This is a genomic window from Mesorhizobium sp. P160219, assembly GCF_057786095.1.
The window spans coordinates 3,673,363-3,730,352 of sequence record NZ_JBYNWG010000001.1 but is presented as its reverse complement, the minus strand read 5'-3'; the positions used below and the strand labels follow the sequence as shown (position 1 = coordinate 3,730,352).

General features: G+C 61.2%; 54 protein-coding genes (2 of these 54 only partly in view). 21 read left to right on the top strand and 33 right to left on the bottom strand.

The features are described from left to right. The 7 genes from AC3EMP_RS18100 to AC3EMP_RS18070 all read right to left on the bottom strand — a co-directional run. Positions 1-785, bottom strand: partial view of a sugar phosphate isomerase/epimerase family protein gene (locus tag AC3EMP_RS18100; RefSeq protein ID WP_352712437.1) — the 5' portion only. Its footprint begins 130 nt before the window's first position; the window shows 785 of its 915 coding nt (coding positions 1-785); it begins with the start codon at positions 783-785; the stop codon falls past the left edge of the window. Positions 786-811: 26 nt separating this feature from the next. Then, positions 812-1,909, bottom strand: a complete 1,098-nt coding sequence (locus AC3EMP_RS18095) for a Gfo/Idh/MocA family protein (protein ID WP_352712435.1) — start codon at positions 1,907-1,909, stop codon at positions 812-814. Between the two features lie 35 nt (positions 1,910-1,944). Beyond that, entirely contained in the window at positions 1,945-3,006 is a 1,062-nt protein-coding gene (locus AC3EMP_RS18090; RefSeq protein WP_352712433.1) for an ABC transporter ATP-binding protein, read from the bottom strand. 1 nt (position 3,007) lies between these two features. After that, positions 3,008-4,099, bottom strand: a complete 1,092-nt coding sequence (locus AC3EMP_RS18085) for an ABC transporter ATP-binding protein (protein ID WP_352712432.1) — start codon at positions 4,097-4,099, stop codon at positions 3,008-3,010. After that, complete coding sequence (locus tag AC3EMP_RS18080) at positions 4,096-5,052, bottom strand: carbohydrate ABC transporter permease (protein ID WP_023834197.1); 957 nt, start codon at positions 5,050-5,052, stop codon at positions 4,096-4,098. Before AC3EMP_RS18080 ends, AC3EMP_RS18085 begins: the two co-directional genes overlap by 4 nt. Beyond that, positions 5,049-5,909, bottom strand: a complete 861-nt coding sequence (locus AC3EMP_RS18075) for a carbohydrate ABC transporter permease (protein WP_023669474.1) — start codon at positions 5,907-5,909, stop codon at positions 5,049-5,051. The genes AC3EMP_RS18080 and AC3EMP_RS18075 overlap by 4 nt, the downstream gene beginning before the upstream one ends. Positions 5,910-5,990: 81 nt before the next feature. Continuing rightward, positions 5,991-7,604, bottom strand: a complete 1,614-nt coding sequence (locus AC3EMP_RS18070; protein ID WP_352712430.1) for an extracellular solute-binding protein — start codon at positions 7,602-7,604, stop codon at positions 5,991-5,993. 355 nt (positions 7,605-7,959) lie between these two features. On the opposite strand from AC3EMP_RS18070, the gene AC3EMP_RS18065 reads away from it, so the two are divergent. From AC3EMP_RS18065 to AC3EMP_RS18050, 4 genes are all read left to right on the top strand, one after another. Continuing rightward, positions 7,960-8,988 carry a LacI family DNA-binding transcriptional regulator gene (locus tag AC3EMP_RS18065; RefSeq protein ID WP_352712428.1) on the top strand — a complete coding sequence of 343 codons (1,029 nt, stop codon included), beginning with the start codon at positions 7,960-7,962 and terminating at the stop codon, positions 8,986-8,988. A gap of 417 nt (positions 8,989-9,405) precedes the next feature. Then, positions 9,406-10,032: an adenylate/guanylate cyclase domain-containing protein gene (locus AC3EMP_RS18060; protein WP_352712427.1), complete on the top strand. Its 627-nt coding sequence runs from the start codon at positions 9,406-9,408 to the stop codon at positions 10,030-10,032. Further along, a complete protein-coding gene (locus AC3EMP_RS18055) occupies positions 10,029-10,295 on the top strand; it encodes an FHA domain-containing protein (RefSeq protein ID WP_352712426.1) in 267 nt (88 codons plus the stop codon). The genes AC3EMP_RS18060 and AC3EMP_RS18055 overlap by 4 nt, the downstream gene beginning before the upstream one ends. Before the next feature lie 1,032 nt (positions 10,296-11,327). Further along, entirely contained in the window at positions 11,328-11,588 is a 261-nt protein-coding gene (locus AC3EMP_RS18050) for a hypothetical protein (RefSeq protein WP_352712424.1), read from the top strand. Between the two features lie 276 nt (positions 11,589-11,864). On the opposite strand, the gene AC3EMP_RS18045 is transcribed toward AC3EMP_RS18050, so the two are convergent. Next, positions 11,865-12,356 carry a DMT family transporter gene (locus AC3EMP_RS18045; protein WP_352712422.1) on the bottom strand — a complete coding sequence of 164 codons (492 nt, stop codon included), beginning with the start codon at positions 12,354-12,356 and terminating at the stop codon, positions 11,865-11,867. Between the two features lie 121 nt (positions 12,357-12,477). Beyond that, a complete protein-coding gene (locus AC3EMP_RS18040) occupies positions 12,478-12,837 on the bottom strand; it encodes an EamA family transporter (RefSeq protein WP_352712420.1) in 360 nt (119 codons plus the stop codon). Between AC3EMP_RS18040 and AC3EMP_RS18035 the strand changes: the two genes are divergently transcribed. The 5 genes from AC3EMP_RS18035 (at position 12,824) to AC3EMP_RS18015 (ending at position 17,464) form a co-directional block, all read left to right on the top strand. After that, positions 12,824-13,588: a CGNR zinc finger domain-containing protein gene (locus AC3EMP_RS18035; RefSeq protein WP_155929636.1), complete on the top strand. Its 765-nt coding sequence runs from the start codon at positions 12,824-12,826 to the stop codon at positions 13,586-13,588. The two genes, AC3EMP_RS18040 and AC3EMP_RS18035, sit on opposite strands and share 14 nt — an antisense overlap. Positions 13,589-13,861: 273 nt before the next feature. After that, entirely contained in the window at positions 13,862-14,065 is a 204-nt protein-coding gene (locus AC3EMP_RS18030; RefSeq protein WP_023669466.1) for a CsbD family protein, read from the top strand. A gap of 174 nt (positions 14,066-14,239) precedes the next feature. Next, complete coding sequence (locus AC3EMP_RS18025; RefSeq protein ID WP_352671936.1) at positions 14,240-15,727, top strand: ATPase domain-containing protein; 1,488 nt, start codon at positions 14,240-14,242, stop codon at positions 15,725-15,727. Next, a complete protein-coding gene (locus tag AC3EMP_RS18020) occupies positions 15,727-16,764 on the top strand; it encodes a sensor histidine kinase (protein WP_352712418.1) in 1,038 nt (345 codons plus the stop codon). Before AC3EMP_RS18025 ends, AC3EMP_RS18020 begins: the two co-directional genes overlap by 1 nt. A 577-nt stretch (positions 16,765-17,341) precedes the next feature. Continuing rightward, positions 17,342-17,464 (top strand): DUF3606 domain-containing protein, encoded by a 123-nt coding sequence (locus AC3EMP_RS18015; RefSeq protein ID WP_348529184.1) that lies wholly within the window; start codon positions 17,342-17,344, stop codon positions 17,462-17,464. Positions 17,465-17,545: 81 nt separating this feature from the next. Here AC3EMP_RS18015 and ligD read toward each other — a convergent pair whose 3' ends face one another. From ligD to nanR, 12 genes are all read right to left on the bottom strand, one after another. Next, positions 17,546-19,315 carry a DNA ligase D gene (gene ligD, locus AC3EMP_RS18010; RefSeq protein ID WP_023669461.1) on the bottom strand — a complete coding sequence of 590 codons (1,770 nt, stop codon included), beginning with the start codon at positions 19,313-19,315 and terminating at the stop codon, positions 17,546-17,548. A 96-nt stretch (positions 19,316-19,411) separates the two neighbouring features. Then, positions 19,412-19,771, bottom strand: a complete 360-nt coding sequence (locus tag AC3EMP_RS18005) for a DUF4112 domain-containing protein (protein ID WP_023669460.1) — start codon at positions 19,769-19,771, stop codon at positions 19,412-19,414. Between the two features lie 55 nt (positions 19,772-19,826). Beyond that, the gene (locus AC3EMP_RS18000) at positions 19,827-20,321 is read right to left on the bottom strand and encodes a YidB family protein (RefSeq protein WP_023669459.1); all 495 of its coding nucleotides are present in this window, start codon (positions 20,319-20,321) and stop codon (positions 19,827-19,829) included. Positions 20,322-20,744: 423 nt separating this feature from the next. After that, positions 20,745-22,718: a D-apionate lactonase family protein gene (locus tag AC3EMP_RS17995; RefSeq protein ID WP_023669458.1), complete on the bottom strand. Its 1,974-nt coding sequence runs from the start codon at positions 22,716-22,718 to the stop codon at positions 20,745-20,747. Then, entirely contained in the window at positions 22,715-23,809 is a 1,095-nt protein-coding gene (locus tag AC3EMP_RS17990; protein ID WP_352712415.1) for an ABC transporter ATP-binding protein, read from the bottom strand. The genes AC3EMP_RS17995 and AC3EMP_RS17990 overlap by 4 nt, the downstream gene beginning before the upstream one ends. 12 nt (positions 23,810-23,821) lie before the next feature. Next, the gene (locus tag AC3EMP_RS17985; RefSeq protein WP_023827582.1) at positions 23,822-24,670 is read right to left on the bottom strand and encodes a carbohydrate ABC transporter permease; all 849 of its coding nucleotides are present in this window, start codon (positions 24,668-24,670) and stop codon (positions 23,822-23,824) included. Next, positions 24,670-25,611: a carbohydrate ABC transporter permease gene (locus tag AC3EMP_RS17980; RefSeq protein WP_023669455.1), complete on the bottom strand. Its 942-nt coding sequence runs from the start codon at positions 25,609-25,611 to the stop codon at positions 24,670-24,672. The genes AC3EMP_RS17985 and AC3EMP_RS17980 overlap by 1 nt, the downstream gene beginning before the upstream one ends. An 84-nt stretch (positions 25,612-25,695) precedes the next feature. Next, complete coding sequence (locus AC3EMP_RS17975) at positions 25,696-27,351, bottom strand: extracellular solute-binding protein (protein ID WP_023827583.1); 1,656 nt, start codon at positions 27,349-27,351, stop codon at positions 25,696-25,698. Positions 27,352-27,471: 120 nt separating this feature from the next. Further along, positions 27,472-28,524 (bottom strand): NAD(P)-dependent oxidoreductase, encoded by a 1,053-nt coding sequence (locus AC3EMP_RS17970; protein ID WP_023827584.1) that lies wholly within the window; start codon positions 28,522-28,524, stop codon positions 27,472-27,474. A gap of 14 nt (positions 28,525-28,538) precedes the next feature. Then, positions 28,539-29,315, bottom strand: a complete 777-nt coding sequence (locus AC3EMP_RS17965; RefSeq protein ID WP_023705665.1) for an HpcH/HpaI aldolase family protein — start codon at positions 29,313-29,315, stop codon at positions 28,539-28,541. Positions 29,316-29,362: 47 nt separating this feature from the next. Next, the gene (locus AC3EMP_RS17960; RefSeq protein ID WP_023669450.1) at positions 29,363-29,668 is read right to left on the bottom strand and encodes a putative quinol monooxygenase; all 306 of its coding nucleotides are present in this window, start codon (positions 29,666-29,668) and stop codon (positions 29,363-29,365) included. After that, the gene (nanR, locus tag AC3EMP_RS17955) at positions 29,668-30,375 is read right to left on the bottom strand and encodes a transcriptional regulator NanR (RefSeq protein WP_023689446.1); all 708 of its coding nucleotides are present in this window, start codon (positions 30,373-30,375) and stop codon (positions 29,668-29,670) included. The genes AC3EMP_RS17960 and nanR overlap by 1 nt, the downstream gene beginning before the upstream one ends. A 1,084-nt stretch (positions 30,376-31,459) precedes the next feature. On the opposite strand from nanR, the gene AC3EMP_RS17950 reads away from it, so the two are divergent. The 7 genes from AC3EMP_RS17950 to AC3EMP_RS17920 all read left to right on the top strand — a co-directional run bounded on the left by AC3EMP_RS17950 (position 31,460) and on the right by AC3EMP_RS17920 (position 39,860). After that, on the top strand, positions 31,460-33,097 hold the full coding sequence (locus AC3EMP_RS17950; RefSeq protein ID WP_023705668.1) for a methyl-accepting chemotaxis protein: 1,638 nt from the start codon (positions 31,460-31,462) through the stop codon (positions 33,095-33,097). A gap of 23 nt (positions 33,098-33,120) precedes the next feature. Then, the gene (locus tag AC3EMP_RS17945) at positions 33,121-33,588 is read left to right on the top strand and encodes a chemotaxis protein CheW (protein ID WP_031197438.1); all 468 of its coding nucleotides are present in this window, start codon (positions 33,121-33,123) and stop codon (positions 33,586-33,588) included. After that, positions 33,585-34,826, top strand: a complete 1,242-nt coding sequence (locus AC3EMP_RS17940) for a CheR family methyltransferase (protein WP_023734098.1) — start codon at positions 33,585-33,587, stop codon at positions 34,824-34,826. The genes AC3EMP_RS17945 and AC3EMP_RS17940 overlap by 4 nt, the downstream gene beginning before the upstream one ends. Then, positions 34,826-35,530, top strand: a complete 705-nt coding sequence (locus AC3EMP_RS17935; protein WP_081726107.1) for a chemotaxis protein CheW — start codon at positions 34,826-34,828, stop codon at positions 35,528-35,530. Before AC3EMP_RS17940 ends, AC3EMP_RS17935 begins: the two co-directional genes overlap by 1 nt. After that, positions 35,527-37,800 (top strand): hybrid sensor histidine kinase/response regulator, encoded by a 2,274-nt coding sequence (locus tag AC3EMP_RS17930; RefSeq protein WP_488482001.1) that lies wholly within the window; start codon positions 35,527-35,529, stop codon positions 37,798-37,800. Before AC3EMP_RS17935 ends, AC3EMP_RS17930 begins: the two co-directional genes overlap by 4 nt. Positions 37,801-37,822: 22 nt before the next feature. Then, the gene (gene cheB, locus AC3EMP_RS17925) at positions 37,823-38,842 is read left to right on the top strand and encodes a chemotaxis response regulator protein-glutamate methylesterase (RefSeq protein WP_023669441.1); all 1,020 of its coding nucleotides are present in this window, start codon (positions 37,823-37,825) and stop codon (positions 38,840-38,842) included. Positions 38,843-38,906: 64 nt separating this feature from the next. Beyond that, positions 38,907-39,860 carry a response regulator gene (locus AC3EMP_RS17920; RefSeq protein WP_023669440.1) on the top strand — a complete coding sequence of 318 codons (954 nt, stop codon included), beginning with the start codon at positions 38,907-38,909 and terminating at the stop codon, positions 39,858-39,860. Between the two features lie 13 nt (positions 39,861-39,873). Here AC3EMP_RS17920 and AC3EMP_RS17915 read toward each other — a convergent pair whose 3' ends face one another. The 5 genes from AC3EMP_RS17915 to AC3EMP_RS17895 all read right to left on the bottom strand — a co-directional run bounded on the left by AC3EMP_RS17915 (position 39,874) and on the right by AC3EMP_RS17895 (position 44,882). Next, positions 39,874-40,563 carry an RraA family protein gene (locus AC3EMP_RS17915; protein WP_023669439.1) on the bottom strand — a complete coding sequence of 230 codons (690 nt, stop codon included), beginning with the start codon at positions 40,561-40,563 and terminating at the stop codon, positions 39,874-39,876. Further along, positions 40,556-41,728, bottom strand: a complete 1,173-nt coding sequence (locus AC3EMP_RS17910) for an alpha-hydroxy acid oxidase (protein ID WP_050588526.1) — start codon at positions 41,726-41,728, stop codon at positions 40,556-40,558. Before AC3EMP_RS17910 ends, AC3EMP_RS17915 begins: the two co-directional genes overlap by 8 nt. 68 nt (positions 41,729-41,796) lie before the next feature. After that, on the bottom strand, positions 41,797-42,702 hold the full coding sequence (locus AC3EMP_RS17905) for an SMP-30/gluconolactonase/LRE family protein (protein WP_352445079.1): 906 nt from the start codon (positions 42,700-42,702) through the stop codon (positions 41,797-41,799). 647 nt (positions 42,703-43,349) lie between these two features. Continuing rightward, a complete protein-coding gene (locus AC3EMP_RS17900; protein ID WP_352712411.1) occupies positions 43,350-43,667 on the bottom strand; it encodes an MAPEG family protein in 318 nt (105 codons plus the stop codon). 282 nt (positions 43,668-43,949) lie between these two features. Further along, entirely contained in the window at positions 43,950-44,882 is a 933-nt protein-coding gene (locus tag AC3EMP_RS17895; RefSeq protein ID WP_352445081.1) for a LysR family transcriptional regulator, read from the bottom strand. Between the two features lie 92 nt (positions 44,883-44,974). On the opposite strand from AC3EMP_RS17895, the gene AC3EMP_RS17890 reads away from it, so the two are divergent. Next, positions 44,975-45,988 (top strand): NADP-dependent oxidoreductase, encoded by a 1,014-nt coding sequence (locus AC3EMP_RS17890; protein WP_352712409.1) that lies wholly within the window; start codon positions 44,975-44,977, stop codon positions 45,986-45,988. A 61-nt stretch (positions 45,989-46,049) separates the two neighbouring features. Here AC3EMP_RS17890 and AC3EMP_RS17885 read toward each other — a convergent pair whose 3' ends face one another. From AC3EMP_RS17885 to AC3EMP_RS17865, 5 genes are all read right to left on the bottom strand, one after another. Continuing rightward, positions 46,050-46,685: an SGNH/GDSL hydrolase family protein gene (locus AC3EMP_RS17885; RefSeq protein WP_352712407.1), complete on the bottom strand. Its 636-nt coding sequence runs from the start codon at positions 46,683-46,685 to the stop codon at positions 46,050-46,052. A gap of 130 nt (positions 46,686-46,815) precedes the next feature. Continuing rightward, positions 46,816-47,619, bottom strand: a complete 804-nt coding sequence (locus AC3EMP_RS17880; RefSeq protein ID WP_023700516.1) for an alpha/beta fold hydrolase — start codon at positions 47,617-47,619, stop codon at positions 46,816-46,818. Between the two features lie 272 nt (positions 47,620-47,891). Then, positions 47,892-48,821 (bottom strand): ribokinase, encoded by a 930-nt coding sequence (gene rbsK, locus AC3EMP_RS17875; RefSeq protein WP_023700517.1) that lies wholly within the window; start codon positions 48,819-48,821, stop codon positions 47,892-47,894. A gap of 4 nt (positions 48,822-48,825) precedes the next feature. Continuing rightward, a complete protein-coding gene (locus tag AC3EMP_RS17870; RefSeq protein WP_023669431.1) occupies positions 48,826-49,278 on the bottom strand; it encodes an RbsD/FucU family protein in 453 nt (150 codons plus the stop codon). Between the two features lie 42 nt (positions 49,279-49,320). Continuing rightward, positions 49,321-50,376, bottom strand: a complete 1,056-nt coding sequence (locus AC3EMP_RS17865; RefSeq protein WP_023697414.1) for an ABC transporter ATP-binding protein — start codon at positions 50,374-50,376, stop codon at positions 49,321-49,323. A 272-nt stretch (positions 50,377-50,648) separates the two neighbouring features. On the opposite strand from AC3EMP_RS17865, the gene AC3EMP_RS17860 reads away from it, so the two are divergent. From AC3EMP_RS17860 to AC3EMP_RS17850, 3 genes are all read left to right on the top strand, one after another. Further along, complete coding sequence (locus AC3EMP_RS17860; protein ID WP_023669429.1) at positions 50,649-52,313, top strand: ABC transporter substrate-binding protein; 1,665 nt, start codon at positions 50,649-50,651, stop codon at positions 52,311-52,313. Between the two features lie 98 nt (positions 52,314-52,411). Beyond that, positions 52,412-53,527 (top strand): carbohydrate ABC transporter permease, encoded by a 1,116-nt coding sequence (locus AC3EMP_RS17855; RefSeq protein WP_352625287.1) that lies wholly within the window; start codon positions 52,412-52,414, stop codon positions 53,525-53,527. A gap of 9 nt (positions 53,528-53,536) precedes the next feature. Continuing rightward, positions 53,537-54,454 (top strand): carbohydrate ABC transporter permease, encoded by a 918-nt coding sequence (locus tag AC3EMP_RS17850; protein WP_023739336.1) that lies wholly within the window; start codon positions 53,537-53,539, stop codon positions 54,452-54,454. A 233-nt stretch (positions 54,455-54,687) separates the two neighbouring features. On the opposite strand, the gene AC3EMP_RS17845 is transcribed toward AC3EMP_RS17850, so the two are convergent. Both AC3EMP_RS17845 and AC3EMP_RS17840 read right to left on the bottom strand, forming a co-directional pair. Continuing rightward, on the bottom strand, positions 54,688-55,431 hold the full coding sequence (locus tag AC3EMP_RS17845) for a creatininase family protein (RefSeq protein WP_023821098.1): 744 nt from the start codon (positions 55,429-55,431) through the stop codon (positions 54,688-54,690). 3 nt (positions 55,432-55,434) lie between these two features. Then, positions 55,435-56,001 carry an SIS domain-containing protein gene (locus AC3EMP_RS17840; RefSeq protein WP_023821099.1) on the bottom strand — a complete coding sequence of 189 codons (567 nt, stop codon included), beginning with the start codon at positions 55,999-56,001 and terminating at the stop codon, positions 55,435-55,437. 183 nt (positions 56,002-56,184) lie between these two features. Between AC3EMP_RS17840 and AC3EMP_RS17835 the strand changes: the two genes are divergently transcribed. After that, on the top strand, positions 56,185-56,990 hold the 5' portion of the coding sequence (locus tag AC3EMP_RS17835) for an aldo/keto reductase (RefSeq protein WP_352712404.1). Its footprint extends 217 nt past the window's final position; only the first 806 of its 1,023 coding nucleotides appear in the window; the start codon lies at positions 56,185-56,187; the stop codon falls past the right edge of the window.

Sequence of the window (56,990 nt, the reverse complement as noted above, 5' to 3'; positions counted from 1 at the left end):
TAATTCAGCGATCCCAGCCCGGGCGCCGGCAGCTCGATCTCGCCGACGCCGCGGAAGGTGTGGCTCTCCATCGCATCCTCGTCGCCGATGTCGGCATGCTTTTCCGACTTGTCGCTGCCCGAACGCTTGACGTCCTTGGCATGCGCGATCTTGATCTTGTCGGTCAGCGTATCGAACACCTGGTTCAGGATCTGGTCCATCCTGTCGATGTTGTGGGTTTCGAAATAGTTGGTCGGATCCATCAGCAGGCCGAGGCCGGGATGGTCGACGTGGGCGAACATCTTCACCGTCTCCTCGACCGAGCCAACGACGTTGTTGACGTAGGTCTCGAGGAGGAAGACCGCGCCATGGTCATAGGCGGTCTGGGCAAGCTCGGCGATCACCTTGCGGCATTCCTCGAATCCTTCCTCGGTCTTGTTCTTCGGGTGATGCACCCAGTCGGATTCGGTGTTGTAGGTACCGGTCTCGGAGATCACGTAGGGCGAGCCGAAGCTGCGGGCGTTGCGGATGATCTCCTTGAGATAGCCGACGCGCTTGTCGCGCTCGGATTTGTCGGGATGGATGATGTTGGTGTAGCCCGAGATGCAGCAGACCGGCAGGTTGTTGTCGCGGAAGACGTCGCGCACCTGCTTGGCCTTTTCCTCAGTGATCTGCCCGGCCGACAGATCGATATCCCTAAAATGCAGGTCGAGCTGCACTGTGTTGAAGCCGAGTGCACGGATCTTCTTTGCCGTCTCTTCGAGGCCGTACGGGAAATAGCCCGTGAAAATACCTGCCTGCATCATGATGTGAATTCCTCCCTGTAAGCGATTCAGTTGGCTGATTTTATCGAGATTTCGGAAAGCTTGACGGTGCGGCCCTCGTGGATCGAGCGATAGCCGGCCTCGACCAGTGCCATTGTCTTGACGTTGTCGGCGACGGAGAGCGCCGGCGGCGCGCCTGTCTTTACCGCATGCTGCAATTGCTCCATCACGCCGATGAAGGCATGCGGGAACCACATCGTGTCCCAGCTCGGGCTGACCCATTCGCCGCCGGTCGTCTCGGTCGAGGCATAGGTCAGCGTCGAGGCAGCGCCTTTCGGCCAGCCGATCGTGCCTTTGGCGACACCCTTGGTGCCGTCGACGCGCCAGTTGATGTGCTGGTCGTCCAGATAGCCCTCCTGGCGCGGTCCGGACCAGACATCCTCCAGCGACACGGCGAGCACGCCGGAGGGAAAGCGCAGCGTCGAGACGGTGATGCCGTCGCTATGCTCGAATGTCGTGCGCGGGTCCTTGCGTGTCAGCGTGGTGATTTCCGAGGGATCGCCGAACAGGAAGCGCAGCACGTCGAGATGATGCACGCTCATATTGGCGAGCGTCAGCCGGTCGTAGTCCTGAAGGAAAGCCTGCCAGTGCGGGATGGCATGCATGTCGATCTGCGCGAAGACGATGTCCCCGAGTGCGCCGCTGTCGATGATCTGCTTCAAGACGCGCATCGACTGGTCGTAGCGCATGTTCTGGTTGACCGAGAGGATCTTGCCGGACTTTGATGCTTCGTCGCGCAGCTTCACGGCTTCATCGACCGACAGCGCCAGTGGCTTCTGCGCCAGGATCGCCTTGATGTGAGGCTGCTTCAGCGCATGGCGGATCAGCGCCGGCTGCTGGTCGGGCGGAAAGGCAAAGTCGACGATCTCGACCTCAGAATCCTCGATCAGCTGTTCCGGCGTGTCGTGCACGGTCGGGATGTCCCAACGCGTGGCGACCTTCTGCGCATTGGAACGGGTCCGCGAGGCGATCGCCATCACGTTGAACCCCGCTTCGCGATAGGCTGCCAGATGGCACTCGGCCATGATCATGCCGGCGCCGATGCAGCCGATACGGTATTCTTTCGTGCGGACCTTCACGTCCGGCTCGAAGCCTTCGCTCGCCATGTCTTCCTCCCGCAATTCTGTTTTCGCAGCCGCGATCATCTCGCCAACGCGCCTCCGTCCTGCCCGAAATAATGCACCCGGGCCGGCTCGCAGGATATCGCTACCGCCGCATCCGGCCTGATGTCGGGCTGGCCGCGCAGCAGCGCCTTCAGCCGCGCCTCTCCGGCGGCGAGCGTTACCACCGTGTAGCCGCCAAGCGGCTCGACCTCGAATACGCGCGCCGGGCGGCCAACGCCCCCGTCGACCCAGGGCCGGACCTTGATGTCCTCCGGCCTCAGCCCGATTTCGATCGCGTCGGCCGGAGCAGCGCGATCGTCGATGCTGACCGCGCCTTCGGCGGCCTCGATGCCACCGTCGCCGCGCACGGCTTTGAGGATGTTCATGACAGGCGAACCAAGCAGTCGCGCCACATTGGTGTTCGCCGGGCGGTCGTAGATCTCGGACGGGGCGCCGATCTGCCGGATCCTGCCATTCTCCAGAATGGCGATGCGGTCGGCGATCGACATCGCCTCTTCCTGGTCATGGGTGACGTAGATCAGCGTCTTGCCGAGTTCGCGCTGGATGCGCTTGAGCTCGACGCGCGTTTCCTCGCGCAGCCGCGCATCGAGCGCAGAGATCGGGTCGTCCATCAGATAGGCGTTCGGGTCGCGCACCAGGGCGCGGGCTATGGCCACGCGCTGCCGCTCGCCACCGGAAAGCTGCGCCGGCGGCTTGTGCAGGATATGGCCGATGTGGAGCTTGGCGGCGACGTCGGCGACACGCTTCTCGACCTGGGCCTCGGCGACCTTGCGCTCGACCAGCGGGAAACGCACATTGTCGCGCGCGCTCATATGGGGGAACAGCGCCAGGTTCTGGAACACCATGGCGACATTGCGCTCGGCCGGCGAGACGGTGTTGACCGGTTTGCCGCCGATCAGGATCTCTCCGGCATCAGGCGTCTCCAGCCCGAGCACGAGGCGCAGGATTGTCGATTTGCCCGCCAGCGGCGGCCCGAAGAAGCAGAAGAATTCGTTGTCATTGACGGTGAACGAGGCGTCGTCGACGGCGAGCGTCGTGCCGTAGCGCTTGCTGACATTCCGAAAGACGATATCGGCCATGTCAACCTGCCTTCGTCGCAATGCCGCTGCGGGCATCGAAGACACGCACGGACGATGCCACGGGGGCGACGACGGCAAGCTCGCCGATCGACAGTCCGACATTATTGTCGAACACCGCCTTCACGGCGGTCTCGCCATCGCCGAGATGGACGACGGTCCTCGCGCCGATCCGCTCGACGAAGCTCACCGGCATGGCGAGGCCCTGCCCGCTCTGCACCAGCGACACCTGTTCGGGCCGGAAGCCGTAAAGCACCTCGGAGCGCGATCCGCGCAAGGTGGCGGCCAGCTCATCCGGCAGCGTCGGCGTGACCCCCAGCGGCCCGAGATCGACCACCAGGCCCCGATCGCTCTCCGCCGGCCTCCCCCTCAGCAGGTTCATGCCCGGGGCGCCGATGAAGCGTGCGACGAAGACGTTGGCGGGATTGTTGTAGACTTCCAGCGGCGTTCCCACCTGCTGCAGCACGCCGTGATCCATGACGGCAATGCGGTCGGCCATGGTCATGGCCTCGAGCTGGTCATGGGTGACGTAGACCATCGTCTGCCTGAACTGGCGCTGCAGCTGCTTGAGCTCGGTCCGCATCACCGCCCGGAAGGCGGCGTCGACATTGGACAGCGGCTCGTCGAGCAGAAAGATCGCCGGCTCCATGATTGCCGAGCGCCCGATCGCCACCCGCTGCAGGATGTTGACCGAGAGCCGGTCGGCCTTGCGGTCGAGCAGCGGCGTCAACTGCAGCAGCTCGGCGGTGGCGCCGACGCGGCGGTCGATCTCAGCTTTCGCCGCACCGCGCATCCGCGGCCCATAGGCAAGGTTCTGGCGCACCGTCATGTGGGTGAAGATGGCGTAGTTCTGGAAAACGAAGCCGACGCCGCGGCGGCCCATGGGCACGCCGGCCATGTCGCGCTCGCCAAACAGGATCTTGCCGCTGGTCGGCTCTTCCATGCCGGCGATCATGTTCATCGTCGTCGACTTGCCGCAGCCCGAAGGCCCGAGCAGCGCCATGAACTCGCCATCGGCGACGTCGAGATCCATGGTCTTCAGCGCCGTGAACTCGCCAAAGGTCTTGACCAGGTTGCGCAGCTGGATCGCGCTCATGCCGGCACCAGCCTTGCCCGCGCCATGCGCTTCATGGCGAATACGGCAACGATCGAAAGCACGACCAGGATGGCCAGCGCGATCGCCGCCACATAGCCCCAGATCAGGTCCTGCGTCGTGACCTTGTAGATGTAGACGGAGATCGTCTCCGTGGCGACGCCGGGGCCGCCGCCGGTCATGATGTAGAGCGTGTCGAAGATCTTGAAGTTCTCGATGACGCGGATCGCCAGCGCGATGATGATGATCGTCTTCATCTTCGGCAGCACGATGGTGACGAAGCGCTGCCACGGGTTGGCGCCGAGCAGGGTCGCCGCCTTGATCTGGTCCTGCGGCACGCCGACCAGGCCGGCAAGCAGGATCAGGAACATCAGCGGCGTCCACTGCCAGATATCGGCGATGATCACCGCGATCAGCGCCAGTGTGGGGTCAGACAGCCAGGCGATGGTGACGCGGGAACCGCTGAGTGCCGACAGGATGTCGTTCAGCGGCCCGCCCGACTGGAACAGCATGAAGAACATGTAGCCGGCCACCGCCGGAACCACCATCATCGGCATCAGCAGGATCGAATAGAAGATCCGCTTGCCCGGAAAATCGTCCGCGAACAGCGTCGCCAATGCCAGGCCAAGCAGGAATTCGACGGGCACGCACACGACCATGACGATGGCCGTGCGCCTCAGCGCGCTCCAGAAGCGCGCATCGGCGGCAAGGTCGGTGTAGTTGGCGAAGCTGTTCCACATCTCCCATGCGTTCCACCAGCCGAGGCCGGAGAGCGGCGACCAGTCGGTGACGCTGATGTAGAGCTGCATCAGCAGCGGGAAGACGGAGATGAAGAGCACCAAAACCTGCGCCGGCAGCGTCAGCCGGAATCCCAGCCGCGCTCCCTCGTCCCGCAGCGCGGGCTTGCCAAGCGCGGCCTTTGCGTCCTTTGAGACAGTCACGGTCACCGCGCTCATTGCTTGAGCGCGCCGAACGTCAGTCCGCGCACCAGATGGCGCTGGATGGCGATGCCCATGATGACCGGCGGCACCGCGGCGATAAGACCGAGCGCGGCCTTGGCGCCATAGAGCTGCCCGGTCATCGAGGAGGACAGCGAGGCCATGTAGACGGGGATCGTCACCCATTCGCGCGTCGTCAGCAGCAGCGCGATCAGATAGTCCGACCAGTTGAGGATGAAGACGAAGAGGGCGGCGCTGGCCAGCGGTGCGCGCATCATCGGCAGCGTGATGCGCGTGAACACGCGCAGCCGCGAACAACCTTCGACAAGCGCCGCTTCCTCGATCTCGCGCGGCATGTCGTCGAAGAAGGTCTTCATGAGCCAGAAAGCGAACGGCAGGGTGACGATGCCGTAGATCAGGGCCAGGCCAAACCAGCTGTCGGTGAAGTTCAGGAAGGCCCACATGATCATGACCGGGATCATCACCGCCATTGGCGGAAACAGCCTGAGCTGGATCAGCGCCAGCGGCAGGTTCTGGCCGGAGCCGAAACGCGACAGCCCGTAGGCCGCAGCCGTGCCCGCCGACATTGCGATCGCCGTGCCGAACACCGAAGACAGCAGCGACGACAGGATCGGCTTCAGCGCGGTGCGGTCGAGCGCCACGATCAGATTGTTGTTGGACTCGCCGAAGACGAACTGGAAATTGCCGAGCGTCGGGTTCTTCGGCCACCATGTCAGGTCGGCGCCGGTCGCCGACCATTCGGCGATCGGCTTGAAGGCCATCGACACCATCCACAGGATCGGTACCAGCGTCACCGCCATCGCCGCGAAGATCGCGGCGTAGCGGAATATCTCGAAGGGGACGGAACGCTTCATCTGGCTGCTTTGCGGGTGGCGTTGACTGCGGCGGGGAGGAACAGATGCTCCTCCCCTCCAGCGCTGATCCAGGGAGACGGATCAGCTGATCGGGTCGAGAACCGTCGGCCAGGCCTCCTTGTTCGTCCTGATGGCTTCGAGCAATTTGTCCTCGCCGATGCGGCGGGCGATCTTCTTCCACTCCGCTTCCGTGTCGGCCATCGCCTGTTCCGCTGTCTTGGCCTTGGTCAGCGACGCCATCAGATTTTCGTCCAATGCGTTGTGGAAGGCGGTGGCGCCGGGATAGTTGATCGTCGGCACCGTGCGGGCGACGGTCTCGCGCACCACGTCGATGTGGTAGGCGTGGTAGGTCTGGCGCACCAGCGGATCGGAGAAATCCGAGAGCCGGAACGGATCGAGATAGCCGCCCGGATTGGCGCTCATCCAGGCATAGATGCGGGCGGAGCCCAGCCACTGCAGCAAAAGGTAGGCGACCTCCTGGTTTTTCGACTGCGACGAGACCATGCCGGTCAGCGAGAACCACAGCACGGAACGGCTGATCAGCTTGCCGTCGACTTCGCGGCCGGGCGGCAGCATCGAGCCGATCTTGCCGGTGACGGCAGAATCCTTGTTGCCGGCATTGTCGAGGAATTTCGGCAGGTTCGAGAAGGCGCAGGTCATCGCCGCGCCGCCCTTGGCGAAATTTCCATACTGCTCCGGCCAGCCCCAGGAGATCGCGTCCGGCGAGTGATGAACCAGCGAGCCGACATATTCGTTGGTGGCGGCAATGCCGTGCTCGGAATTGATCAGCGGCTTGCCGTCGTCGCCGAACAGGAACTGGTTGGGCGATGCCATCGAGACATAGCGCTGATACCAGTTGGTGTAGCCCCAGCCCTGGTTGCGCAGGTCGGTGGAGCCGAACAGGCCCTTGTCGGGCCGCTGGAAGAAGCCCGCGATGTCACTGTGCTGCTTCCAGGTCTTCGGCGGCGCCAGATCGTAGCCGAATTTGTCCTTGAACGCCTTCTGCTCGGCAGCGTCGCCGAACAGGTCGGTGCGGTAGACCCAGGTCTGGAAGTCGCCGTCCAGCGACACGCCATAGTTGGACCCGCGATATTTGTTGAGCAGCGACACGCCCTTGGCGCCGTCGACATAGCCGGTCTTGGGATCGTCCCATTCGGGCTTGTACTGGGCGACGAAGTCGTCGAGCTTGGCGATGCCGCCGGTCTCGGCAAGGTCGCCGAGGCGGCTCCATTCCGTCGAGTAGATGTCATAGGCCCCACCCTTGGTGGAGATGTCCTGCATCGTCTTGGTGAATTCCTGGCCGTTCGGCAGGCCGACGATCTCGATCTGGATGCCGGTCTCCTTTTCCCACAGCTCCTTGATCGACGGCGCACCCGCAGGGAAAGGCTGTGTGAGTTGGCCAATCGAGCCATCCGACAGGCCAAGCACGATCTTGGCCGGTGCCTTGCCAGCTCCCTTCAAGGCCTTGGCCGCCTCAACGGCACGGCCTTCCGGCGTGTCGGCGCCATATTGATAGCGCTCTGCGCCCTCGAAACCGGTGGGGCCGCCGACCATGCCTGGCGCCAGCGCGTCGGCCGCAACGGCACGGCCGGGACGGATGAATTGCGGTGCGATACCGGCCGCAGCCACGAACGCCGCGGCCTTTCCTCCGGACGCCAACAAGTCGCGTCGCGATATGCGGATCAAATCAGACATTGGAATTCCTCCCTCAGGGCCGATGTTTCCTCCACGAGCCCATTGAGGGATATTGACGGCAGCACCGGAAGGCTGTCAACATCATAAATACTCAAAATACATCGTAACACCGCAACCGCGGAGTAAATACGTCATGCAAAGGTCGACACACGGGCACAATGCCTCGATTTGATGGGAAATCTGCCTTTCTGGCACGCGACTATCACGCCGGGCGACGCGATTTAGCCCAACCTCCTTGCGCATCGGCTAAGGCTCGATACATCATTTCCCATCAGAATCGCTGATGGCTGGCAGCTGTGGCCGTCGGACGGGCTAGCGGCATTGTGCGATCTGATGCATTGAGGAGATGAAGACGGTGCGTTCCACCTTGACTGACATAGCCCGGGAAGCCGGCGTTTCCGCCGCCACCGTCGACCGCGTGCTGAACAACAGGCCCGGTGTGCGGGCGCGCACGCGTGAGATCGTGCTCGAAATGGCGCAGCGCCTCGGCTACATCGCGGAGGGCCCGAACGGAGCGCCGCCCAGGCTCTCACCCGGAGAGGTCATCCGTCTCGACTTCGCTCTGCCGGCCGGCACCAATTCCTTCATCAAGATGCTGCATCGACACATCGAAGCGCAGGCCCTAGCGCGCCCCGATCTCGACGTCCACATCGCCACCATAGAGGGCTTCAACCCCGACCGGCTCGCCCGCCTGCTGCAAGAATTGCGTGGACAGACACAAGGCGTCGGCGTGATCGCGCTGGATCATCCAACGGTGCGCGAGGCGATCCGCTCGCTGTCAGCCAATGACGTCAAGGTGGTGACCATCGCCTCCGACATCCTGCATGTTCCGAGAGTGGCCTATATCGGCATAGACAACCGCGCCGCGGGGCGGCTGGCCGGCTATCTGCTCAACCGCTTCATGGGATCGGAACGCCCAAGCAAGGTGGCGCTGTTCGCCGGCTCGCTGTCCTATCGCGGCCATGAGGAACGCGAGATGGGATTCCGGCACATCTTGACCGAGGAGTCGCCCAATCTCAAGATCGTCGAGATGCGCGAAATGCTGGATGACCGAGAGAAGGCTTATTCGGAAGCATCAGCGCTTCTGGACCGGCACCCCGATCTTGCCGCGATCTACAATGTCGGCGCCGGCAACACCGGCATCGCTCGGGCGCTCAAGGAGCGTGGACGCGCCAAAGACATTCTCTTTCTCGGCCACGAGGTGACAGACGGCACCAAGGAACTTTTGTTGGATGGGACGCTCGATGCGGTCATAGATCAAAATCCGCGCGTCGAGGCGCGGGAAGCGCTCAACATTTTAAGCCACTCTGTCAGGCACCTGAACTATGAACCGCATCAACCACGACTTCAGGTGATCTTCAAAGAGAATATACCTGAGATCTGATCAATGGATCCGTGATCTTATCGCAAAGCACAGCGTTGGCGTCGCCACCGGTCCCAAATACGAACGAGAGCCCGAATGATCTCGTCAAAGCCGCCGATCTGGCACTATTCCGCGCGAAGTCGGAGGGACGAGATCGGGTCGTGGTTGATGGTGCATGAGAAGGCCGTCGCCCGTTGCAACTCGTTCAGCCTTTCCGAACCTAAAAAGACCAAGTCCACTCATAGCACCGAGGTCGCGAACGATTGGGGCGAAGAGGGTTCTGGATGTCGGCACGAAGCCGACGAATGGCATACGCCCGTCCAACCCGCCACGATCACCTGAAGCATCGCACCGATCCAAGGCGCTCGAGCAGATATGTTGCAGGCGACCTCGTGTGTTATACACGCACGCTGAGTTTTCGGGTCGGACACGAGATCGATGGATCAGGAGACGCTTCTTGCCGCAGTCCTCTTAGCTGATGTCGTGGGCAGCACGCCGCTCTATGAGCGGATCGGAGACGATGCCGCTCTACAGCAGGTCTCGGATTGCCTGGACACGATGCGCGAGATTGTCGCCAAGCACCGTGGTGATTTCATTTACTCGAAAGGCGATGACATACTCAGCCTCTTCGAGAGCCCGGAAATGGCGCTGAGGGCCGTCTGCCAAATTACCCATCAACTGACTAAAGGGCCGTTGAGCGCCCGTATCGGATTGCATTTCGGGGCGGTCATTCGCGCGCGGGGCGCGATATTCGGTGACGTTGTCAATGTCACCGCAAGGTTGTCCACCACGGCGAACCCCGGAGAGGTGCTGATCAGCCAGAGCTTCTGCGAAGCCCTTTCCCCGAGAAGCCGCAAGGGCCTGCGGCTCCTCGACAAAATGGCCTTGAAGGGGAAGCAAGAGTTCTTCGATGTCTATACCTGTGGAGCGACGATGGGGGCCCCGGTACGCAGATCACCAGCCATGGCGCCACTACAGATAGACGCTCGGTCCTGCCGCGGCAGATTCATCTGGTCATCCGCTACAGAGATCAGCTGCGATCCTGTCGAAACGGCGAATCCGTGACAGTCGGCAGATCGGCGGAATGCGATAACATCCTCGAGCGGCCCTGGGTATCGAGGCGCCACGCCGCCTTCACCATATTGAATGGCAGAGCTCGGCTTCTCGAACGAAGCTCTTCGGGCACATTTGTGTCCATGGGACTGGGCCATGAAGTATTCGTACGCCGTGAAGATATTATCCTCTTCGGCTGCGGCGTCATCTCGCCTGGAGTGAAGTCGGCACTCGACGAAGCCCAGCTTCTTCACTACGAAATTGTCTCGGATTGACCCGGCCCGGCTACTAGCTCGACCGGTTTCGAGGTGGTTCGCTGCGCCCTCAATGTCGCGCCGTACTCTTTGACAGCCATTGGAATCGACCGTTCACAAATGTGCCAAGGCCAATCCAGGAACGTCTGCTCTCGAAGTTGGACTGCGAAGAGCTGACCTCCGTTTCCCTCGCTGAGTTCGACGGAGCCGCGGGCCGGTGCATCTCCCTCGCAGCATGCGGAGTTCTATCTGCTCCTAAGCCACATTCGGCAGGTGGATGGCTTCGGCAGCAAGCTGGCCCGCTCGATCGATGACGCGCTAGGTCTTGCCGCGAAAAGGCCGGTGCGTGGGAATTGTGCTGGACTGTCGGCCAGACAATGAGCTGGCGACGGGAGCGGCCGGCTGAAGCGGGATGCCCGGACCAATTCCCTGCCCTGTGTCGCCTTGATATCCCCAGGTGCTGAAGGTCAGCACCGGCTGTTGCAGCCCGGGGTCGACGAACGCTTCATCAGACCATTTGCGCCGCAATAGCTCCTCGAACACCTGCGAAGGCTCGCGATTGGGCTACCGTCACGAAAATTGGCCCAGAAGCGCAGACCACTGACATATCGCGGCGTCGAGATGGAGCTCGATACCACCGTCTTTGCAGCACCGGGGAAAATTCCTCTTGGGCCGATCGAGTTCAAGTTGCTGCGCCACATGGCTCGAGAATCCTGAAAGGTGATCAGCCGTGATGAATTCATCGCAGCTGGCTGGTCGCAGAAAGCCAGTGTGAGCGCCCAGGTGGTCGACGTTCACATGAGCCAGTCGCGAAAGTTGTTGAAGCAGTCGTCGCAGAGTTGCCATTCGCACCCTGCGGCTTGCCGGCTATTCTCTCGAAGACACTGCGGGCTGACGATCTCGGCGATTGGGTTCAGAAAGGTCGCTGCGTGAGGCCGCAAGGGGACCGACCCAATGGGAAAGGTCTTGGCAGCTAGGGGACTTAACGCCACCGACATTGCAGCCGGGCGCTGCTCTAATCGAGAGAAAGTCTGGGCGTATAGAACAAGCGACATGAGCGTGTCGGATTGTTTGCATTCAAACGACCCTTGCGACGTTATCCGTGCCTTCGCCTTGCTGGTGCCGGAGGAAATCATGACGTCGCCCGACAATTCGGTCGAACTCGTTCGCGACAAGAAGTGGACGGTCCGCATCACCGCCTACGGCAGCACCCTGACGTTTCCGTTCGAAGCAGAAAGCTATGCACGTTCTTATGCCGATGGTCAGGCATTCCGTCTCGGCGTTCAGGTGGCGGAACTGAAGCGATGCGGCTGACACTTTGTCGACGCGTTGGCGGATAGCCTGCATCGCGATCGGAACGAATAGGTCGCTGATTGCAGCCTCGCGATTTTTCCATCAAATCCCGCCTGCAATCTTGACAGCAACTCGGCAAAATCCCTCGCCGACTAGTGTTGTCATATGAGCTGGAGCTTTCCTCGCCGCCGGTGGTAGGCGGGATACGCTGCCGGGACAGCCCTCTTTTCGCATAGACGCGAACCTTGTGCTTTTCCGTCTCAAGGCTGATTGGCGGCTGGATGCGCGCGCCGTCTTTCATATTCTGCCATCAGCCCGCGCGGAGCGTGGAATCAACGGCGGGGAAGCGGATGATGTTTCCTGTTTGCGCTCGCGTAGCGCAAGAAACGCTGCGAAGAGCATGATAGCCATGCCGATGATGTCGATCAGGCTAACCTCCTCGCCGTAGGTGATGATGCCAAGCACGACGGCAATGACGGGTGAGACGAAGGCAAATGCTCCGGCGCGCGAGGCGCCGATTTCGTGCAGGAGCCGGATAAATAGAGTGTAGCCTATGAACGAACCAAACAGCACGAGGAACAGCCACCCGACCCAGGCCGGCCAGCCCCAATTGCCTTTTAGAGCCGCGGTCGCGCCTGGCTCCACAACGAGTGAGATGAGAATTAGGAATGCGCCCCCGAAAAGGGTGGTGAAGCCGGCGATGAAGTCCGATGAATATACCTCAAGAAGCGGCCGCGCGAGCACCGAACCCCATGCATAGATTAAAGCTGCCGACGCCACCGCTGTCATCGCCAGCAGCCGGAGCCCCCTGCCCTGCTGGTCTGCGTGTGTCCAACTAGCATAGGCTTCGGGCCCGAACAGGACGCACAGACCGGCCGCACCGAGCAAAATCGCAAAGAGCCTGCGGCCGTCATAGCGTTCGTCCCCCCAGAAGCAACGCAAACCCAAGCAGCGTGACGGGGGTCAGCGAAAGCTCAAGAACAGCCGCGGTGCCCGTATCGACGTAGAGCATGCCCCAAAAGAGTGGGCCATAGCAAAGCGGAATCATGAACAACGTAACAACGAAAAGACGCGGCCAACTCCTTTTCGCCACCCGTGGTAGAGCAGCGCCCCTTAGGCGCGTCGCGCTGAGGATCAGCAAGCCGGCTACTGTAAAACGCGTGCCTGCGAACATCAGAGGCGGCACGGTGGCGATCCCTGCCTTGATACCGATCCACGTGGTGCCCCAGATCACACATAAAACCAGAAATGTCGCTGTGTTGCGGTTCATCGGAAGCAGCCTTCGCTGGGCGTTGTTGGTTCGTCGTAACGGCCAAAAGACGTTTATTTCGTTACAACGGCCTCTTGCCAATACGGTTCCGCCAACCGATGTTTCCGGGATGGATGGTGCGAAGACTATCGTCGACATGCGCATGGTTGGCGGTCACCCCTGCTTGGACTTCGTCAACACGGTCGACGCGCGACGCGATGTGTGGGGGCCAGACCTCTTGCAGACCTATGCCGACCTGGTCGTCTGGGCTGGACGTGCCGATTTGATCGACGTCGATGAGGCGCGAGCACTGCTCGCGGAGGCTCCCGCCCGCCCGCTCCTTGCGGAGGCGGCATTGGAAAAGGCCAAGATTTTGCGCGAGGCAGTTTACGCGGCTCTCCAGGCCGAGGCGGCAGGCGCCCGGGTGCCGGACGATGCTTTGCAAATCGTGCGCGATGCAGTCGCCCTAGCCCTACCGAAGCGCTCGCTTTTCCCGTCCGGCGACCGCCTCGCTTGGCAGTGGACCGACGCAGCCAGTCTGAACACGATCGGCCACCGCGTGGCCTTTGAGACAGCCGAGTTTTTGGTGTCCAGGAATGACCGCCGCCGCGTGCGCGAGTGCACCGGGCCGAACTGCGGTTGGCTTTTCATCGACACCTCGCGTGGCGGGCGCAGACGGTGGTGCTCGGATGAGAGCTGCGGCACACGCAGCCGGGTAAGGCGCTTCAGGGCAAAAGCCGCAGGGAACATGGCTCCCGACAGCAAGAATTAGTATCTGACGCCAGGCTTGGATGACCAACGCAGCATAGTTGGCTTCACGCTATCCCTGTCGCTGTTTGTCCAACGAAGCTGGTCTCGCGAGCGACTGTGGCCAAGAGTGTGGAGAACACAGCCGGCGCGGCAAGCCATCATCGCGTTCCAGAGCGGGTTGCTTCGGGGCCGCCTACCTCGCCACGCTTCGATCGGTCGATCTGCTCAAACTTGACGGGAACTCCGGTAGCGTTACGGCGTTTTTCTCAGTCCGAAACAAACAAGGATAGGTGCCATGGACTGGAACCGTGTCGAAGGCAATTGGAAGCAGGTAAAGGGCAAGGTCAAGGAACAGTGGGGCAAACTCACAGACGATGATCTGGACCGTATTGCCGGTAACCGCGATCAGTTGGAAGGCAAGATTCAGGAGCGCTACGGCATTGAGAAGGACCGCGCTCGGCGCGACATCGATGACTGGTATGGCCGGCAAGGCTGGTAGGTCGCCGGTTCCAAACTGAACTTGAAAAAGGGCTCCGAGAGGTACGGCGCCCTTTTTTGCCGCGTCTCTTGTCGCCTTTTCGTGAGTCTCACGACAAGGGCGCTCACCGAGAGACGTGGAACCGCGAAAGGTGCCCGTCGTTATCTGGTTCTCGAAATTACATTGGGGGATTAGTTGGACAGAGACGACGCCTCGGCGATCACAACTGGAGTTAGCGGCCTCGACTACATTCTTCGTGGCGGCTACGCCAGGAACCGCTCCCATCTCATCGAAGGGAAACCAGGTTCTGGAAAAACCACTCTTGGCCTCCAGTTTTTGATCGAGGGCGCCAAGAATGGCGAGACATGCCTTTACATCACTTTGTCAGAAAGCCAGCGCGAACTGCTCTCGGTTGCTGGCCGTCACGGCTGGGATCTGAAGGGGGTGCAAATTCTTGAACTTGTGCCGCCGGAGCTCAGTTTCGATCCTGCGCAGCTACAGACATTGATCCATTCCTCGGAATTGGAACTCGGCGAAACCGTGCAGTCTGCCATGGCCGAGATCGGACGCGTCAGACCCGATCGCGTGGTGTTCGATTCGCTCTCTGAAATTCGACTTTTATCGCAAGGGTCACTGCGGTATCGGCGCCAGGTGTTGGCATTGAAGAGCTTCTTCATGCTCAACAATGTGACGGTGCTTATGCTCGACGACCTGACCGCTGAGCAGGATGACCTCAATTTGCATTCGATCAGTCACGGCGTCATTCGGATGGAGCAGCTGTCGCCCGTCTATGGTGGAGAGCGTCGGCGGCTACGCGTGATCAAAATGCGCGGCGTGCAGATCCGGGGCGGCTTTCACGATTTCGTCATTCGCCCAGGCGGCGTTATCGCCTATCCGCGGCTCGTTGCAGCCGAGCATGAGGTGGCCGAGCATGATACGCCGGCCATGAGCAACAACCGGATCGACACCCTGCTTGGCGGCGGGCTGGCCCGTGGTACCAGCACGATGCTGATGGGGCCGTCTGGCGTTGGCAAGTCTACCATTGCCTGCACCTATTGCTATGCCGCACTCGAGCGTGGCGAGCGTGTGCTGGTGCTGTTGTTTGACGAGACAAAGCGCATCTTCTTGGCGCGCGCCGCCGGGCTCGGCATGGACCTGGAGCCGTTTGCCGAGGACGGCACGCTGATGCTTGAATCTGTCAATCCGGCTGAGCTTTCACCAGGCGAATTGTCTTCGCGCATCCAAGCGGCCGTCGAAGAATCCAATGTGCGGATCGTCGTGATCGACAGCCTAACTGGCTATCTCAATGCCATGTCCGAAGAACAACATCTGGTGCTTCAGATGCACGAGATCCTCACCTATCTCAATCAGAAGGCAGTGGCGACGATCCTGCTGCTGGCCAATCACGGGCTGTTTGGGCAAACGGCAGCGCCGGTCGACATGACCTATCTCTGCGATTCCATCATGCTTCTGCGCTTCTTCGAGAACGCAGGTCAGTTGAGACGCGCGATTTCCGTTGTCAAGAAACGTGTCGGCCCCCACGAAGAGACGATTCGTGAGTTTAAAATCGGCGGTAACGGCGTGGCCGTAGGTGAGCCACTGGAACAATTCCGCGGCATCCTGATGGGATCTCCGGAATTTGAAGGCAAGCCGACAGACCTTCTGAGGGATAAGGCGCTGTGATGTCGTCCAGCCCCGCCGTTCTCGTGCTGGCGCCGCTTGGCCGTGACGCGAGGATCGCGGCCTCCATCCTGGCTACAAACCAGATTGCCTCGCGTGTGTGCGGCAGCTTGGAAGAGGCAGTGCCGCTTCTCGACGAGGCTCAGTGCCTTGTCGTGGCCGAGGAGGCCCTGCTCAGTTCCGATCGAACGCAGTTTGCGGCCTGGCTTGAAGCCCAACCCGCATGGTCGGATTTTCCGATCGTGCTTCTGACGATGCGGGGGAACGAAGTCGACACGCGGATGGCATTTCTGGACCGCTATCTGATCGTGCTTGAACGGCCATTTCTGGCTTCGAGCCTCGCCAACTCGGTGCGCTCCGCCTTGCGTGCCCGCGCCCGCCAGCGTGAGGTCCAGTCCTACATCGAACAGAAGCGGGAGGTCGCCGATCGGCAGAAATTGCTCATCCGCGAGCTGCATCACCGCGTCAAGAACACGCTGGCCAACGTTCGCGCCATGATGGGCGCGACGGCCAAGTCGAGCGGCAACGTCGATGATTTCGTACGCGATTTTTCAGCCAGGCTCGTTTCCCTGGCCCAGACCCATTCGATGCTTACCGACGATTATTGGCAGACTGCCTCCCTGCACAAGCTGCTCGAAAGCGAGCTTGACCACTATGAGACGCGCGACAGGCCGCGTATCGTTCTGAAAGGCCCGAACGTAGCGCTAGTCGCCGACATTGCGGTCCCTGTCGGGATGGCTTTCCACGAACTGGCCTCCAATTCGTCGAAGTTTGGCGCGCTTTCGCAAACGGGAGGCCGCCTTGATGTCCGCTGGTCGTTAGGCGGGTCCGGCGATACACAGATCGTCAATCTTGACTGGCGGGAACGAGATGGGCCGAAAGTCGAGCAGCCCAGTCGCCGGGGGTTTGGCACGACACTTCTGGAAAAAGTCGTGACCGTGCAATGCAACGCCAAGATCGAATTGAACTACCATCGTGACGGCTTGCAGTTCACCATGGCCTTGCCGTTGCGAAACACGCGCCTTGTGCCGGCTTACTGAGCGGCAACGGAAAGGCTGGCTGGGCGCCGCGATAGGGATTAACTGAGCGTCACTCGGCAGGCTGGTCTAGCGCTTTAGCCAAAACATCAGTTCCGAAAAAGACCGCCTCTATATCTCCCATATGCCTCTGCAACATTGCGAGAGCTCCGGCGTGGTCTATGCGGCCGACCTTGGTGATGAAGTCGAACTCGTGCCGCGGCGCTGTGACCCGGGTCATGCGTCCTAGACGAAACCTTGGGCTCCCGGAGCGCAGTTTTGTCGCCTTCGTGGTCACCCCCCGCCATTTTGCTCACGATCCTCGTTGATAGCCCGGATGCGCATCTGAATCATCTGCGACCCGTCTGGGTTCCGACTGGCGTCGTAAAAAACCAAGAGGCCCGCAGACAGGCTCGATCGACGGTCAGCTATCCCGAACAGCAAACGAAATCACCCTTGCCTTTGGCCAACCAACTTTCGCCAGATCACCTTCGCAATGGCTGCGGCCCCAGTACGGTCGGACAGCCCGCGCCTCTGGCGGCCGAAGTGAGGCGCCGGGAACATACAACGTCGGTCGTTGTTTCTCTGATCAGGAGGAAAGATGATGGCAGACGATAAGAGCAAGCGTGATTTTCGAGATCGCAACCGTGTATCAGTCGATGAAGATTATGAGGTTGGCTATTTCGCCAAACAGCATCGTATCACGCCAGAACGCGCGAGCTAATCAGAGAACACGGCAACGACCGGAAGAGGCTCGGACGCGAGGCAAGGAAACTCGCTGATACCGGCTGATGGTCGCGACGCATCACGCGGCTTTTCGACGAGCGGGTCTGAAAGGCTGCGCGAGCGTGAAAACGTCTGGCCGGATGCCCGCCTCGACTTGCTTCCATGTGACCGGGTGGGCAATTGGGAAGCCGGGCCGCGCTCGCGGGGAAAAAGCGCCTATTGCGGTATTGCCCTGTCCGTTGCGGAGATAGTCGAGAAAGATCCGGCCTCCTCGGGCTGCGGGGTCAGCTGACAACAGGTATCGGTCAGGATCGGTATCAACCAGACGGTGGGCGAGCGACTTGGCCAGTTTCCGGGCGCTGTCATGGGTCATCTTCGCAACGAGCGGGGCCATCAAGTGGATGCCTTTGCCGCCAGTGACCTTTGGCCAGCTCTCCAAGCCTGCCGCTTCCAAGATGCCCCGTAGCGCCAGCGTGGCCTCGATCACATCGTCCCATGGAACGCCTTCTCCGGGATCGAGGTCGAGGACGAGCCGGTCCGCATGTTCGATGTCATCAATCGTCGCGTTCCACGGATGAAGCTCAACGGCATCCATCTCGACCAAGCCAAGCAGACCATCCATGTCATCTATCCATACCCGAATGCCTTCGCCGCCTTCGCGCTTTTGAACCCGGAGCTGATGTACGGACGCCGGTATCCGAGGTAGCGGTCCCTTGTGATAGAAGGTTGCGCCGGAGGCGTGGCGGACCAGCTTCAGCGGTCGCCGAACCAGATCAACTAGAGCTTGATCAGCGACCCGCCGCCAATAGTCTGCCAGCTCTTCCTTGGAAGGTGCAACCGCATCGGGTAGCAGCTGGAGAATGTTCTCGCGCGGGACGCCGTGTTGGCCTTCCGACCTCCGCTTGGAGGGCGACGGAGGCTTGGGCGGGATTGCCTGAAGGTCCTCGCGGAGTCCCTTGAAGACCGCCTCACGCAAGATGCCCCGGTCCGACACGCCACTGAATTGCACCTCGGCAAGAACGTCTGGTTCGACCCATGTCGCCTTGGGCTTCTTGATCGGCTCCGACAGCGGTGACTTGGCGGTTACAAGCGGATCAAGCCGCTCCCTAACGCGCCGGGCTGCGTCCAGCGTATAGCCGGTCTGGGCCTTCCCGGCATAAAGCAGCCGGTCGCCCTCTCGCCTGCCGATGTACAACGATGCGATGCGGCGCGGCTGCGCGCCAAGTTTCTCGACGAAAGCCACGATTGGAAAAGTGTCGCTCTTGACACATTTGACCTTGACCCAACTGGTCTGGACGCCCGAGCGGTAGTGAGCATCCGCTCGCTTGGATACGATTCCCTCTATGCCCATCCGGCAGGCATGGTCGAACATATCATTGCCGTTCACCTCCAGATGCTCGGCATAAGTCAGGGTTGGCTCGGTTTCGGTCAGCAGCTTCTTCAGCGCAGCCTTGCGCTTCACTAACGGTTGTTCCCGTAGATCACGGCCATCGAGGTACAGGAGGTCGAAAGCGTAGAGAGTCATCCGCAGCGAACTTGGGTTGCCCAGCTCACGTTCCAGGGCTTGATAGTCCGGCAGGCCGGTGTCGCCCAGGACGACAGCTTCACTATCGATGATAGCGGATTTGACCGGCAGGCTTGCCGCGGCCTGAACAATCCTCTTGTAACGGTGGGACCAATCGTGGCCGCGACGTGTGAATGCTCGCGCCTTTCCGCCTTCAACGACCAGCTGCGTCCTGTAGCCGTCATATTTGATCTCGTGAAGCCAATCTCCGCCTTCGGGAGCTTTCTCGACCAGTGTGGGCGATTGGAACTCGATGAACGAAAGCCGGTCAATGGCACTGGTCATATGCTCGCGACTCCAGGAATCGCGACTCAAGCCCCAGCGCCCCTGTCGGTTCCGAGCCTTTTAGAAGAATTGCATCGCGACGATTGCTTATCCGCCTCACTTGTTGATGTGACGGCGCAGCAGTCTGATGTTGCGATTGTTCGCCTTAAAATAGACGTCGAAGATCGAGCCGAGAATTGGGACACTTCCTACGAGCGTATCCAGCAGCACGTTGCCTAGCATGCGGGCGACCAACCCATTTCCGGCACCGACGTTTCGAGCTCGCAAGACGATGTAGGCCGAGATAATGCCCGTCGCCGCATCTCCGAGTACGGGAACCAGACCTACGAGCGCATCCAGTCCAAAACGAATTGATGTGCCTGGAATGCGCCAGCGGGAATCGAGTAGCGCGGCCAATAGATCCAACTCGGCAAGTACGTTTGCTGTATGACCACCGTGACCGCCCTGCCCGATCATGCCAACTCGCGCGCCAGTACGCTTTAGTATCTCTCCCTGATGGATAGCCGTCACCTTAGATATCGCTTTGACCGCCTGAATTCGCTTGCGTCCTGTGCGATGGCACGTCGTCGAGCAAGGTCGTCTCACCGGAGCTTTTCGGCGCCTCAACGGGCAATTCACCAGTAGGCGTCATCTTGCTGACGGCCTCAGGCAAATCTCGCGTGATCCGGCTTATGAGTTCCTCGCGCGAAAGGCCGGTCTGCATCGAGAGGGAAGTCAGGGTTTCTTCGTCTATGGCTGCTTCCACCTCGCTTGGCTGGATCGGCTCGTTCGGCCCGGTGCCTACCCACGAATCGACCTTCGATCCGGCGCCTGCCCCTCTGAACCGGTCGAGAATATCGCCAAGCGCGGTCCCCGAAACGCCTTTTGAAAGCTGATCCAGAATCCCGCCTTGCGGATCATTTGGGTTGCGATCACCCGCTCCACGGATCATGTCGCCGATCTTGTCGCGATTTTGGTATGCCAAGACGCCGAGCATCGCGATCGCCAATTTTCCCAGGTTAGCCATTGGTACCTCCACTGTTCAATGGACAAGGGCTCAACATCACAAAAGTTCCGACCGGCGACGATCTAATTGAATAAGGGCTGGCGTATCGACACAGACGTGAGCGGTGCTGCCTAACCGGCTTGTTTCCGTTTGCGGTGCGGCTTCGGCCTCGCAGACGCTGATCGTGCAAAGCTCGTTGCCTGCCTGATCGCGCATGCACACTAACCATCCGGTCATATCGTCATCGCCCGATTACGCAACGGATCGCTTCGGCGCGAGCGGCCTCAAAACTTGGCGTCTCGGCAGGCGGAACCTGGCGAGCCTGGTCGGCGTCGCGATAGTAGAACGTATAAGCGAGATGGATCCCGCGCGCTGCCTTAGAGTATGGAACTACCACCCTCATCTTTGACGGGGGTTTGGCCAAACAGCGAACATCGGCTAGGCCTAAGACGATCGATCGAGGTCGACTCGCGCGACGGCGTAGGCGCCAAGCGAGATGCTTTGATCATCCAGCGGTCTTGCGGAACTTTCCATGAAGTCGGGATCGGTTGCCGCCCGCTCGAACTGCTCGGCGCCGAGAAGAGCAATGCGGGCGCTGCTCGGCGAATCCGAAAGCCTCACAGATTGCGTCTTGGCGGTAAGGTTAGCGACCCACAGGGTCACGCGGCGATCTTTTTCAGCCGCGATCGTCACGACGCCGTCACAGCCGGAAGTTCCTACGGACAGCAAGGTGGCTCCGCCGAGCTTTGAGAGACCAGCCAAGACATGGAAAGCGGGATAGACCGTTGGGCCATCCTGCTGGTCATACCATGGCTGCACGAAATCAGCCTTCCTATGGATTTGGCCAAAGGGGCCGGCGAAGTCACCGAACGCGACGGCATCGATTCCTTCGCGAGCGCAGGCCGCGAAATATCCGACAGTCCAAGCCGCATTGAACAGCCCGCGCTGACGAGGATCAATGCGCGATAGACAGACGCGAGCGTTCGCTTCATTCGGCGTAGTGGATTTTCCGTATGGGTTCTCACGGCAGCCGAGCTGGATGGGACCGATACGCAGTGGCAAGCGTTCCCCCATGAAAGCATGCGCGGAGCGGATTAGATGGGGGATTGCCTGAAGTGTCTCCATCACCGAGACATCATCTGCGGCGTGCACGCTGGGACAGGTGGTGAAGGTCACGTAGTCGAGCGCTTCGGCTGGCGGACGCTTGCGGTTGAGTTCGGTGAAGTAAGCGGCCATGCCGCCGCCCAGCGCGATGCCCGGGAAAGCCCGGCGAGCGGCGGAGTAGCTTTCGTGGAAGCTGGGCATAGTCGGCCACGGTGCTCCCGGCTGTACGGATGTCATGTCCTGCGCCGGAAAGACGGAGACAGCTTCTAGTTTGAGGCCGAGTGAGTGGACAGCATCCGCGACCGGCGCCAATTCGCCGAATGGATCGCGCGTGCCCTTGGTGATAATCTCGAGGACCACTCCAGCGCCGGTCAGCCGTGCGAGCGCGGCGTAGCTTTCTAGTTCGTCCTGGCCGTGTGCGATCCGGAGATCGACCTGGCAGACCATCCACTGGGGAGCCATTCGTCGTAGGAGCTCGGGGGTTTCGAGCGCGTGCTTTGCCTCGTCGGCGGCGACGCCGACGCCAGTGCGGGGCACTCGGCCGACCGGTCCGCCGATCGTCAGGTTGATGAGTGGATTGCGATTTTCAGACGTCCCGGCAGGGAGCGTTCCTGACACGTGAAGCCGGACGGCCTGCGTGAATTTCTGGCCCCTGGGCAGTCTGTAAGGCCACGGGCGACGCAGAGGGCGGACATATGTTTTATACGAGGCGTCAGACCAATTGCGTTGGTCCTCCATCTCAAAGGCATCACCCTCCATGGTGCATGTCGCCCAGATCCCAGGCGCGATCTCGTGCGACAACGCCCGGATGTCGGTGAACGGACATTTTGGATCGATGTGGTCCGGCAAGAACGATAGCTCGTCGTGACCATCCTCATGCAGCACCTTTATCGGCTTGCCGGCTAAGCCCTCGATCGGATGAAGGACGACGAAGCCGGTCCGATTCGTCAAAAGGTCGGTCTCGGGCTCTGCCTCCGCCACAAACGACAGCGCACCATCGCCACGGCCTGAGACGCGCGCCCGGTAAATCAGGCGGCCGGATGTTGCAGCACATGTTGCACGGTATTCAATGGCGAACGCATCCGGCCTCTCGTCGATCCGCAGATCATCGAGAACGGTGGTACATGTTCCCCAGTTTTCGTCCCGTACAAGAAACGAGATTCCGCGCAAGACCTCGATCGTCCCAACGTGGATGTAACGCAACGCCCCATTGTCGAACGCGACCGACAAGGATCCGGCGCGCAGCGTGCGCAGCGGTGCCTCGAGCTCTTCGGTGCCACACAAGCGGACTGCCAGGGAAGCTGCCGAGGTCAAATTGCGCGCTCCGTCGTGGCGTCGAAGATCGAGGCCCGGTTCATGTTGATGTCGATCGCAAGCTTCTCGCCCGGACGGCTGACATCGTGCGCCTGCAGCTCAGCCATCACCGGCGCGCCGGCCAGTCGGAATGTCGCGTAACTGCGCGAGCCGGTCGGCTGCAGCAGGTCGATCGTTGCCTCATAGCGAAACGTGCCCTGCTCCGGCGTTGCAGTGTGCGCACGAGTGAGGTGTTCTGGCCTCAACCCGAGCAGCACCTGCTGTCCGTCCGCGACGCCCTTCAGCCCCCTGCCGCGCGCTAAAGGCAGCAGTGCATCCGCGAGCCGGATGGCAGCGGCGCCTGCGTCCAAGGCAAGGGTACCTGGCAGGAAGCTCATCCGCGGCGAACCCAGGAACCCAGCGACGAACGTTGAGGCCGGGTGCTCGAACAACTCGAGTGGCGCGCCCTGCTGCTCTATCAACCCGTCGCGCATCAGCACGATGCGGTCAGCCAACGTCATCGCTTCGATCTGGTCATGGGTGACGTAGATCATCGTTGTCGCAATGTCCTGGTGAAGGCGTTTGATTTCGCCGCGCATTTCGTCGCGAAGCTGTGCGTCGAGGTTGGACAGCGGCTCGTCGAACAAAAAGATGCGCGGGTTGCGGACTATGGCGCGGCCGATGGCGACGCGCTGGCGCTGGCCGCCGGATAATTGGCGCGGAAAACGCCCCAGCAAGGGAGTGATGCCAAGCATGCGTGCCGCCTCGGCCACGCGCACCTCGACCTCTGGCTTCGGCATCTTGCGAGCCTTGAGGCCGAAGCCAATGTTCTTGGCCACGCTCATATGCGGATAGAGCGCATAATCTTGAAACACCATTGCCACGTCGCGATCGCGCGGCCGGAAATCATTGACCACCTCGCCGCCGATCTCGATCGTGCCTTCCGATATCTCGTCCAGGCCGGCGATGGTCCGGAGCAGCGTGGACTTGCCGCAGCCGGACGGTCCAACCAGAACGGTGAACTGGCCGTCGCGAATGTCCAGGTCAATGCCGCGCACGGCATGGAACGCGCCGTAGCGCTTGTGCAAGCCGGTAATTTTGACTTCGGCCATGCGGGAGCTTTCCTAACCGCGAACGGCGCCGAGCGTCAGCCCGCGCACCAGATGACGTTGAGCAAGGACCCCAAGGGCGATCGATGGCACAAGGGAGACGATGGCAAGGGCCGCGGCTTCGCCATATTGCGCGCCCTGGAAGCCGATGAAGGCGCGGAAGACCGTTGGCAGTGTAAAGGCAGTTCGGCTGGTCAAGATCAGAGCGAAGAAGAACTCCGTCCAGCATGCAATGAAGGCGAAGACAGCCGCCGCGACGATGCCCGGTGCTGCGAGCGGCACGGCAACGCGCCAGAACGCCTCCCATCTCGTGCAGCCATCGACGAGGGCCGCCTCCTCCATTGACTTGGGCATGCCGCGGAAATAAGCAAACATCATCCAAACGGACACCGGCAGCGTGAAGACCGTATAGGCGATGATCAGGCCGACATGAGTGTCGTAGAGCCCGACCTGGCGATAGATCAGGAACACCGGCAGCACGATCCCGATCGGCGGCAAAAAGCGCTGCGACAGCACCCAGAAAGACAGATGCTTGCCGCCGGTGTCGTAGCGCGCCAGGCTATAGGCCATCAGCGTGCCGAGCAGCGCCGAAAGCACCGTGGCCGAAAGCGAAATAATCAGGCTGTTGATGAGCCCGTCGAGACCACGATAGGCGAACAGCGCAGCTTTGTAGTGGACAAGCGTCGGAGCGGCGGGGAACCAGACAGGCGGTACGGTGAGGTAGTCGTCGCTGGGCTTGATGGAGGTGTTGAACATCCAGTAGAGCGGCCACAGCACGAACACCAGGAAGAACCCCAGCAGCAGAATTCGGCCGATCGGCAACGACCGGCGTTTCCTGCGGCGGGCGGGCGCGACGGCGGCCATCAGACCGGTTCCACCTTCAAGAGCCGACGCACCAGCAACGTCACGATGAGCGCCGTAAAGATCAGGAACAGCCAACTTCCTGCTGTTGCCTGCGACAGATGAAACTGCGTGAAGCCTATGGTATAAAGATAATAGGAGGCCGTGTAGGTTTGTGTTCCTGGGCCACCCCCTGTCATGATGAAAATGGTATCGAACATACGGATTGCGTCGAGCAGACGGAAGGTCAGCGCCAGCAGCATCATCGACCCGAGATGCGGGAGCGTGATCGCCCAAAAAACCTGCCAGGCGTTGACGCCGTCGAGTTCTGCCGCCTCATAGAGATTGGGTGGGATTGCGGTCAGCCCGGCGAGCAGGATGACGAACATGAACGGCGTCCACTGCCAGACATCGGCGATGATCAGCGAGACGTAGAGCCACGGGCGCTCCGTCATCCAGCCGATCGTAACCTCCTGCCCCAATAGTTGCGTCAGGACATAGTTGGTCGGTCCAAAAGGCCGCTGTAAGAGCAGCGTCCAGGCTTGGCCAACGATGACCGGGCTGATGAACAGCGGCACGATCAGGATCGACATGATCACACCGCGGCCCGGAAAGCTGCGCACCATTGTCAGCGCCACCAGGAGGCCGAGAACGAACTCTATAGCGACGCTGATGCCCGACAGCGATGCTGTCAGCAACAGCGACCAACGTGCTACGGGATCGAACACGACCCGCTCGAAGTTCTTCAATCCGACAAAGGCGTGGCCCGGCACCTGGAAGTCGTAGTTGATGAAGGATACCACCAGCGAGAACAGAAGCGGATAGATCGACAGTGCCAATATCAGCAGCACAGCGGGGGCGACCAGCAGCCACTTGAAATGACGGTCAGCCCATTGGGCAAAGGCAGACAGCCGGGGCGGTGCGCCGGCGGCCTTCAAATGGCGGATCGTGGCTGTGGGCTGCATAGGCGTATCCAATCGCCGCTTAGCGGGGAGGTGTTGCGAGCCAAGCGCCCGCAACACCAATTGCTCCAGAGAGTCCGCCTCCCTTCAGAGGGTGACCGCCATGCCAAGTTTTTCCACCGTGTTGTCGGCGGTGGCGCCAGGCAGTTTCAAGAACTCGGTGTAGAAGCCCTTCTGCGAATCCACACCCAGTCGGTCGGTCGTCTCGTTCCACTCGGCGGCCGCCGTTTCAAGCGACGCCTTCGGATCCGCACCAGCCCACACCGCCGTGCACATGCGATCGATGCTCAAGAAGTAGTCCTGCGCGCCTGGCATGATCGGGTCGAGCAGACCGACGTTTGCCGAGTTGTTGAGGTTGGCAAGGTACTCCTTGGCACTCGGGAAGAGCGCTCCGTAGAGCTCGGACTTGAAGTGCGAGATGCGGTACGGGTCGCGTAGCGCGTAGGGCAGCATGCAACGTGCCAGCGAGACGGGTGGCGAGCATACCCACTGCATGAACAGATACGCCGCCTCAGGGTTGGGCGAGTCGGCCGACAGTGCCTTGTTGTAGCCGGTGGCATGTTCCGGATTTCCCGGAACCACGGCATAGCCGACCTTGCCGGCGATTTGGGACTGCGGAATGAAGTTGATTGCCGTGGCCGACTGCGAATAGTTCGCCGCCATACGGCCGCTAGGAGGCCAGGAATAGATCATCGCGACTTTGCCGGTCAGGAAAGCCGCCCACAAGGAGACGGCGTCGAGCTCGTTGTTGCCGGGGATCGAGGCCTTGTTTGCGGCGAGCATGTTTGTCAGCGTCTTGACGCCGGCATCCGAAACCAAACCTGCCTTCATGTCGTCGCCGAAGAGTTTTCCGCCGTTGGCCCGGTACTGCTGCAGAAAGTCGAACTGATTGCCGGGGCTGCCCGCCTTGCGGAAATGTCCCGCGCCATAGACCTTTGGCGCCATCTGGTCGGTGATGAACTGGGCGATCTGGGCATATTCTTCCCATGTCTTGGGCGGCCCAAGCTTGGCGTTGAACTTCGCCTGGTAAGCCTCCATCATTTTCGGATCCTCGAAAATGTCCTTGCGGTAGTAGAGAGCGAACATGTCGCCGTCGTCGAAGAACCCCCAGATCTTGCCCTTGTAGGTCGGCAGCGCCTTGTACAGGGGATGATAGTCCTCGAGGTCCGCCGGGTTCATGTATTTGGCGATGTAGTCGTCTAGAGGGGCGATGACGCCGCCATCGGCTAGCGACGGCGTCCAGGCCGGCGAGATGTCGAGGACGTCATAGGCACCCGAGCCGGCGATGTGCTCGGCGACCGCCTTGGAGTACTGGTCCGGGTTCGACAGCTCGACGACATTCGACTTCATCCCGGTAAGCTGCTCCCACATCGGCCCACTGAAATTGCGCGGGTCGAGTGCCTGCAGGCCAGCCTCGTAGGTCATGTTGAGGGTGACGCCCGAATGCGCCTTGGCCGCCTCCGCCGCGCGAAAGGCGGAACCGTCCGCAGGCCCTTCCTTCGATGCTTTCAGGGCTGCGGCCTGCGCCTGGCCGAGCGGCGACGTGGCGTCCGCCAATTCCAATGTTTGCTGCGCCAGCGCCCAATCGGTCATCATCCCCAGCAGCGGGCCGGACACGGCCAACATGCCGGTCATCTGACCGAAGCGGGTGATGAAAGTTCGGCGGGTGGTTTCGCCGCGCATGAAGGCGTCGACCTCTGCTTCGAGGCCTGCCTGAAAGTCATGTTTTTCACGATCGTTCATAGTGCTTGGTCCTCCCATTTTCCTTTTGCTTCACTCGTCCGCCGGCGCAGCGGTCAAGCATTTCCTCCCGTAAGGTCGCCGCAAACAGGCCGCGGCGGCGCGCCGAAAATCAGTGTCCTCCTAGGTTCCAAAGCGGGCGGCGAGCCCAGACAGCCTGGTCTTCCACAGCTCGCTCGAAAGCACCTCGCGATTGACCACGCCGCGCGGCTCGCGACCGCGCTGCACCTCCATTACCGCTTTGACGTCCGCGGCACCGTTGCCGGCAAAGCACTGGTCGGTCCAGCAAAGCGCGTGCGGCGCCAGGATGACATTGTCGAGTTTGAGGATCGCATCGTCTGCGGCGGGAGGCTCTTGTTCCAGCACGTCGAGACCGGCGCCGGCGATGCGGCGCTCCTGCAGTGCTTGCGTCAGCGCTTTCTGGTCGACGATCAGGCCGCGCGCGGTGTTGATCAGGTAAGCTGTCGGCTTCATCAGGGCGATCCGCTCGGCATTGACGATGTGGTGGGTCTGGGGCGACAGGGGGCAACTCACCGACAGCACGTCGGCGCGGCGAAACAGATCCTCCAGCCCTACCAGCTCGACGCCCAGGTCGGCAGCGACCCCCTTGTCGGCAAACGGGTCATGGGCGATGAATTGCATGTCAAAGGGCTTCGCCAAGCGGAAGACCTCGGCACCGATGTTGCCGATGCCCAGCGACCCAAGCGTACGCCCGACGAGGCCGACCCCCATATGTTCGGAGCGCTTCTCAAAACCAACAGACCCTTTGCGGGTGAGCGCGTCCTTTGTCAGCAGCTTGCCGGTCAGCGCCAGCATGAAGGTGACGACGGATACGGCGACGGGCCGTCGCACGCCATCGGGCGTGATGACCAAGGCAATACCGGCTGCGGTGCATGCCTCAACGTCGACAGTGTCGTAGCCGACCCCGAAGCGGGCAACGACGGCCAGGCGGCCGCTCCTGGGGACACTCGTGGCATCGAAACGATGGGCGAGGAGGATCAGCGCATCGAAATCCTCAAGTTGGTCGGCGCGAAGCGGACTGTTTGACTCCAGGAACACCATCTCGACACCTGTCGCATTGCGCAGCGGCTCCAGATCGAAATCTGGGTAGGTCGGCGAGCCGTCCGGCCTGCGGAAATCACCGGAAAGCGCCACCCTGAATTTCACGCTGTCCATCGTCTCCTCCGCTCCTATTGGCACCCGGCCCGGATCTTGGAAACCGCGTCGGCGATCGCGTCGTGCAGGACCCAAACGTCGCCTGAATAACAAATGAAATCGAAGCCCTGTGCGTAGAACTCGTGTCCCTGGGCGACGTTGGGCACCAAGCGTCCAAGCGATTTGTTGTGCTTCTTGGCGGCGGCAACGATTTTGGCCATTGCAGCAGTGAAAGTGGGGTGGGCGAAGTCGCCAGGAATGCCGAGCGAGACGGACAGATCGAAATGTCCGACCCACAGACAATCGACCCCGTCCAGTCCCGCGATGCCGTCAATGTTCTTGACGCCGTCGGCGGTCTCGATCAGGCAGATGAACGTCGAGCGCTTGTTGGCGGCCTCGAATTTGTCAGCGACCGAGCCCGGACGGTAACGGTCATGAGCGATCTGCAGCGCCACGCCGCGGGCGCCGGCAGGGTGGTATTTCATGGAGTTGATGATGTGCTGCGCCTGTTCGACGCTGCTCACCATCGGCGCGATCAGGCCTTCGGCGCCCATGTCCATGGCGCGGGCGAGGAAATGGTAGTCCTGCGATGGCACACGAACCATCACCGGCAGATCGGCCGCCTCGAAATAACGGATCGCACTCTTCAGCGTTTCCAAGTTAAATCCCGAATGCTCCATGTCGAAAAAGACGAAATCGCAGCCAGCGGACTTCAGGATGTGACCGATTCCCGGCGTGGCGAACTCGGCGACGAGCGTACCGAGCTTGACCCGCCTGTGAGAAGCTAACGCCCTGAGACTTGGCTCCGACATGCACTTCCTCCCGTTCGCCCCAATGGGCCAATCCGCCTATGTTCGCTTCAATGCGTGGCTTCAAGAACGAGGTCGCAGGTCGTCACCAACTTGGTCACGACGAGCGGCGCGCTCTGCGTATTGAATTCGTCGAAATGAGCGGTGCGGCAGTGGTCCTCGAATGCGGCCTCGCTATCGTAAATCTCATAGAGCAGGACCCGATCCAGTTCGCCGCGCGCCTCCGTCACGTCAAAGCGGCGACAGCCGGCCTCGGTGCGCATCGAGGCGGTCGCATTGGCGTCGACAAGTTCTCGGAATCTGTCCCGGGCACCAGGCCTCAGGCGGAAATCGACCCAGACGACAAATCCGGTCATCACTTGGGCCTCGCAAGTTGCAGATACCGCTTGGCCACATATTCGAGATGGCTGCGCATGGCCGTCTCTGACGCGTCTGGATCGCGCGCGGCGACGGCCTCGAAGATTTCGCGATGAGCCTGGTAAGCCTTGCGGTCTTCACCCTTGGCCAATGTGGTGCGACGCTGTTCGAGCAACCATTCAGCCAAGGCCGCGTGAATAGCTGTAAAGATCCGATTGCGGGTGATTACCGCCAGCACGTAATGGAAGTCTACGTCCGTGCGCTCGAAGCGCGCCAGATCGCCGATCGACTGCCGGTTGAGTTCGAGCGCCTCCTTGAGGCTCTCAATGTCTTCCGGGGTAGCATGCACAGCGGCGTTGCGGGCAAGACCGACCTCGAAAAACAAGCGCGCGCTCTGGAAGTCGTGAACCCCTCCCGGCGCCGAAATCATGTGCCGAGCCGGCCCTGAAAGGGCGTCAATCACGAATTGAGGAGTGGGTCGAGTGACGCGGGCACGCTCCCCCGATTTTACCTCGACAAGGCCCATTTTGCTCAGATGCAGCAGCGCCTCACGGATGGAAGGCCGCCCTACCCCGAACTGCCGCATGAGTTCCCGTTCAGATGGGAGACGGTCGGCTTCGGCCAACTCTCCCTCTCGGATCATCCGTTCGAGGTGCGCTGCCACCTCGTCCGAAAGCTTCCGCTGCTTGATCAGAACTCCGATCATGTGGCATACCTGTTATACCAATCAGGTACGTTATGATCCCATAGCACCCCTTGTCAACGAGATCTAAGCATCCGGTGGCAGCCCTTAAAGCGACTCCGTCGTTGTCCAGGCGTCCTTTGCGACGCCTTCAATGTCTTCACGAAGATTTCAGTAACTTGAGGGAGAGCGAGCACAATCTGCTCGGTGTTCCGATCGGGAACGGTCTTCGAACCCTGGGTCGGTGGTCAGTTTGAACCTGCGGTGTGGACCCCAGAGTGCCACCGGGCCGTGTGCTGGCCGAGACCTACCCAACCGCCTGCTTATGAGCTGGGACATGAGCCCTCGATGGCAAGTAGACCTCGACCTGAGCAAGATCAGCGAATGGAAGCGGGTTCACAGCCGAGGCGGAAAACGCGAACTCTCGCTGCTGGACCCCTTTGGCAATACGCCTGCTCCATCTCGTAATCTTTTTCCCCGCCGCAATGTCGCAAAGGAAGGGATTGTCGGGTTAGTCCCCTCTACGCTCCAGAGCGCTCGTCACGTTGTGCTCATCCTTGTGCGGTTGGCGGCCGCCGCTTGAGGATGCGCATTTGAAACTGTCTCAAGATCATTTTAGTCCTGAGGGGCCTCAGGCGGGGGCGCTTGCCATTTAGTTATCGTCACCTGCGCATGTCGAACCCGTACTCGGCGCCAATCTACGCGCTGGCCAGTTTGCGACATGTGGTTTCGGCGATCCGCTTTCAGTGCGACGATCATGCTGGACGGCTGATATGAGGCGCGTTCCCGCCTGGCAGCTTAGGGGCAGCAAGCAGGACGTCGGCTTTCTTGCCGTCATTCAATTCGTGGCCTCAAGCAGCTCGTCCACGCTCCTCCTGACGCGGCGTGCCATCCAGCCGATCTCGGGCTGATGTGCGTGGACGGCAGTCGTCCTTTGACCACCGCTTCTGGCGGCGCCGATTGGCGAGCCGCCTCGCCATCATTAGCTATGGAACGGAAAAGAAACCATTCAGCATCAGACTACCGCTTTTCGACGCACCTTTTCGAATATGTCGGAACGAGCGCTTGTCGCGCAGCCCACGATGCCCCCCATTGGTGAACCGGTTCCATGAAGAGTCTGACAATACGCCACCGCATCCTCGTCAGTTTCGCAGCCGTTCTGGTGGTCATGTCCGTGATAGCCCTCATCGCGTACGCCTGGTTTCTTCAGGCGGGGGAGGAGGCGACTGAGGTCGAGAAGGGCATCCTTCCGGACCTTTATCACAGTACCGAGATCATGACGGGCCAGATGGCGGCCCATAGTCTGCTTCAGGAATATGCCCTTCAGGACAACCCGTCAGACAGAAGCACGGTTGCAAACGCGATCACGACCAATCGCAACCAGGTGCAGCGGTCGATGGACGACTATGAGGCAACGATCGTCTCCGATATCGACAAGCAGAATTATGCAGCCGTCAAACAACTCGCCAACCAATTCCGTCTGGCTGAAACTGCTGTGCTGGAAACAAGCCGGGCTGCCTTGTCGAAAGGTGAAACTCCCAATGAAAGCCCAGCTATCAAGAACGAAGTAGAGCCGATCTTTGTAAAATTGCAGTCCGCTCTGCAGGCCATGGTTGAGGATCACAGAGGCGAGGCAAACAGCGCGACGCAGCGGATCAGCTCGATCGTCAGAACGGCCGAAGTCGGTTTGAGCGTTGGCTTGTTGATAGCCCTCGGGCTAGCCCTTCTTTTGGGTTACCAGCTGTTTCGCGCCATTACAGGTCCGCTCACCCGTTTGGTCGACGCGGTTCAATTGATGCGGCAAGGCGACTTCAGCGAACGGCTCGATCTGAGGCGCCGAGACGAATTCAGCGTGCTTGCCGACGGCTTCAACGCAATGGCGGACGATCTCACAACCCTCATTGGTCAGGTTCAAAGGTCCAGCATACAGGTCGGCACGTCGATAACTGAGATCGCCGCCACCTCCAAGCAACAGCAGGCAACTGCGACTGAAATCGCAGCGACCACAACAGAAATCCGAGCGACAGCCAAGGAAATCTCCGCCACATCAAACGAACTGGTCCGCACGATGAACGAGGTCTCCACAGTTGCCGAACAAACCGCTGCCGTGGCTGGCGGGGGGCAAGCGGGGCTGACCCGTATGGAAGAAACCATGCAGCAGGTCATGGAAGCGGCTGGCGCGATCAATTCCAAACTGGCGATCCTGAGCGAGAAAGCCGGCAGCATCAATCAGGTGGTGACGACCATCACCAAAGTGGCCGATCAGACGAACCTGTTGTCGCTCAACGCTTCCATTGAGGCGGAGAAGGCAGGCCAATATGGCCGGGGTTTTGCAGTGGTGGCGACGGAAATCCGAAGGCTCGCGGACCAGACAGCTGTCTCCACCTACGATATCGAGCAAATGGTCAAGGACATCCAGTCGGCAGTCGCGGCCGGGGTGATGGGCATGGACAAGTTTTCCGAGCAGGTCCGTCGGGGTATGCAGGACATCCAGCAGGTCGGCGGGCAACTCTTCGAGATCATTCAGCAGGTTCAGGGGCTGGTGCCACGTTTCGAAGTCGCCAATGAAGGCATGCAAGCACAGGCGACCGGCGCGGGGCAGATCAGCGACACGCTAACCCAGCTAAGCGAGGCAGCTCAGCAAACAGTCGAGTCCCTTCAGCAATCGACGCTCGCGATCGACGAGCTCAATCAAGTCTCAGGCGGCATGCGAAGTAGCATATCGAGGTTCAAGCTACGAGCATAGCGAGCCGGCAGTAGGAGGTGACAATGCTATTCCTCGCCTTCAACATGGGTCCGGATCGCTACTTGATCGATGTCCACAAAATTGAAGAGGTGCTGCCCTATATCGACGTGAAAGTTCTTCCGGGTGCGCCAAATGGTGTGGTGGGTTTGGTCAGCTATAACGGAATACCCATCCCCCTGATCGATGTCACCCTTCTTGCGCTTGGCCGACCATCGGAGCGCCTGTTGAGCACCCGGATCGTTGTGACGCGCTATCCGGCGGATGATGGCGAGCGACGCCTGCTGGGGCTGATCGCGGAACGGGTGACGGATACGATCGAGCGAGACCCGAGCGATTTCGCGCCGTTCGGACTGGAACCAGGAACCCCGCCCTATCTTGGGCCGGTGGCTTCCGATGGTTTGGAGATCATTCAGTGGGTCAAAGTGGAAGCGCTGCTTTCGGAAGAGATTCGTACCGCTTTGCTCCGCCAGGCGGCAATAGGTGATCAATGACCGGAGCAATAGAAAAGCTCCTGACGGAAACCATTGGACTGGACAGTGCCAGCGTTGGTCCGACAGTGGTTCGTCAGGCGGTCAGAGAACGGATGGAAGCATGCCGGATAACCAACCCTCAGGCCTATAGGCAACACTTGGCCGGTTCCTCGCAGGAGCTGCAGGAGCTGATCAATGCGGTGGTGATCCCAGAGACCTGGTTCTTTCGCGACCGAGAAGCGTTCACGATGCTGGCGCGGCATGCGCGCGCGCACAAGCCTGCTCAGCCGATAAGAATCCTGAGCCTGCCATGTTCAACCGGCGAAGAGGCTTACTCGGTCGCCATGGCCATGTTCGATGCCGGCTTTGAGGCACATGAGTTCAAGATCGATGGCGTGGACGTCAGCAGCCGCAATATCGCGACGGCTGAACACGCCATCTATGGCCGCAATTCGTTTCGCGGCAGCCATTTAGAATTCAAGGATCGCTATTTCGAAGCGGCCGAGGGCGGGTTGCGGCCTGTTGCTGGGGTGCTGAAACAGGTTCGGTTCATGGTAGGAAACTTGTTCGGTTCTCACGCGCCTTTCGGGCAAGAGGTCTATGACATCCTGCTTTGCCGCAATTTGCTGATCTATTTCAATCGAGAGCTGCAGGATCGCGCATTGATCTGCCTGAAGGACCTGCTGGCCAAAGACGGACTTCTTCTGGTCGGTCCGGCGGAAGCAGCTCTTCCAAGGGTGCATGGCTTTCTTTCCGCTGAATGGCCATTGGCCTTCGCCTTTCTGAAATCGGAGCCCGTCAAGACCACGGCGCCGAAGGTTTCGGCCGCCGTCCCGGTGCGGACGCCAAGCCCTAAGGTCAACAAGAGCGAGCCTCTTCGTCCGTTCCGACCGACAATTGGCAATGAAGGCCGCGGGCAGGCTCCGGCCAAGCCGCTTGCACGCGCCTCGGAAAGCCTCATCGCGGTTGAACGGATCGCCAATGCAGGACGCGTAAAGGAGGCACAGGAGGTCGCCCTGGCGCATCTCAGGGAGTTCGGTCCTTCCGCAGAAATCTTCTACCTGCTGGGCCTCGTCCAGGATGCGGATGGTTCTGCACCCGAAGCCGCGCAAAGTTATCGCAAGGCGCTCTATCTCGCGCCAAATCATCGAGAAGCTCTTGTCCATCTGGCCTTGCTGCTTAGCAAGCAAGGCGACCATAACGGCGCCGAGGCGCTGGCCGGCCGGCTGGGTCGGGTCCAGAAAAGGAGCGGCAGTTGATGGCGGCTTCGACAAGGATCGCTCAGCCGGTGGAGCAGATCGAAATCAACGACTGCTGGCGGCAAATAGGCGTACGGGGTGACAAGTCATGTCCGCTACTAGAGCAGCATCTCCACTGCCGCAATTGCCCGACCTACAAGAAGATCGCACGACGCCTCCTCGACCGTGCAGCTCCCTCGGCATCTCGCGACGAATGGCCTGACAACGCTGGTCGTGCAGCGATCGATTCGGCAGACAACGACGCGCTGCAGACGGCCGTTCTCTTCCGTTTGGGGGAGGAATGGCTGGCACTTCCAGTCGGTATTTTTCATGAAGTGGCTGAATCTCGTCGCGTTCATTCACTTCCACATCGCAGGAACAGTGCACTGCTCGGCATTGCGAATGTCCGTGGTGAATTGCTCATTTGCCTTTCCCTGGCCGAATTGCTCGGGATAGACGAGCGCAAGGAAGGGGAACAAGGCACACGAACCAAGGTATTTCGCCGCCTTGTCGTGGTAGGCGAGCGCGACAAGCGGGTTGCTTTTATGGTTGATGAGATCCACGGCTTACATCGGTACCAGGAACGCGACACTCTCGCTGTTCCGGCCATGATTGGCAAGGCACTGTCGGCCGCTACGGTTGCCGTGCTGCCATGGCAAGGACGAGCCGTTGGCTGTCTCGATCCACGACAACTGCTCACGATGCTGGATCGGAGCATCGCATGACAGATGAAGACTTCAGCCAGGTTTCGATGCTCAGCCTCTTCCAGGCCGAACTGGAGACGCAGTCACGGGCTCTGACCTCTGGACTTCTGGCACTCGAACGCGATCCTATCGCCGCCGACGCCCTGGAAGCATGCATGCGTGCCGCGCATTCCCTGAAAGGAGCTGCCCGCATCATCGACCTGATGCCCGCAGTCAAAGTTGCAAATGCGATGGAAGACTGCCTGGTCGCAGCGCAACGCGGGCATCTGAGGGTGCGACGGGAGCATATAGACGCGCTTCTGCAAGGTTCTGACCTTTTGAAATTGATCGCATCGGGATCATCGAGCGAGAGCGCCAACTCAGAAGTCGAAACCTTTCTCGCGAAGTTCGAGGGGTTGTCCCTCCCCCAGGCAAAGCCCGGTCCCCAAGATTTTGCAGCTGATTTCGCAACTCCAGATCATGCCCAGGAGCAACTGGCGACGACCTCTTCAGCGAACCTCCTCGTTGGGGCGGTACCGCAAGCCCACGGCAGCATCGGCTCTGATAGAATGGTTCGGGTGACGGCAGACAGCCTGAACCGATTGCTCGGGCTGGCTGGCGAGTCGCTGATGGAAGCTCGGCGGCTCAGGCCATTCGCTGACGGGCTGCTACGGCTGAAGCGACTTCAATCGGATCTCGCAAGTGCGTTCGACAATCTTCATGCAGTGCTGCCGCCGGTTTCAAACGATGCGGCGGTGGTGGAGGCGCTGGCTGAAGCGCAGCGAAAGCTTCGGTTGAGCCAAGCGTTCCTGGCGGAGCGTTTCGATGAGTTGGATTCAGTGGATCGGAAAGCGACCGATCTTGCCAACAGATTGTACGACGAAACGTTGGCGAGCCGGATGCGGCCTTTTGAGGACGGCGTGCGACACTATGCGAGAATGATCCGCGACCTCGGTCGTACCCTTGGCAAGCGGGTGCGACTGGAGATCGTAGGCGGCTCGACCGGCATCGACCGCGATATCCTCGAGCAGCTCGATGCCCCTTTGGGGCACCTTCTGCGCAACGCTGTAGACCATGGGCTTGAACCGCCTGAGGAGCGCCTCGCGATGGGCAAACCTGAAGAGGGGCTCATCAGGCTCGAAGCGAGGCACAATGCCGGGCTGCTGCAGATAGCCGTGGTGGACGACGGCAGGGGGATAGAGCTCTCGAAGCTGCGCGAGACCGTCGTCGCCCGGCAACTTGCAACCAGGGAAAGTGCTGAAACACTCAGCGAAAGCGAATTGCTCGCATTTCTGTTTCTGCCAGGCTTTTCCATGAAAGCGGGCCTTACCGACGTCTCAGGTCGCGGTGTGGGGCTCGATGCAGTGCAAGCCATGACGAAGGAAGTCCGGGGAGTCGCAAGCGTCTCCTCAGAATTTGGCCACGGAACCCGATTTCAACTGCAATTGCCGCTGACACTGTCGGTCCTCCGCACGCTGCTCGTCGATGTCGATGGAGAGCCCTATGCTTTTCCACTCGCTGCCATTTCCAAGACTTTGAAACTGCAGCGGACGGAGATCAACGTCCTGCAGGGCCGGCCGCATTTTCGATTGAACGATCGACAGATCGGGCTGGTCACCGCTCGCGAGGTGCTCGATCGAGGTGAGCCCGGATCGGAACCGAACGAACTATCCGTCGTCGTCGTGGATGCGGGTCGGGGCGATGCGTACGGCCTGATCGTTGACCGTTTTCTCGGGGAACGCGAGTTAGTGATCAGACCTCTCGATCCACGGTTTGCCAAGATCAAGGACATCAGCGCAGCGGCCCTGATGGAAGACGGTTCGCCTGTTCTGATCTTCGACGTCGACGATCTGATCCGATCGGTGGAAAAGCTTGCATCGTCCAGCGGATTTCGAGCTCTTCGGCGCGCCGCGGGCGGTCCCGAAGCGAGCAGGCGCAAGCGCGTGCTCGTGATTGACGATTCACTGACGGTTCGCGAACTCCAGCGCAAGATGCTCGGCAATTACGGTTATGAGGTCGAAGTGGCGGTAGACGGCATGGACGGGTGGAATGCCGTCCGGTCTGGTCCTTTCGATCTCGTCGTCACCGACATCGACATGCCTCGCATGGATGGCATCGAGCTGGTGAGTTTGATCAGAAAGGACGCTGATCTCAAGAACACACCCATTATGATCGTTTCATACAAGGATCGGGAAGAAGATCGCGCGCGCGGGCTCGACGCAGGTGCGGACTATTATCTGACCAAGAGTAGTTTTCAGGACGAGGCGCTGATCCATGCCGTCGTGGACATGATTGGCGAGGCGGCTGAATGAGATCGAGATTGGAAGCCAGCGAATGAGAATCGGCGTAGTCAACGACATGCCGATGGCGGTTGAACTTCTGCGTCGACTGGTCCTGTCGACCGGCGAACATCAGGTCGCGTGGATCGCGACCAATGGGCGTGAGGCGGTCGAGGTCTGCAGACGTGATCTGCCGGATCTGATACTCATGGATCTAGCGATGCCAGAGATGGACGGCGTGGAAGCGACGCGCAGAATCATGGCGGAAACCCCGTGCTCAATCTTGCTGGTGACCGCCAGTATCGAAGCCAACCTCGCCGGCGTCTACGAAGCAATGGGTCATGGCGCGCTTGACGCAGTCGATATTCCGTCGGTGGGCATCGAAGGCAACGCGTCCTCGCAATCCGCCCGGCTTTTGACGAACAAGATACGAACGATAGGCAAGTTGATCGGTGATGCGCCTACCCAGGCAAAAAGGCGGATGTCACGTGCGGCTGAGCCGTCAACTCGACACGTGATAGCAATCGGCGCCTCTGCGGGCGGGCCGGCTGCCGTTGCCGCAGTCCTGAGCGCGTTTCCCGTTGATTTTCGCGGCGCGATTGTGCTCGTCCAGCATCTCGATGCTCAGTTCGTTCCAGGCCTTGTTGATTGGCTAGGGCAGCATACGCGTCTCCCGATCCGTCCGGCGGGGGAAAGGGACAGTCCTCAAGCGGGCACCGTTCTCGTTGCCAGTTCTGCGGATCATCTGGTTTTCAAGTCAGCTCAGCAACTTGGCTATACGCCCAGCCCCAAGGACAATGTCTATCGGCCGTCGGTAGATGTGTTCTTCGAAAGTGCGGCGCAATGGTGGCCTGGCTCGGTGATTGGTGTTCTGCTCACAGGCATGGGCAGGGATGGTGCGCGCGGGCTGAGACAGCTCCGTGACAAGGGACATCTCACAATCGCGCAGGATAGAGCAACCAGTGCCGTCTATGGCATGCCGAAGGCCGCCGCCGACATCGGCGCGGCTGTTGATATTCTTCCTTTGGGTGCGATCGGCTCACGTATAATCGAAGCCTGCGAGCGCTCCACGTGAAAGGCCCCTTCCGATGACGCAAGAACCAGAGTTGGTCCCGCCACTCGCAGATAACTATTCATCCATGGTTCTGCTCATCGATGATCAGATCATGGTTTGCGAGGCGGTCAGGCGCGCCCTAGCCAACGAGCCCGATATTTCCTTACACTTCTGCACCGACCCGTTGAGAGCGATGACGGTCGCGGATGAGGTAAAGCCAACCGTCATCCTGCAGGATCTCGTCATGCCCGGGGTGGATGGGCTACATCTGGTGCGAGAATACAGGAAGCATGCGTCGACACGCGCGGTTCCAGTCATTGTGCTGTCGAGCAAGGAAGATCCAGCCACCAAGGGCGAAGCCTTCGCTGCGGGCGCGAACGACTATCTCGTCAAACTGCCGGATCGTATCGAGTTGATTGCACGCATTCGATATCACACGCGGGCCTATCTGGATCACGTCCAGCGAGACTCGGCACACCGAGCGCTGAGGGAAAGCCAGCGACAGCTGATCAGTGCAAATCTAGAGCTTGAACGTCTGACGCGGATCGATGGCCTGACGGGTCTCGGTAACAGGCGCTATTTTGACGAATATCTGGCGGCTGAATGGAAACGCGCTTTTCGCGCACAGTCCCCACTGTCGCTGTTGATGATCGATGCCGACAACTTCAAACGATACAACGATACCTATGGCCATATGGCCGGCGACGATGTGCTCAAGCAAATCGCCCGCGTAATCCAGAGCGGTTCCGGCCGTTCCACGGATCTCGCTGCGCGGTACGGAGGCGAAGAGTTCGTCATCGTGCTGGTCGACACTATACTGGAACAATCCAGTGCGATCGCCGAGCGGCTCGTCCAGAGCGTGCGAGAGTTGAACATACCCCACGGCCCGGATCGCGTGACCATCAGCGTCGGCGTCGCAACAGCGGTGCCCACCGAGAACGAGACGCCAAACGATTTCGTCAATGCCGCCGATTTGGCTCTGTTTCGTGCCAAATCGGAAGGACGAAATCGTGTTGCGCTTCATATGTCCCGCAGCTAGAGAAGCTCACATCTCAGTCAACGAAGCGCGCCCTGTTCGATTTGAGGACGACCTCGGCGAAGTCGGGCATCTCGAGACCTTGCCGCACCAGGCCATCAAGAGTTTTCTCAGCCGCCCTGATGGCGGAGAGCCGGGCCAGCACCGTCTCAGCCTCCAGGCGAGGCACCACGGCGAGACCGTCGCGGTCGCCGACCAGTATGTCTCCCGGCGAGATAGTCACTCCTCCCACCACCACCGGGAATCCGACCGTGCCTGGACCATTGCGCGCAGGCGAGTTCGCAATGATCCCGGCACAGTAAACCGGCAACCCGACCGCCTCGATCCCGACAACGTCGCGCACGAGGCCGTCAGTGATGAAGCCGGCGACCCCCTTGTTGCGCGCCATGCCGAGCACGAGATCGCCAGTTACCGCCGTACCGGCAAAGCTGTCGGTGGCCGCGACGATGACATCGCCACTTGCTGCGGCATCCAGTGCTCCAAAAAGGGCGAGGTTGTCGGCGGGACCGCAGTGACAGGTCACGGCGACGCCGACCATCGTCGCAGTAGCTGGCGACAGTGGCTTGATCGCATAATGTAAGGCGCCGCGTCCCCCCATCGCGTCTACGACCTGGCTAACCGGCACGCCCGCAAAAGCACTGATGATTTCTGCTGCGGGCCGTTCGAAACGGCGCTTGATGGTGAGCAGTGGTGGGTCTTCAATCATGTAGCGGCCCCATTCCCTGAACGAACGAAATACAGTCCGGCCCGAGGTCGCGCAGGCTCCGCGCGCCCATCAGTCCCATGACGCGGTCGATTTCCTTGCGGTAGAGTTCGAGCACGTGGCGTACCCCCTCCTCGCCGGCGACCGCGAGCCCCCACAACTGCGGCCGCCCGATCAGACAGCACGAGGCACCGAGCGCCAGGGCCTTGACGACGTCAGAGCCTCGCCTGATGCCGCCGTCGATAAGCACTGGTACGCGGCCGGCGACAGCCGCGACAACTGCCGTCAACGCGTCCAGGGATGCGGCGGCGCCGTCAAGCTGACGTCCCCCATGATTGGATACGATGATGCCGTCGATTCCTCGGGCTACAGCCTCGGCGGCTTCGCTGGGATGCAGGACGCCTTTCAGCAACAACGGTCCGGACCAGACAGTGCGCAGCCAGTCGACATCGGCCCAGGAGAGTCCGGGATCGAGCATTGCGGCCATCCGGCCCGCCAATGCACCGACCGTCGCCGTATCCCCGGGGCGCGCGTAGTTGCCGAAGGTCAGTTTCGGGAGTCGGGTGCGCATACGAAGAAGCCACGCCGCCTTGGTGGCGGTCGCGAGGGTTCCGGCCACACCGAAGCGCGGCGGGATGGCAAAACCGTTGCGGATGTCGCGTTCACGGTTGCCAAGCATCTGGTTGTCGATGGTGAGCACCAGCGCGTCGTAGCTTGAGGCACGCGCCCGATGCACCATTTCTCGGGTGAAGCCACGATCGGTGTAGACGAACACCTGCATCCACCGTGGGCTACTTCCGGTGGCTGCTATGTCCTCCAGCGTGCAGACGGATCCGTGGCTGGCGCAGTAGAATGTCCCTGCGGCCGCTGCGGCTCGGGCGGCTGCGCGCTCGCCGTCGGGCCAGAACAGCCCAGCCAGGCCGGTTGGCGCGATGCCCAGCGGGATGGCAAGTTTCGCGCCGAAGAGGTCAAGGGAAAGGTCTCGCGTCGTTGCACCGTTGAGTGGTCGCGGCAGAATGGCAACCTCGTTAAAAGCTTGCTCGTTCCGGCGCAGCGTTCGCTCATCCTCGGCACCGCCATCGGCGAAGTCGAACACCGGGCGTGGCAAAGTCCGCCGCGCGGCGGCGCGGACCGTGGCCACGCTGTACAGGCACTTCAACGCCGCCATCGAAGCAGACGATGCCGCACCGCCGGCACCGCGGTCATCGCCTGTGTTTGAGGCGGACGAGGAGCTACTCACGGTTGCTTTCCGCCGATGCGACCATGATGCGTCGGTCCACCACCTCCCGGAACACGCACGCAGGAGAGTGTTCCCTCAAAGGAGGGATCGCTGCCGGTCGCCAGCACGCCGGCATTTGTCACCCAAAGCATCTCGCCCGAGAAGACGCAGTTGGTCGTTGCCTTGCCGCAGACGAAGAAACCTTCCTCTGTGCCGTTGGGCTTCAGAACGTGAATGCCGTTGGCGGCAATATCCGTGACATAAAGGCGGCCATCGGCTCCGACCTTCAGCCCGTCCGGGATCGGATTGGGCCCAGGCAAGCGGCCCAGGTCTTCGACGGAACCATCCGGACGCTGCCGCTTGACGCGCCCCGTATAGGACTCCCCCCAAATGATCGAGCCGTCGGCTTCGATCGCCACACCATTGGGGAAGGTCGGCTTGTCGAAGCCGAGAGCAAGGTACGCACTGCCGTCGGGGTTGACGGCAAAGATGTAGCTTGGGTCCGGATTCCCCGGGTTGTATGTGCCGGGATCGCTGAAGATGAGCCGGCCGTCAGCAGCAAATACAAGATCGTTTGGCCCATTGAGCCGAATGCCCGCGACTTCGCTCAGCAGGATTTCCGGCTTTCCGCCTTCGGCAACCCGCTGGATCGATGGCGTCGTCATGTCCGCGGCCCGCCAAGGTCCGGTCGTGCCGCCGTTCTGGCAGACATAGAGCAGGTCATCCGATCCGAGAACGCAGGCGTTGGGCGCTCCGGCAACATACGCGAACTGGCGAGCACTTCCGTCGCGATCTATGGCCGTCAGCTGGCTGCGATAGCTTTCGACGATGACAATTCGGCCATCGGGCAGCACCGTCGGGCCCTCGGGCCAGCCAAGGCCGGTCGCGACAACCTCGACGGCCAGCTTTTCAACCTCGTTCATCGTGCGACCCCCAGAACGGCAGCCTATCAAGATTTGTCGGGTATAATCCAGCCTGGCGGTCTCCGGACCCGGCGACTCGAAAGATAGCTAGGCTGACGTGCGCGTTGCTGGGCCCCCCCTAGGCCGGCCCCCCACCCCGACGCCGGTGAACCCCGACGGGCGGAGGCCTATGGCTACAGCGCGAGCCGATCGGTGTCTACATAGCTCGGTAGCACTGGCTTGCTCCTCCAGGTTGCGTGGCAGGATTAGGTGCTGCTGAGGCCAGCGTGCAAGGACCAAGTGCAGGTGGAGAAGGTTGAATCTCAGTTCCTCTCCCTCTAACACTCACAAAGTCCAACAGTTCTCTGCTCCGCTGCCAGGCGCTCTTGAGCCGAGCGTTTGCAGGGCGTGCGTGTGGCCAAAAGCTGGGGAGCGCCGCAGCGCCCAGGCGTGCAAATTGCTCTCTGAACGCCGATCCTTCTCCGAAGCTGGGGAGTAGCCCCAAAATCCAACAGCAATATCATGCCTCAACGGCGGTTTTGCCACTACCAGTTTGCGGTTCGCTCGCCTGTCAAAAGGGACAGTCTTTCGGGTCACGATCCGGAGTGGGTTTGCCAAGGCTCCCGGAATCGAGGTGGCCCACTTTTGCGTCGGGGCTCCGCCACTCTTCAGATCAACAGCAACCAGCACCAATACGCACCAATCACCATTTGCACAACGAACGCGGTGAACCTGAGACTGACCGCGAGTTGGCTGGTTGAGACGAGGTGGATCACCGACTGCACTATACGTGCGCCTAACATCGTGGAGGCCAAGGGATCCGTGACATCTGTCTTTGAAATGATGATCGCGACTCCGAGCAGACCTCCGAAGATTGGAAGCCCTTCAATGCAGTTGGCGTGGGCACGGGCTAACCTCCGCATAAACGGGGAGAGGACTCCGTTATCTGGCGTAAAGCCGTTTGCCGGGACTTGCCCAGAGATCACCAGGTAGCTCCGGATAACTTACATCACGATCAGCAGGGCCAGCGCCCACGAGATGAAGCCAGTCAATGCGTAAGCACTCGCCGACATGTGCCCTCCCCGTTGCTAGCACTCTAGGTCGTTGTAGCCGATCAACTAGTCTAATGCTATTCGACGAGGAGGGGCGGCCTGTAGTGGGGCCGAAACGGAATAGCAGCTTTTGGACGTTGTGCCCGGAATAGCTGCCGTTCAGCCAATCAGCAGTGATTGACCGCTTTCGCCCTTTAGCGACCCTTCCGCGCCAGATCAGTCGATGCTTGAAGCTGCCATTCGCAGAGTGAAAGCGGCGTCGAGCATGGTCAGAAAGGCGCGCACGGCGGGGTTGGCGCGTCGGCTTGCCGGCCAGAGCACGGTGACATTGTTTCGCTCGACCGCGAACGTGGACAGCACTGGGACCAGTTCGCCGCACTTCACATAGGGAGCCGCCATGAAGGAGGCGCCTATGCCTATCCCACCGCCGGCTGCCAGCATGATGAGCACGGCATCGCTGGCATCGGCGACCACACCGGAATTGGGCACGATCTCGATTTCACGGTCGCCAATCCGGAAGGGCCAGCGAAAGGCCTGGCCTGTGCTCTGATATCGAAGGTTGACGGTGTCGTGCCCTTCCAGGTGATCGGGATGGGTCGGTGTGCCGCGTTCCTCGAGATAGGCTGGCGAGGCGAAGCAGCAAAGCCGATGGGGTGCGAGCTTGCGTGATAGTAGCCGGGTGTCAGCCAGATCACCGATGCGTATGGCGACATCGATCCCTTCCTCGATCATGTCCACCAACTGGTCACCCAGCCTGAGATCGACGATCAGGTTCGGATGGAGCCGACGGAAAGCCGGTAAAGCCGGAGCAATCAGGTGGAGTCCGATCGGCAGCGACGCGGCCACGCGCAACGTGCCCGATGGTTCGGAGCGCGCGGTCATTGCCGCCTGCTCGATTTCCTCCGCCTCGCGTAGCAGACGCAGCGCGCGCTCATGCAGGTCGCGCCCTTCGGGCGTGAAGGTGAGCGAGCGCGTTGTACGGGTAAACAGCGACACTCCTAAATGCCGCTCGAGCCGCTGGACGCTCTTGCTGACCGCCGACGGGGAAATCGACAGCGCGCGCGCCGCTGCCGTGTAGCTGCCGAGCGATCCCGCACGCGCGAAGGCGATGATGCCAGTGAGCCGATCCAAAGTGATATGTTCCGCCATGGCATTACTTAACCGCCATCGGCACCGATTATCAACCGGCGGTCATGCCGCTAGATTCGCTCCAATGACATGGATGAGCGGAGATTTCACCAATGAGCGATAAGATGAAGGCAGTCCGTCTGCACGCATTCGGTGGTCCCGAGATGCTGGTGTACGAAGACGCGCCTAGGCCGGGTGTGAAGCCCGGCGAGGTGCTTGTCCGAGTCCAGGCGGCCGGGCTTAATCCGCCCGACTGGTATCTGCGGGATGGCTATCGCGCATTGCCGCCAGAATGGCGACCCAACGCGTCCTTCCCACTGATTCTCGGCACGGACGTGTCGGGCGTCATTGAAGCGGTTGGCGCTGACGTCGCTGAGTTCAGCATCGGGGACGAGGTCTACGCAATGGTTCGCTTCCCCGATAACTTGATGACGGGTAGCAATGCCTACGCGCATTATGTCAGTGTGCCGGCATCGCATGTTGCGTTGAAACCAGCCGGCATCGACTATATTCATGCGGCTGGTGCGCCGATGTCGCTTCTGACGGCATGGCAGTTCTTGATCGAACTCGGCCACGACGAGCCGAATCCGTTCCAGCCCTTACCGCATGAGCCGGTGCCCCTCGACGGCAAGACGGTGCTCATCAATGGTGCCGGAGGCGGTGTCGGGCATCTGGCCGTCCAGTTGGCGAAATGGCGGGGCGCGCGCGTCATCGCGGTGACATCGGCCAAGAACGAGGCGCTGATGCGCGATCTCGGCGTGGATCAATTCATCGACTACAAGACAACCGCGGCGGAAGATGTCGTCCGAGACGTCGACCTTGTCCTCGACGCGGTGGGCGGCGCGGACATGGAGCGCTTCTTCCATGTTCTGAAGCCGGGCGGCGCGCTGTTCCTGGTCAACCCACTGGGCTTCGCTGGTCACGAAGAGACAGAGAGGCTGGGGATCACGGTCTCATCCACACAGGTTCGATCCAATGGCGCGCAGTTGGCAAAAGCCGCCCGCCTGCTCGACGACGGCCTTGTGCGTGTCGTCATCGACAGCACATTCCCGCTGGCCGAGGCATCGCGCGCACATGAGCGCGCCGCCGACGGCAGTATTCAAGGCAAGATCGTGCTGGCCGTCTGAATTGTTGCTTTCAGTCCGACCGACCATCGGGAGTGCAGACGATCGGGCGGGATTACGCCGTTTAGCCGACGAAGACCACCGACCGACGTCCGGCTGAATCGTGCTCGACTACAAGTGCCGCGATGGCTGCCGCGATCTTCGCGCCGCCTTGCACTGACGGTTCGATAGGATTGGCGAAGTCCGCGTCCTCATTCGATACCAAGCGCAGGTCGACGAGCGGCAAACCGCGCGAGAACGCCGCCCGGGTGATGACGTCGTTGAGGACCGTCAGGGCAGTTGCGGCAAGTCTACGACGCTGTTGGTCGGGAAAGCGCGCCTCGTAGATCGTGCAGACAGCGGTGGGTAGGTTTTGGCCCAGCGCCCCCTTGAGCATCGTACAGTAGTCGTGCTCGAATTCCTCCCGGATATCGCTGATCCTGTCCAGAACCTCGGCCACCGAACAGGCCCCCTGCTCCAGAATCCCTGCATGACGAAGAGCATCATTGCCACCGACGCTGACGACAAGATGGCTAGCATCCTGGGGGAGCCGTTCAAGCTGCCGCTCGACGCCGCTTGTGACGGCGCCGTCGACGGCGTTTAGCGTTGCACGCCACCCCTCCGGCAACCGCTCCCGCAGCTGCCGCACTACGTCGGGCCCGTGCGCGACATAGGCAGCGTTGTCAAAGATCGAATCCCCGAGAAGGACGACGTGTGGCATCGGATGCTCCGTTGAGGCCTCTGCCAATGCTGCATCAGCAGAGGAGGTAAGGTGGTGGGTTGTGACCGCGGCAGCGAGCACGGTCAGGAGATCACGGCGAATCAGGCCACCTACAGAACGGAACGGCATCTCAGCCGTCCAGGAACGCCAGAAGCGCGGCATTCACCGCGCTGGCCTCTTCGCGCTGTACCCAATGCGTCGCCTTCTCGAACGTCTGCAGGCCCCGATCGTTGCAAAGGGCCAGACTGCGCTCGGCCAGGCCATATTCCAGAGCTTGGTCCTGCATCCCCCACAGCACAAGGGTCGGCGTCGTGATCCGCTCCTTCAGGCTTGGGCGGAAGCGCAGCGCCCGATACCAGTTGAGCATGCCGGTCAGCGCCCCCGGCCGTTCCCAGGCCTGCCGATACTCTGCGATTTCCTCCGCCGTGAAGGCATCTGTTCGGCTGGATTTGATGAGCGCCCGTGCCAGCAGAGCCGAGCGCCCCGCCCCCAGAAAAGCCTCCGGCAGCAAGGGGAACTGGAAGAAGGCCGCATAGCTGCTCCGCAGGAACTGGGTCGGAGATCGCAAGGAATGGGCAAGCAGCACCTCGGGATGGGGCGCGTTCAGGATGACGAGCCTTTCCAGGCGGTGCGGCAGCTTTGCGCCTGCGGCCCAGGCGACGATACCGCCCCAGTCATGACCGACGAGGTGAAACCTTCCGATGCCGAGCGCGTCGGCGATGGCAACGACATCGCCGACGAGCTTGGGGAGCGTGTATTCACGGATGGCTTTCGGCTTGTCACTGGTGTTGTAGCCCCTCTGGTCGGGAACGATGACCCGGAATCCGGCGGAAGCGAGCGCATCGATCTGCCGTCTCCAGCCGATCCAGAAGTCGCCGGGAGCAGTCTGTCCCGGTCCAACCGCTAGGCTGGCAGCAGCGGAGGCGTCGATCAAAGTGAATACCTCGCGGAGTTGACGAGGAGTTCTGATAGGCAAGTTTCAATTTCGCGCTTTTTCCCGCAAATTCGAGAGCGTAAGGAATTGAATCAGTCGTTGATTAATCAGGCGTTTTCGCCGGCCTGTCACGCCGGAGGTCGCGGGTTCGAGCCCCGTCACTCGCGCCATTTCTCCTCAGGAGAAATGTGACATAATCGTCTAAAATCATGGTCTTGCATGTGGGAATTCAGATCCGGTCGGATCTGAATTCGATCTCTCCCGCAACGACGTCACCCCTTGGCCAGCAGCGCCTCGACCTCATGCAGCGTCGGCATGGATGGCGCCGTACCCGGCCGCGTCACCGAAATGCCGGCGACGGCGCAGGCGAAGCGGACGGCTTGCAGCGGCTCCACGCCTTTGGCGAGTGCGGCGGCCAGGCCGCCATTGAAGGCATCGCCCGCACCGGTGGTTTCGACCACCGGGCCGGCATTGACCACCGGGACATGGTCGGACCGAGCGGCCGTGTGCAGCAGCGCGCCTTTTTCGCCGAGCGTGATGATGACCGAGCCGACGCCTTTTTTGAGCAGGCTGTCGGCGGCGCGGCGAGCGTCGTCGATCGAAGAAACCTTGATGCCGGTCAGTTCCTCGGCCTCGGTTTCGTTGGGGGTCACATAGTCGCACAGCGTGTAGATGCGGTCCGGCAGCTTGGCCGCGGGCGCCGGATTGAGAATGGTGGTCACCCCTGCCCCGCGCGCGATCTCGAGTGCGCGCAGTGCCGCGTCGATCGGCTGTTCGAGCTGGGTGACGAAGACGCCGGCTCCACGGATCAGGCCGGCATTGGCCTCGATGTCTTCAGACGAGATCAGCATCGCCGCACCCGGGCTGACGATGATGGCGTTGTTGCCGGTCGTCTCCTCGATGAAGATATAGGCCGCGCCGGTATAGCTTTGCGGCGTGTCGATGACGGCGGATTTCACGCCCGCCTCTGCCCAGGTCGCCTTGGCCATGTCGGCGAAAGCATCGACGCCAAGCCGGGTCAGGAAAGTGATGTCGGCGCCGAGCTTGCCTGCCGCCACCGCCTGGTTCGAGCCCTTGCCGCCAGGTCCCAGCTTGAAGGAATTACCAAGAATGGTTTCACCCATGCGCGGCTGTCGATTGGCCCGGTAAGCGGTGTCGGCGACGAAAACGCCCAGAATGACGACAGGTTTGCCCGACGCCATGGCCCTACTCGGCGTCCGGCGGCACGACGCCCTTGCGAAAGGCGAAGCAGCCATAGAAGCGGCGCTCGCCGGTCTGGATGACGCAATAGGCTTTCTTGGCGCGCTCGTAGAAGGCGTAGCGCTCGACCGAGATCATCGGCCAGGCCTTGCCCTCGGCCTTGTCGATCTCCTTTTGCACCTCTTTTTGCACCGGCGGGATCTCGTCCGGCTTGCCGACGATCTCCATGCGCGCGGCCGCATCGTCGACGAAAGTGTCCAGCGGATAGAGCGACAGCACCGCCTTGACCACATCGGCCGCCGAGGCGTCGATGTGCAGCAGCTTGCCGAGCACGGTCTGCTTTGCCACCGAATCGGCGGGGAAATTGGTGTCGGCGATGATCAGATCGTCGCCGTGTCCCATTGCCCTGAGCGCCTGGAGCACATCGGCATTGAGCAATGGGTTGATCCCTTTGAGCATGGCAGTCCTCGTCAAACAGGTTTGGTCAAAGTCGATTGGAAATCAGAGCCGGTTGCCGGTCTCGGCGTCGAAGAGATGGACCTGGTCGAGGCGCGGCTTGAGATTGAGCGTGTCGCCGGGCTTGAAGTCGTGGCGCTCGCGAAACAGCGCCACCATCTCGCCGCTGTCGCCGAAGCGCACGAAGACCAGCGTTTCGGAACCCGTGGGTTCGACCACCGAGATCTTTGCCGGCACGCCGTCGGGATGGATTTCGAGATGCTCGGGCCGCACGCCATAGACCACGGCCTGGCCCTCCTTGGCGGCGCTGCCGGCAGCAATCGGGAACAGCGTGCCTGCTATCTCGACCTTGTCGCCCTTGCGCACCACGCCTTTGAGCAGGTTCATCGACGGCGAGCCGATGAAGCCGGCGACAAACAGATTGGCCGGCCGGTCGAACAATTCCAATGGCGCGCCGACCTGCTCGATACGGCCATCGCGCATGACGACGATCTTGTCGGCCATGGTCATGGCCTCGATCTGGTCGTGGGTGACGTAGATGGTGGTGGTCTTCAGCCGCTGGTGCAGTTCCTTGATCTCGGTGCGCATCTGCACGCGCAGCTTGGCGTCGAGATTGGAGAGCGGCTCGTCGAACAGGAAGACCTGCGGATTGCGCACGATGGCGCGGCCCATGGCGACGCGCTGGCGCTGGCCACCGGAGAGCTGGCGCGGATAACGTTTCAGGTACGGATTGAGGTCGAGAATGTCGGCGGCGCGCTTGACCCGCTCGGCGACCACGGCCGGATCGGTCTTGCGCAGCTTCAGCGCAAACGCCATGTTCTGCTCCACCGTCTTGTGCGGATAGAGCGCGTAGTTCTGGAACACCATGGCGATGTCGCGCTTGGCCGGCGGCAGATTGTTGACGATGCGCTCGCCAATGGCGATCGTGCCGCCGGAGACGGTCTCCAGCCCGGCCACCATCCTGAGCAGCGTGGACTTGCCGCAGCCCGACGGGCCTACCAACACCACGAACTGGCCATCGGCGATATCGACGCTGACCTCGTGCAGGACCTTGACGGTTCCGAACGCCTTGGCCACATTGCTGATCGCGACTTGAGCCATCGTCCCCCCTTTTCTCGCGGTGAAGCTAGCCATTGCCACCGGCAAGGGCAAGTCGGTATGTTATCGATAAAAAGCCATTCGTGTTGACAAGGTAATCGATTACGCAAATATTAGCTGTTGCCAATCCGGCAGTCGGATTTTTATCCGAAAATCGGAGCTCCAGGCGACGCAGGGTGGGGTCCCACGTCCCCGTATGATAAAGGAGAACCGCCGACGTTTCGGCGTCGGAGGGATTGGCATTTAATTCACGACTGTTGTTCTGGGAGGAATAGATGAGAGTCGGTCTGTACGAAAAACTCGTCCGCGCGGGTGCCACCCGGCGTGACATACTCAAAGGCGCGGCCTCGATGGCCGCGATCGCCGCCGCATCGGGCGCTGGGCTCGGCGCTTTCACCCGCCCGGCTGAAGCCGCCAGCGAGCTACGCTCCAAAATTCTGCAGATCCCCGGCGTCGGCAAGGGTCAGCCGACGGATGCCGATTTCCAGAAGGTCGGCGAACTCTGCCTGGAAGCCACCAAGGCCAACGTCAAGGAAGGCGAATTCGCCGGCGTCGAGCTCACCTTCATGGGCCTCAACAACCAGAACCTGCACAATGTGCTGTTCCGCGGCTTCCTGAAGCCGTGGGAGGCCTATACCGGCGCCAAGATCAGCTGGATCGACCTGGCGCAGGCCGACTACAATGCCCGCCTGCAGCAGTCGATCGCCACCGGCACCGTCGACTTCGACATCATCGAGATGGGCGCGCCCTTCGAAGGCGATGTCTGCGGCAAGGGCCTGACGTCCGAGATGCCCGACTGGGTCAAAGAGCAGATCGACATGAAGGATGTCGTGGCCTATCTGCAGCCGCCGGTCGGCACCTGGGACGGCAAGCAGTACCGGATCACCGTCGATGGCGATGCGCACAACTTCAATTACCGCACCGACGTTTTTGCCGATGCCGACCTCGCCAAGGCGTGGAAGGACGGCGGCGCGGCCACCGAATGGGGTGTGCCGAAGACCTGGCAGGAAGTCCAGGCCGTCACAAAATTCCTCAAGGGCAAGAAGTTCAAGGATCAGGACGTCTTCGGCTATCTCGATGCGCCCAAGGCCTGGGGCGGTTTCGGCTTCTACTTCCTCGGCAGCCGCGCCACCGCCTATGCCAAGCATCCCGACGACAAGGCCTGGCTGTTCGATGCCGACACGATGAAGCCGCGCATCAACAATCCGGCCTGGGTGCGCGCCATCCAGGACGTCATCGACGCGCTGCCGTCGGAGCCCGCCGACCAGATCAACGCCGACCCGAACACGACAGCCTTCCAGCAGTTCCTGGCCGGCACCGGTTCGATGGTCACCTGGTGGGGCGACGTCGGCTCCAACGTCAAGACCAATGATAGCTCGGTCATCGGCGACGTCACCGGCTTCTCGATCCTGCCGGGGTCCGACGACGTCTACAATGCCAAGACCGGCGCTTGGGACAAACTCGCCAGCGGCCCGAACTATGCGCCGAACTGCGCCTATCTCGGCTGGGGCGTCTACGTCATGGCCCGCGTCGATACTGACGAAAAGAAGAAAAAAGCGGCATGGTCGGCCGCCGCTCATCTCGGCGGCAAGGACCTGTCAATCTGGACGGCGATGTATCCGTCCGGCTTCCAGCCCTACCGCAACTCGCATTTCGACATTCCCGAATGGGTGGCGGCAGGCTACGACGAGGCGTTCATCACCTCGTATCTGAAGTCGGAAGCCGACAGCTACAACCATCCGAACGCGGCGATCGAGCCGCGCATCCCCGGCATCTTCCAGTATTATTCGGCTGCCGAGGACATTCTGGCCAACACATTCGCCGGCAAGATGAAGGCGCAGGAAGGCGCCGACGCCATTGCCGCGGCCTGGGAGAAGCTGACCGACCAGATCGGCCGCGAAAACCAGATCAAGCTCTACAAGGCCTCGCTCGGCGTGTAGGCTGATCCTATCGTGACAACAGGTCCGGCGGTGCAAGCCGCCGGACCTGACCGGCTCGGGCCGGTCGCAGGCTTGATTTTTTAAACGGACGGGGACGCGTGGCAGACCAGACCACCAATGCATGGCCGGCCAACGCCGGCCCAGCCGATCTGATCTCGCCGGCCCGCAAGCGGGCGGGTTTTGCCCTGATGGCGGCCGCCACGCTTGGCCTGCTGGCGGTGATCGCGTTTGAGATCCTCTACAAGAACGAGATCACCACGCTCGGCTTCGAGACCTGGCGTCCGATCGTCTACGCCTATGTTCTGTGGGGCGTGGCGCTCGGCATCGGCCAGGTGCTGACGCGCGGCGAGGACGGCCAGCGCGCGCTGTTCCTGCTGCCGGCGCTGCTGTTCACCATCGCCATGGTGATCTTCCCGACGCTGTTCGGCTTCTATATCGCGCTGACCGACTGGAACCTGTCGTCCTTTTCCGGCCGCAAGTTCAACGGGCTCGACAATTTCTGGCAGATGCTGGCCGATCCCTACTACCGCAACGCGCTGTTCAACATGGTGCTTTATGTGCTCGCCGTGCTGGTCGAATATGTCATCGCCTTCGGCCTGGCGCTGCTGCTCAACGCGCAGATCCGGGCGCGCAAATTCTTCCGAGTCGTCTTCCTGATGCCGCTGATGCTGTCGCCGGTCGCGGTATCCTGGATGATCGGCAAATCGCTGATGGAATACCGTTTCGGGCCGGCGGCGACGCTGGCGCGCCATCTCGGCTGGGAGAACCCCGCCTTCTTCTCCAACCCGATCACCGCCCGCATCTCGATCATGGTGCTCGACGCCTGGACCTTCATCCCGTTCATGATGATCATGCTGCTTGCCGGCCTGCAGGCGATGTCGCGCGACGTGCTGGAGGCAGCGCGCGTCGACGGCGCCACGCCATGGCAGACTTTTTGGCAGGTCACCTTCCCGCTGATGCTGCCGGTGTCGGTGACGGCGGTGATCCTGCGCATCATCTTCAAGCTGAAGCTTGCCGACATCATCATCACCGTGACCTCCGGCGGGCCTGGCGGCGCCACGGATTCGGTGTCGAGCTTCATCTACCGCGAATACCGCGACCGCTCGAATGTCGGCTACGGCACCATGCTGGCGATGGCCTATCTCGTCATCATCGTCGTGTTCGTGACCTGGCTGTTGAAATTGGCCAATCGCTTCGTGCGCAACGTGAACTGACGAGGCACAATGAGCGTCCAGACCACCGACTATACTGCCTCGGAAATCCGCTCACCGCTAGGTTTTCTGGCCAATCGCATCTTCATCTATGGCGCGCTGGCGTTCTGGGCCTTCATCTGCCTGTTCCCGATCTACTGGACGATCACCACCTCGTTCAAGACTGCGGTCGACGTCACGCAAGGACACCTCATCCCGTTCGTCGACTTCCAACCGGACTGGAAGGGCTGGCGCTCGCTCGGCCTGTCGCCGGATTCGATCTTCCAGACCTCGACGGTGCGGGAGGAGTTTTTCAAGCGCTTCATGAATTCGGTCATCACCTCGGTCGGCGCATCGAGCCTCGCCATCGTCATCGGCAGCCTCGCCGCCTATGGGCTGACCCGGTACCGCTATCAGTTCGCCTGGTTCAAGAACGAGGACATCTCCTTCTTCTTCCTGTCGCAGCTGATCCTGCCGCCGGTGGTGCTCGCCCTGCCCTTCCTGGTGCTCTACCGCGAGGTCGGCCTGCTCGACACACGCATCGGCCTGATCCTGCTCTACACGCTCATGGTGCTGCCGATCGTCATCTGGATCATGCGCGACCAGTTCAATTCGATCCCTGTCGAACTGGAGGAGGCAGCGCTGGTCGACGGCCTGTCGATCTGGGGCGCCTTTTTCCGCATCGTCATGCCGATTGCGCTGCCGGGCATGGTCGCCGCCTTCATCCTGGCGATGGTGCTGTGCTGGAACGAGTACTTTTTTGCGGCACTCCTGACGTCGACCGACGCCAAGACCATTCCGGTGATGGTGGCGAGCCAGACCGGCTCGCAAGGCATCAACTGGTGGTCGATGGCGGCGCTTGCCACCGCCGCGATCGCACCGCTGGCGGTCATCGGGATTGCGCTTGAACGCTATCTGATCATGGGCATGACGGCGGGGGCGGTGAAGTAGGCGAGAGGCGGCGTGCCCCTCTACTGTTGACCTCGGCGGGACAGCACCCCCCTCTGGCCTGCCGGCCATCTCCCCCCGCAAGGAGGGAGATCGGCAGCTTTGGCTGCATCGCTTTTCTTGCGACGTAGGTGATTGGCGAAAGCGGAAATGACATCTGATCTCCCCCCTTGCGGGGGAGATGTCCGGCAGGACAGAGGGGGGGGTGAAGGATCGCTACAGAGCGACTTTGTCTGCTAGCGCCCCAATATCGCCCTCAGGTGATCCATGATCATCGCCACACCCTTTCGCCCCAGCTCCGCCGAGGCCTCCGGCGCACTGGCCGTATACCACGCGGTATTCTCGCCAAAACGCCCGGCATCGACCGCTTCCGGACACAGTGCCAGCATCAATGATGTCTCGCCAACACCGGCGTGATCGAACGGATACTTCCCGTTCATGGCAGCCGACATTAGCGGGTGCACCTGCACCCAGTTGAAGAAATTCTCGCCGGCGGCGTGCCCGGAATAATAATCGGCCATCTCGTCTGAGCCCCACCAGCCCTCGCCGCGCTGCTTCTCGAGGAAGCGGAAGATCGCCTGGCGGCCGGCGGCCTTGAAGGCGAGATCGGTCGGCATGCCGGCGGCAAAGTTCTCGGTCTGGTGGTGGATGATGGCGTTGATGTTACGAAAGCCGATGCGCAGCAGGCTGTAGAACAATTCTTCGGCGAACGGCGCCAGCTGGTTGCCGCCGACCTGCACCGAGCCGTTGCCTTCGGGTGCTGCCACCACATAGCTCGCCGCACCGTAGTAGAAAGCCGGCAGGATGACGACGTCGGCCTCCTTCTCGTAGAGCTCCAGCGTCTTGACGACGGCCAGCGTGTCCATGCCGACGGCCATGTGCTCGCCGTGATATTCGAGCACGCCGAGCGGGAGAGCGACCGGCCAGTTCTCGGCGATCGCCTTGCGGATCTGGTGCGGCAGCATCAGTTCGTAGCGCATGATCTATTCCATGTTGGTGTGGCGGGCGCGCATGGCCTCGGACGACTGGCCGGTCAGCGCCTTGAGCTTCAGCACCATGACCTCGAACAGCAGGAACAGCGCCCCTTCGAAGACCGAGCCCATCGGCAGCAGCGATGTCTTTTGCGGCCCTTGGTCACGCGCCATGGTCTGCGCCGGGATCAGCAAGGTGAAGTCGGCAAGCGCGACCGCACTGCTGCCTGCCTCGGCGGTGAGCAAAAGCACGGTGGCGCCGGCCTGGCGGGCGACTTGCATCAAGGTGAGCACCGTCGTCGTCTCGCCCGGGCCGGAACTGACCAGGAAGACATCGGCTGCGCCAAGCGGTGGCGTGTTCATGTCGCCGACCACCGACACCTCAAGCCCAAGGTGATAGAGGCGCATGGCGAAACCCTTGAGCTGCAACGCTTCGCGGCCGCAGCCATAGACGCCGATCTTTTGCGCGCGGGCCAGGGTTTCGCAGGCGATGTCGATGCCGGCTTCGTCGACGCGCGCCAGTACGGCGCCCAGCTCTTGCAGGGCGGTCGAAAACATATCCGAGCCGGCATTCGCCATGAGAGTCCCATCTGTCGGGCCGGGTTTGTGGCCGGTGATTTCCGGTTGCGCGCTTTCGGAAAAGGCTTGTTTTTGTTCATGCTATCATCGGGAAAATGCCTGTCCAACGGCCATGGCGGCTTTTGCTGAGCCAGCGGCGTGATAGTGTCATGTCAGACAATCAATCCAGGAAATCAGCACGACATGAAGACACGGCATTTCGACCGCATCGGCAATGGCGGCCTCGACTTCACCGAGCTTGGCTTCGGCAGCGCGCCGCTCGGCAACCTTTACCGCGCCGTCCCCGACGCGGATGCCAACGCGACGCTGGAGGCGGCGTGGGCGACCGGCTGCCGTTACTACGACACCGCGCCGCTCTATGGCCTGGGCCTTGCCGAAACACGGCTCAATGCCTTCCTGCGCGGCAGGAAGCGCGACGATTATGTGCTGTCGAGCAAGGTCGGTCGCCTGTTGCGCGCCTGCCCGCCGGAGCAACGAACCGGCATCGGCAAGTTCTTCGACACACCGACGCGCAAGGAGGTCTACGACTACAGCTATGACGGCGTCATGCGCTCGTTCGAGGCGTCGCTGGAACGGCTTGGCGTCGACCGCATCGACATCCTTTTCGTCCATGACCTCGACATCTTCACCCATGGCAGCAAGGAGGCGTCAGACCAGCGCATCGAGGAATTCATGGCCTCGGGCTACAACGGACTGGTTGCGCTGCGCGACCAGGGCGTGATCAAGGCCTTCGGCGGCGGCATCAACGAATGGGAGGTTTGCCAGACGCTGGCGGAGCGTGGCGACTTCGACCTGTTCCTGCTGGCCGGGCGCTACACGCTGCTGGAACAGGAAGCGCTTGCCACCTTCCTGCCGCTCTGCGAGCAACGCGGCATCGGCATCGTTCTCGGCGGTCCTTACAATTCCGGCATCCTGGCGACCGGGCCGAAGCCAGGCGCCTATTACAATTACTCCGAGGCGCCAAGGGACATCATGGATCGCGTCGGGCG

Coding starts and splice junctions, on each gene's coding strand:
- AC3EMP_RS17940 (WP_023734098.1), top strand. CDS start 33,585: ATGACCGGAGCAATAGAAAAGCTCCTGACGGAAACCATTGGACTGGAC.
- ligD (WP_023669461.1), bottom strand. CDS start 19,315: ATGACCAGTGCCATTGACCGGCTTTCGTTCATCGAGTTCCAATCGCCC.
- AC3EMP_RS18070 (WP_352712430.1), bottom strand. CDS start 7,604: ATGTCTGATTTGATCCGCATATCGCGACGCGACTTGTTGGCGTCCGGA.
- AC3EMP_RS18045 (WP_352712422.1), bottom strand. CDS start 12,356: ATGACAGCGGTGGCGTCGGCAGCTTTAATCTATGCATGGGGTTCGGTG.
- AC3EMP_RS17865 (WP_023697414.1), bottom strand. CDS start 50,376: ATGGCTCAAGTCGCGATCAGCAATGTGGCCAAGGCGTTCGGAACCGTC.
- AC3EMP_RS17920 (WP_023669440.1), top strand. CDS start 38,907: ATGGTTCTGCTCATCGATGATCAGATCATGGTTTGCGAGGCGGTCAGG.
- AC3EMP_RS17915 (WP_023669439.1), bottom strand. CDS start 40,563: ATGATTGAAGACCCACCACTGCTCACCATCAAGCGCCGTTTCGAACGG.
- AC3EMP_RS18060 (WP_352712427.1), top strand. CDS start 9,406: ATGGATCAGGAGACGCTTCTTGCCGCAGTCCTCTTAGCTGATGTCGTG.
- AC3EMP_RS17845 (WP_023821098.1), bottom strand. CDS start 55,431: ATGCGCTACGAACTGATGCTGCCGCACCAGATCCGCAAGGCGATCGCC.
- AC3EMP_RS17980 (WP_023669455.1), bottom strand. CDS start 25,611: ATGCAGCCCACAGCCACGATCCGCCATTTGAAGGCCGCCGGCGCACCG.
- AC3EMP_RS18030 (WP_023669466.1), top strand. CDS start 13,862: ATGGACTGGAACCGTGTCGAAGGCAATTGGAAGCAGGTAAAGGGCAAG.
- AC3EMP_RS17975 (WP_023827583.1), bottom strand. CDS start 27,351: ATGAACGATCGTGAAAAACATGACTTTCAGGCAGGCCTCGAAGCAGAG.
- AC3EMP_RS17905 (WP_352445079.1), bottom strand. CDS start 42,702: ATGAACGAGGTTGAAAAGCTGGCCGTCGAGGTTGTCGCGACCGGCCTT.
- AC3EMP_RS17950 (WP_023705668.1), top strand. CDS start 31,460: ATGAAGAGTCTGACAATACGCCACCGCATCCTCGTCAGTTTCGCAGCC.
- AC3EMP_RS17960 (WP_023669450.1), bottom strand. CDS start 29,668: ATGACCGGATTTGTCGTCTGGGTCGATTTCCGCCTGAGGCCTGGTGCC.
- AC3EMP_RS18075 (WP_023669474.1), bottom strand. CDS start 5,909: ATGAAGCGTTCCGTCCCCTTCGAGATATTCCGCTACGCCGCGATCTTC.
- AC3EMP_RS18015 (WP_348529184.1), top strand. CDS start 17,342: ATGATGGCAGACGATAAGAGCAAGCGTGATTTTCGAGATCGCAACCGT.
- AC3EMP_RS18005 (WP_023669460.1), bottom strand. CDS start 19,771: ATGATCGGGCAGGGCGGTCACGGTGGTCATACAGCAAACGTACTTGCC.
- AC3EMP_RS17870 (WP_023669431.1), bottom strand. CDS start 49,278: ATGCTCAAAGGGATCAACCCATTGCTCAATGCCGATGTGCTCCAGGCG.
- AC3EMP_RS17985 (WP_023827582.1), bottom strand. CDS start 24,670: ATGGCCGCCGTCGCGCCCGCCCGCCGCAGGAAACGCCGGTCGTTGCCG.
- AC3EMP_RS17860 (WP_023669429.1), top strand. CDS start 50,649: ATGAGAGTCGGTCTGTACGAAAAACTCGTCCGCGCGGGTGCCACCCGG.
- AC3EMP_RS18080 (WP_023834197.1), bottom strand. CDS start 5,052: ATGAGCGCGGTGACCGTGACTGTCTCAAAGGACGCAAAGGCCGCGCTT.
- AC3EMP_RS18020 (WP_352712418.1), top strand. CDS start 15,727: ATGTCGTCCAGCCCCGCCGTTCTCGTGCTGGCGCCGCTTGGCCGTGAC.
- AC3EMP_RS18090 (WP_352712433.1), bottom strand. CDS start 3,006: ATGGCCGATATCGTCTTTCGGAATGTCAGCAAGCGCTACGGCACGACG.
- AC3EMP_RS17990 (WP_352712415.1), bottom strand. CDS start 23,809: ATGGCCGAAGTCAAAATTACCGGCTTGCACAAGCGCTACGGCGCGTTC.
- rbsK (WP_023700517.1), bottom strand. CDS start 48,821: ATGGCGTCGGGCAAACCTGTCGTCATTCTGGGCGTTTTCGTCGCCGAC.
- AC3EMP_RS18085 (WP_352712432.1), bottom strand. CDS start 4,099: ATGAGCGCGATCCAGCTGCGCAACCTGGTCAAGACCTTTGGCGAGTTC.
- AC3EMP_RS18050 (WP_352712424.1), top strand. CDS start 11,328: ATGAGCGTGTCGGATTGTTTGCATTCAAACGACCCTTGCGACGTTATC.
- AC3EMP_RS17945 (WP_031197438.1), top strand. CDS start 33,121: ATGCTATTCCTCGCCTTCAACATGGGTCCGGATCGCTACTTGATCGAT.
- AC3EMP_RS17885 (WP_352712407.1), bottom strand. CDS start 46,685: ATGCCACACGTCGTCCTTCTCGGGGATTCGATCTTTGACAACGCTGCC.
- AC3EMP_RS17935 (WP_081726107.1), top strand. CDS start 34,826: ATGGCGGCTTCGACAAGGATCGCTCAGCCGGTGGAGCAGATCGAAATC.
- AC3EMP_RS18040 (WP_352712420.1), bottom strand. CDS start 12,837: ATGAACCGCAACACAGCGACATTTCTGGTTTTATGTGTGATCTGGGGC.
- AC3EMP_RS18000 (WP_023669459.1), bottom strand. CDS start 20,321: ATGGCTAACCTGGGAAAATTGGCGATCGCGATGCTCGGCGTCTTGGCA.
- AC3EMP_RS17890 (WP_352712409.1), top strand. CDS start 44,975: ATGAGCGATAAGATGAAGGCAGTCCGTCTGCACGCATTCGGTGGTCCC.
- AC3EMP_RS18095 (WP_352712435.1), bottom strand. CDS start 1,909: ATGGCGAGCGAAGGCTTCGAGCCGGACGTGAAGGTCCGCACGAAAGAA.
- AC3EMP_RS17895 (WP_352445081.1), bottom strand. CDS start 44,882: ATGGCGGAACATATCACTTTGGATCGGCTCACTGGCATCATCGCCTTC.
- AC3EMP_RS17965 (WP_023705665.1), bottom strand. CDS start 29,315: ATGTCGGAGCCAAGTCTCAGGGCGTTAGCTTCTCACAGGCGGGTCAAG.
- nanR (WP_023689446.1), bottom strand. CDS start 30,375: ATGATCGGAGTTCTGATCAAGCAGCGGAAGCTTTCGGACGAGGTGGCA.
- AC3EMP_RS17840 (WP_023821099.1), bottom strand. CDS start 56,001: ATGGCGAATGCCGGCTCGGATATGTTTTCGACCGCCCTGCAAGAGCTG.
- AC3EMP_RS17910 (WP_050588526.1), bottom strand. CDS start 41,728: ATGGCGGCGTTGAAGTGCCTGTACAGCGTGGCCACGGTCCGCGCCGCC.
- AC3EMP_RS17970 (WP_023827584.1), bottom strand. CDS start 28,524: ATGGACAGCGTGAAATTCAGGGTGGCGCTTTCCGGTGATTTCCGCAGG.
- AC3EMP_RS17930 (WP_488482001.1), top strand. CDS start 35,527: ATGACAGATGAAGACTTCAGCCAGGTTTCGATGCTCAGCCTCTTCCAG.
- AC3EMP_RS17850 (WP_023739336.1), top strand. CDS start 53,537: ATGAGCGTCCAGACCACCGACTATACTGCCTCGGAAATCCGCTCACCG.
- cheB (WP_023669441.1), top strand. CDS start 37,823: ATGAGAATCGGCGTAGTCAACGACATGCCGATGGCGGTTGAACTTCTG.